A 40,950-nucleotide genomic window follows, 5' to 3' on the forward strand; every position below is an offset into this window, starting at 1 on the left:
AGTTCGCACTTCACTCGGAGGTCTTCGTCTTGTCACCTCACCACGCCGTCACCAACGTCCGTGGTCAGTACAGCTAGCAAGCCCGGACCCCGGTTCGCTGACGGCCATCAAGCTGTGGCTATTGATCTACGCGGCGGTGGTGGGGATCGGTGCCTGGGTCTTCGGCGCTCGGTGGTTCGCACGCGCTGACCCCTTCGAGGTGTACAGCATGGCCGTGTCGCGGATGTCGCCTTTCCGACGTGCCCGAGGCACCGGACGCGTGGAGTGGGTCAATCCGCTCGACCACCTGCCGACGCTGCCGGTCCGACCTGGAACGGTGGCAGTTCTGGCGGTATTGCTGGGCTCCACGGCGTTCGACAGCTTCTCCCAGTCCCCGACATTTCGGAACTTCGTCGATCGCGCGGCGGCGGCAGTTCCACTCGTGGGGGATGCCGGCGGCGCGACAGCGTTGCGGACGGCGATACTGTTCGTGTTCGTCGCCGTCGTCGGACTGACGTTCTGTGGCGCCGCTCGGGCGACGGGGGGCATCAATCCACAGCAGCGACAGCAACTTCCGGGACAGTTGGCGCATTCACTTATTCCGATCGTCGTCGGCTACATCTTCGCCCATTACTTGTCGTACCTCGTTGAACGCGGGCAAGAGACGATCGTGCGCCTAGCAGATCCTTTCGGGCTGGGCTGGCAGCTCCTCGGGCTTACGCAGGACGACGTCAGCTACATCTTGTCTCAGCATCCCTCGGTGCTCTGGACGATCAAGGTCTCGTGCGTGGTCGTGGGACACATGGTTGCGGTGGTGTCTGCACATGATCGCGCTCTGCGACTGTTGCCGCGGGATCATCAGATCACCGGCCAAGTGGCGATGATGCTGACAATGGTCGGCTACACGTTCGCAGGGTTGTACCTGCTCTTCGGCGGTTGAGGATCACGCGTCCGTAAGCAGAACGTCAAACCATCTACTAAGTTGAATAGTAGATTATCCAGACGTCGGGAGCGGCGCCGCGTATGGGCTGATCCCGGCGAAGGCGCTATGGCGGAATCCTGTCGGGGGATTCCGCCATAGTCATCCCGGGTCGGGCCTTGCCTATGCTCTGCGGGCTGATTGTTTGGACAAAAGTGTGAGCGTTCTCTAGTGTGATCCGTTATCTACGTACCAACTACGTAGATCAAGGTCACCGGAGGACAGTCGCTTTGAGACACGGGCGCCCGCCGCAGATTTTGCGAAGCGTCATCGCTCTACTTACCCTTGCAGTCTTGACGGTGGGTGCCTCCAGCGTCGCGGGCGTGGTCAGCGCAGACCCTGCCGCGGACGCGCTCGCGCGAATGGCGGAGCTCTCGCGACAAGCCGAACAAGCCAGCGAAGAGTTGTATTCGGCTGAATTGGATCTCGACCTCAAAGTCGAGGCGCAGCGAGCCGCTGAGGAGAAACTGGCGGAGGATCTTGGTCGAGCGGAGGCCGCCTCGGCGGATCTGCGTAGTTATCAAGCTGCTGTTGACCGCGTCGCTGTCGCCGAGTACGTCAGTGGACCTTCCGGAAATATCTCTGCGACGCTGGGTGCCGGCTCACCCCAGGAGCTGCTCGACCGGCTGTCTGTGCAGCGAGTGATGTCCGGGCAGATGAGAGACGCGATGACTCAGTTCAGCGCAGCGCGCACCCGTGCTGCCGCGGCCGAAGACGAGTCTCGTGTCGCTGCCGCGCAGGCGCGTGCAGCGACCGATGCCACCGCGAAAGTGCGCGCCGACATTCAACGTCGGCAGGGTGATCTGCGCACTCAGATCTCAAGTGTCGAAGCACAATATGCGGCTCTGACCACGGAGCAGCGCGCCGTTCTCGCTGCGCCCGGACCGCCCCCGCCTTCTGGGGCCGCACCGCCACCGCCGTCCGATATCGTCGCGATGCCGAACCCTGACGGCGCCGTCCCGGGGCCGCCGGCAGGAACCGGCGGCGGAGCTGCAGTAGTGCAGACGGCCTTGAGTCGAGTGGGCTCCCCGTATGTGTGGGGCGGGAATGGGCCCAACGCATTCGACTGCTCGGGACTCATCAAGTGGTCATTCCTGCAGCAAGGCAAATCGTTACCCCGCTCCAGCCAGGCATTGGCCAGTGGCGGCCAGCCTGTGGCGCTGGAAGCCCTGCTTCCAGGCGACATCGTGACCTTCTACAGCGACGCCTCCCACGCCGGCATCTACATCGGCGACGGCATGATGGTGCACGCATCCACCTACGGGACTCCTGTCAAAGTCGCCCCTATCACGATGGCGCCGATCTACAACGCGCGTCGGTACTGAACCTGTGTGGCGACTCGTTCCGCTGGTCGTCGCGCCGTCGCACCTTCACCGCATCGACCAACTACTATGTGGATACGTAATTTGACGAGGTACCACCCCGACGGATAGTTGTGATGAAAGTGTTGGCTGGACACCGAAAGATAGTTGCGCTGAGCGTATTCGCCGTGGTCGGCGTGCTTGTGACCGCATCGCAGACAAGCGCGCTCAAGTCTCGGCTGTCTGACGCAGTGGTGGCTCCCAGCGCTCTGGAGGCTGAACAGAAGCCCAAGGCCGTGCCCGAACCGCCCGCGGTCGACATTCTTCCGCGAACTGGCGCGAGCGATGTTGTGCCTGTCGGCGCGGTAAAGGTGACCGCGACATCAGGCACGCTGACCGACGTGCGCATGCAGAACGAACACGGTCGAGTAGTCACGGGTCGGTTGACGGCGGGCGGCCGCGCCTGGCAGCCCGACGAGCCGCTTGGGTATGGACGGACATACACCCTCAGCGCAACCGGCCAGGGCAGCGGCGCCACCACAGTGACCACTGTCTCGGAGTTCTCCACCGTCTCGCCACAGGCGCAAGTCGGCGTCACACTCGGGATGACCAATGGCGCTTCCCTTTCGGAGGGCGGCGTCTATGGCGTCGGAACTGTCATCGTGGCGACATTCGACAGGGCAATATCGGACAAGGCTGCCGCCGAGCGTCGACTTCAGGTCACCACGGCGCCCAAGATCGAGGGTGCCTGGACGTGGATCAACGACCGAAAGGCACACTGGCGCCCGCGCGAATACTTCCCCTCCGGCACCGAAGTGACGGTCAAGGCCGGTCTCTACGGCACCCCCCTGGGGGATGGCCTTTTCGGTGAAGAGGACAAGCAGGTCAGTTTCCGGATCGGGCAATCGCGGATCGCGATCGCCGACGACACCACCAAGCAGGTGAGCGTCTACGAAGACGGCGTCCTCATACGGACGATGCCGACGTCGATGGGCAGGGGCGGCACGGAAACCGTCGGCGGCAAGACTATTGCGTTCTGGACGCAACCCGGTGTGTACACCGTGATGGAGAAGCAGAATCCCGTCCTGATGGACTCGTCGACGTACGGGCTACCGGTGGATTCCGCGTCCGGATACAAGATCAGCGTCCCGCACGCGGTTCGGATCAGCCCCGACGGCATCTACCTCCACGAGCGTGAGGCAACAGTCTGGGCGCAGGGCAACACAAACGTGTCAGCGGGCTGCCTGAATCTCAGTGCAGAGAACGCCGAGTGGTACTACGAGTTTGCCAACCCGGGTGACGTGGTGGAGATTCGCAATACCGGCGGCGCACCGCTGGAACAGTGGCAGAACGGAGACTGGTCCGTGCCTTGGGAGAAGTGGATCAGCGGAAGCGCCCTGCGCTGACCGACTGTCAGTAGTCGATGAGTCGCACGACGTGCGAGGTCATCCCGCTGGTGCGGACAGGAGCGATCCGCACTTGGGAGCCTGTGAACGGTGACTCCAGCATCTGGCCCTGACCCAGATAGATCGCAACGTGCTGACTGCCGTTGGGGCCGTAGAAAATCAGATCACCTCGACGCATTTCTCCCACAGGCACCCGGCGGTCCTTTTCATACTGCGCGCCAGAGTATTTCGGAAGGCTGATGCCAACCCCGGCAAAGGCGAAGACCATGAGCCCGGAACAGTCGAAACCGACTGTGCCAGCACCTCGATCGACGCCACGGGTGGCCCCGCTGGCGTTCCCGCCGCCCCAGGAATACGGGACACCGAGCTGGGTCATGCCTCGGCGAATGACGAATTCCACTGCCTGCTGGCCGTATACGCGCGGAATCTGCCCAGGAACGGCGGCAACAGAGGGCGAGGGTTCGGCTATCAAGCCAAGCTTGACAAGGAACTGCCGCCCGAGGCTGGCTGTGACTTGTGCGGACGCTGCCGAGATCTGCAGCACCGAGTTGACAATCGCCACCGGATCCGAGAGGTCCGCGGCGGGAACCGCCGGCACGGCGGTGTCCCACTCTGTGCCAGTGACCTGGGTGTCGGGCGCAGAATCCCAGCTACCCGGCTCGGACGGTGGTGGGGTACTGCGGGCCTTCTCGAGTCGCCCCCGCGCCGTCCGCGCTTCGTCGGTGGCAGAGTCGATTTCGCTCCGTGGCGCGATAAAGGCATCCTCGGAGGCGCGCACAGCGTCGACAGCTTCGTCGTAGCGACTCTGCGCCAGACGTTCTGCGATCTCGCGTCGGATTGAGCTCGACGAGCCGCGGATTCGAGATTCGTGTGTTCGGTTCTCGCTGCTTTCAGCTCGTTACGGGCTTCGAGTGAAGGCCAACGCGAGCGTCTGCTGTGTTCGCGCGACGGAAACGACCTCTTCTCGGCTTGGGGCCCAGATCGTGTTCTCCGCGGGTCCACTCATGTACTGCGTGGCGGTGAACTCGTCGACCGACGCTGGGCGTCTTCCATCCGGGTGGTGGCGTCTTGGGCCCGGCTGCGGGCAGTCTGGACAGAAGTCTTGTCGGCGCGGGCGCTTTCGACCTGGACGAGCGCTCTCATGACTGGCTGTGGACAGAGGCCTGCAGATCGGCGAGGCGTTGATCGGCGCGCGCAACATCTCCGCCCAGTCGCGCGATGGAATTGTCCTGCGCTGAGCCGGGTTCTGCAGTGGCGGTGCCGACCCAATTGAACGCCAGCTTTGAAGCCATGGACAGCGCTAGCACCCATCGTGCCGGTCTTTGCGCCGGATCCATTGGGATATACCTTTCGCCTCCGCGGTGAGCCAATCTACTACGCAGCTACGTACGTGGACGCAACGTATATCACTTTGGTCTCTCAATTCACGTTTGTCACAGACCTGGGACCTCGACGCGGGGGTTTAGTGGCCAATTGAATGCGGTGACGCTGTACGTAAGTGGTCCCCGTGCGGTTAACTTGTTAGCGGCGGGCATATTGAAGGAATCATCGTTGTGACGACATTCGCGGTAGGAGTGACGGTGCAGGAGCGGGGCTTTGGAGACCTGGAGTCGGCGGTGATGGATCGGGTCTGGGCAACGGGGGGCCCCGTGTTGGTCCGCACAGTGTTCGATGATTTGGTCGCGAGCCGAGACATCGCGTATACCACGGTGATGTCGACGATGGACAACCTGCATCGGAAAGGGTGGCTCGCGCGGAAGCGGATCGGGAAGGCCTATAGCTATTGGCCGACGATGACGCGCGAGGAGAGGTCGGCTCACCTGATGGCGCATGCGCTGCATTCCGGAGGCGACGCCGATCAGGTGTTGAATTTCTTTCTGCGTCAGATGAATGACGAGGAGTCGGAACGACTTCGGGTTGCGGTGCGCAAGGCGCCTCGGCACCGGGCGTCATGAATTTCGCCCTCTGCATTCTGCTCTACGGCTTCGTTCTGGCCTGGCTATTGCCGCCGGTCCTTGAGAAGGTGACTCGTAGTGGACGCAATCCGCGCCTGTCCGTGGCGGTCTGGCTCACTGCCGTGGGTTGTGCCCTCGCCGCCTGGATGGCGGCCAGCGTCAATGTCATGGCCGAGCTCCTGATCAAACACGCGGCACTGCCCGCGCAACTCTGTGTGGATATGTTTCTCGCGCTCAATCACTTCGGTTGGCGTGGGCACGTCGTCTTTGTCGCTTCCGCGCTTCTTGTCCTGGGAGTGTCCATCTTGATCGCCAAACGTGTCTTCCTGACGTTACGGCGATTTCGGGAGCGAAGCAGTGAGATCTCTAGAGAAGCAAGGATTCTCGGATCAGTAACCGAGCATCCGGGAGTCTTTCTCATCCAGGCCGATCAGCCCGCGGCATATTGCGTAGCAGGGCCCCCGCATGCCGTGGTGGTCAGCACCGGCGCGGTGGCGCGTTTGAAGGAGACCGAGCTTGCCGCTGTCTTGGCTCACGAAAGTGCTCATCTATCGAGCCGTCACCCTCAAATCAAGATGACTCTGCGTGCACTGGCGTCATCAGTGCCGCGAGTACCGCTATTCCGGGCTGCTGCGGCTACCGTCGAGTTCTTGGTCGAAATGTGTGCCGACGACCGCGCCGCCCGTAGCCATGGTCGCGATGCTCTGTTGGACAGTCTGCTGGTTTTCACCGCGCCGTATCGACTGTCGCCCGGCGGCGCTCTGGGAGTCGCCGACCAGGGGTTTACCTTGCGTGCCAGCCGACTCAGCACCTCTGGCGGAGGAGTCGGCGAAACCCTCAACCGTGTTGTGCTGCTGGCATTGATGGCGCTCATCATCTCGGCACCAGCCGTGGTCATCGCGCTCTGCCAAACGTGAAAGTGGGTGGGTGGAGGTGGCGTGAGTGCTACCTCATGCAGCCGTCTGTGTCTTGAAGGCCACGATGTGGTGCATGCGAGGATATGTGCCTACGTCGGAAATGGCGAAAGCGGCTGTCAAAATCGCGGATTTGAGGTCTGGCCGAGGGTCGTGCGTGGCTTGCTCGCCTCCGACAGATTTCAATAACTTCTGCGCCCAGCGGCGCTCGGGCGGACGGTAGTCGGCCAGGAACAGTCGGCCACTTGGTCGTAGAACGCGAAATATCTCACTGAGGGCCTGGGGCCAGAGTTCTTCGGGAATGTGGTGGAATGCGAGGCTTGACACGGCCAGGTCGAAAGCTGCGTCCGGGAACGGTAGATTCTCAGCGCCCGTCACGGTGAAGCCGCAGTTCACGGGAGTGTGATCGTCGGCGTACTGGATGAGCTGCGCGGACGGATCAATACCGACGACGAAACCGCCGCTACCCACGATGGGTGCGAGTGTCGCGGCGAAGTAGCCGGTCCCGCAACCGATGTCGATGACTTTCTCGCCGAGGGTGGCGCGAGATGCTGTTGCGAACTGTCTCCATATCCGTCGCCGCTTGCCGAGGAATTGCAGGTTGGCGAGCATCTCGTACGTGCGTGGGTTGTGGATTATCCCCGCGTGATGTCCGGGTTGGCTGCCGAGCATTCGATGCGAAAGTGACACTCCGCAAGTCTCCTCTTGATGTCCGCGCGCAATGGGTCGTGGCCGAGGCCACCGGCTACTAAGTACAATAGTACGTAGGCGGATAGTAGATGATGCTGTGGGCGGGGCAAGGTGCTCCCGTCGGGGATCGATCGCTCGTGCAGCCGCGTTGTGCAGGTGGATCAGGCGCTCGGTCGTTGGCATGCGCGGGGACTCCGCCTTTGGCGGCTTGTCGCTTGACGCACTTCGACGAGGCTGGCAGCTAACATAAGGTGCAGATATTGTCCGACGGGTAGGAGCCAGGGCGGTGCAGCAGCGGGGATTCGGCGACCTGGAGTCGGCGGTGATGGATCACGTGTGGGGCTACGGCGAAGAGGTCACCGTACGGGAGATCTTCGATGACATGGCTGCTGAACGGGATATCGCTTACACAACCGTGATGTCCACCATGGACAACCTCCACCGTAAAGGCTGGTTGGAGCGTCGACGGGTTGGCAAAGCTTATAGCTACTGGGCGGCAATGACCCGCGAAGAACGGTCCGCTCAACTCATGCGTGACGCGTTTCAGCACGGGGGAGACGTCGACGTCGTCTTGAGCTACTTTCTGCGCCAGATGAACGACGACGAGTCGGAGCGACTCCGTGCGGCGTTGCGCAAAGTCAGTCGTCGCTCTCGTAAATCATGAGCGCGGCACTCTGCCTGCTGGTCTATGGGGCAGCACTGGTGTGGATGGGGCCGCGACTTCTTTCCTGGCTGTCACGCGGTGGTGGAGCGCCTCGGTTGTCGGTCGTGCTGTGGTTGGTGACCATTGTGATCGCTATTGCCGCGTGGCTCGTTGGCGCGGTCGGCATGCTTGCTGAAGTTTTTGGCCCCCACCCCGCCGGCCCTTTGCGCTATTGCATGGACGCACTGCTGGCGCTCAACCATCTGGGGTGGGCCGGCCACGTTGCCATCATCGTGGCCTGCGCTGCCGCATTGATCGCGACGTCAGTGGTGGCGCGCCGGTCGCTGGTCGCGGTCCGTCGATTCTGGCGGCGCAGCCGGGAGCATGCGCACGCCGCGCACATCCTCGGGTCGCCGTCGACACATCCGGGAGTTGTCGTGCTCCAGGAGCGAAGCGCGGCCGCATATTGCGTCGTGGGACGTCCGGACGCGATCGTAGTGACCAGCGCAGCGATGTCGACACTGAACGAGGCAGAGCTGGCGGCAGTGCTGGCCCACGAGCGTGCCCACCTGGCGGGCCGTCATCCTCAGCTCATGATGGCATTACGAGCATTGGCAACCTCGATGCCGAGATTCCCGTTGCTTCCCAACGCCGTTGCAGTGGTAGGTCGGTTGCTCGAGATGTGTGCCGACGATACGGCGGCGCGCCGTCACGGACGTGAGACTGTTCTGGATGGCTTGATTGCTCTCGCGGGAGCCCCTCGAACTGCAGACGGCGCGCTCGGAGCGGCCGACACTGCCGTGCTAGCCAGGGCTGAGCGTCTCGCCGTGCCGGCCGTAGCCGGCGCCCTCCTGCGCGAGCGAATCGCAACGATCTCAGCCCTGGCGGCGGTGGTCCTCGCCCCAGTGCTCATCGCCGTCATCTGTCATTCCTGAGTGGTCGAATGGCGCCCGCCAGAGGCGTTATGCCGAATGAGGAGTGTGGCGATGAGCGCGAGCCCCCCGACGGCGCCGACGAAGATCCACAACGCCGGCAGCGATTCGCTGCGGTTCTCCGACGTATGGGAGTCGTCGTAGGAATGAGTTGTCGGAGCGGCGGGCTGCGAGGTCTGCGCTACTGCGATTGATGGCACGCTGATGGCTAGGCATGCGACTGCGGCGGCGGCCGCCAGCCAACGCTGGAATCTCATCTCACGAAGTAGATGACAGCGAAAAGGGCGATCCACACGACGTCCACGAAATGCCAGTAGTAGGACACGACGATCGCTGACGTCGCCTGGGCGGGCGTGAATTTGCTCATCTTGGTGCGCGCCAGCAGCATGACGAAGGCGATCAGACCGCCGATGACGTGGAGACCGTGGAAACCGGTGGTCAGATAAAAGACTGACCCGTAGGCGCTGCTCGCGATTGTCGTGCCCTCTTCGACGAGCTTGAAGTACTCGTAGCCTTGGCCGAGCACGAAGAACAGGCCCATGAAGAATGTGACCGTGTACCACCGGCGTAATCCGAAGACGTCGCCTCGCTCGGCTGCGAATACCCCCATCTGACAGGTGAACGACGAGGCGATCAGAACGAGAGTCACCGGCACTGCCAGAGTGAGGTTCAACTCAGTCGGAGGCGGTGGCCACTCCTCGGCCTGAGCCCTGGCGGTGAAGTACATCGCGAACAAGCCGGCAAAGAACATCAACTCGCTCGAAAGCCACACGATGGTGCCGATGCTCACCATGTTGGGACGATTGAGCGAGTGCACCCGCGAGGTGATCGCAGTACCAGTTGCCATCGTCCGCCTCTTGCTCGATCAGCTTATCTACGTACTAACTCAGTACTATCTGAGATAGTAAGGCATTGGTGCTAGCGGGTCTGCCGGAGGCTGAATGCGCGAGGAGTTTGCACTCGCCGAATTGATGTGGGAGGTCGCTGACTCATGTCTATCGGATACCGAGCGTTCAACGATGTGTGTGGCACTCAACGCTTCGGAGTCGGTCCATGTCATTCTCGCGTCAGTGCGCGCCTTGGTGCGGTGTCGGATACCGCTGCCGCGGAATCTATTTGACGAGTTTCACGAGTGGTTCGTTACTTCGCCGCCATTGGATCCGTGCGACCCGTGGATGCCCGTGTGGTTGGAGCTCCACCTGGCCGCAATGGACCTGCGCTGTGCCGACTACACGATGGAACTCGGGGGCTATGGGCGGGAAACGTTGTGCTATTTCATCCTCGATGACGCCGGCGCCGCGGACGCGCCGCACGGCAAGCAGGCAGAGGTCTTACGTCAATGGCTTGGTGCTCACAGGCCAAGTCCGGCACTGCGCGCCGATCTCGTTTCTAGTGGATTTGGATATCTGCTCGACGGCTGGCGCAGGCCATCTTCGGACGACTCAGGACTCCGCGGTGAGGCGTTGGAGTAAGGGCCGCAGATCCTCGGCAAGTACCGCCGTCAAGTACACCGCAGCCACCCGATGTTGTCTGTCGAGGACGACGGTGGTCGGCACGACGCTGGTCGGATAGCGGCGCCCAAACGCGATGAGTGAGCGCATCTCGGGATCGAATATCGATGGGTACGTCACATTGCGATCGGTGACGAAATCGCGTGCCGATTCACGGTTGTCGCGAACATTGATCCCGAGAAATTGAACGCCACGTCTCTGGAACTCGGCGTGGACGGTCTCCAGTTCCGGTGTCTCCGTGCGGCAGGGTGCGCACCACGACCCCCACACGTTGATCACGACGATGTCGCCGGCGAAGTCGGCCACGCTGACAGTGGCGTCGTTCATCAAGTCGGGACCGGACATTGCGCCAATGGATCCACGGTCCGTCGGCGGGTCGTAGAACAACACGGTTTTTCCGCCGGGCGAGACGAAGTCGAAGCTTCCGCTACCCGGCGATGTCTGTCCGGACTCCGTGCACGCGGCAAGCACCACGGTGGTGACAGCCGCGGCGAAGAGGGTTCGGAATGGGCGTGGAAGCGAGAGCATCCATCTCCTGTATCCATCTGACGATAGGGGCTTTCAACCCCAGACGTTTATCTACTAAGCTCGATAGTAGATGGACGGGCTGTGAATACCCGGCCCGTAGCTCTGGAGGTCGGTGTGGCACTGGATGTCTCCGCTATCGGTGAGCTTGAGGCCCGGCGTCCGTTCCCGGCGCGGATCGGCCCCAAGGGCAACTTGATCTACAAGCTGATCACGACCACCGATCACAAGCTGATCGGCATGATGTATTGCGTCGCGTGCTTTGCGTTCTTCCTCATCGGTGGGTTGATGGCGCTGTTCATGCGCACGGAGCTCGCTTCTCCCGGCTTGCAGTTCTTGTCGAACGAGCAGTTCAACCAGTTGTTCACGATGCACGGCACGGTGATGCTGCTGTTCTATGCCACCCCGATCGTGTTCGGGTTCGCGAACCTGGTGTTGCCGCTGCAGATCGGCGCTCCGGACGTGGCGTTCCCGCGGCTGAACGCCTTCTCGTTCTGGCTGTTCCTGTTCGGTGCGTTGATCGCCACCGCGGGCTTCGTCACCCCTGGTGGTGCTGCCGACTTCGGCTGGACCGCCTACTCGCCGCTGACGGACGCGATCCACTCGCCGGGTGCGGGTGCTGACCTGTGGATCATGGGTCTGGCCGTCGGTGGTCTGGGCACCATCCTCGGGGCGGTGAACATGATCACGACCGTGGTCTGCATGCGGGCTCCCGGTATGACGATGTTCCGGATGCCGATCTTCACCTGGAACATCCTGGTGACGTCGATCCTGGTGCTGTTGGCCTTTCCCATCTTGACGGCGGCCTTATTTGGCCTGGCCGCCGACCGCCATCTCGGCGCCCACGTCTATGACCCCGCCAATGGCGGTGTGCTGTTGTGGCAGCACTTGTTCTGGTTCTTCGGGCACCCCGAGGTGTACATCATCGCGTTGCCGTTCTTCGGCATCGTGAGTGAGATCTTCCCGGTGTTCAGCCGCAAGCCGATCTTCGGCTACACGACGCTGATCTACGCGACGCTGGGCATCGCGGCGCTGTCGGTGGCGGTGTGGGCGCACCACATGTACGCCACCGGTGCGGTGCTGTTGCCGTTCTTTTCGTTCATGACGTTCCTGATCGCCGTGCCCACGGGTATCAAGTTCTTTAACTGGATAGGCACGATGTGGAAGGGGCAGTTGACGTTCGAGACACCGATGCTGTTCTCGGTCGGCTTCATCATCACCTTCTTGTTGGGCGGTCTGTCCGGCGTGCTGCTGGCGAGTCCGCCGTTGGATTTCCAGGTGACGGATTCGTATTTCGTTGTGGCCCATTTTCATTACGTGCTCTTCGGCACCATCGTGTTCGCCACCTATGCGGGCATCTACTTCTGGTTCCCGAAGATGACGGGCCGGCTGCTCGACGAACGCCTGGGCAAGGTGCACTTCTGGCTGACGTTCATCGGCTTCCACACCACGTTCCTGGTGCAGCACTGGCTCGGCAATGAGGGGATGCCCCGGCGCTATGCGGACTACCTGCCCACCGATGGGTTCACCACGCTGAACATCATCTCGACGATCGGTGCTTTCATCCTGGGTGCGTCGACGCTGCCGTTCCTGTGGAATGTGTTCAAGAGCTGGCGCTACGGCGAGGTCGTCACGGTCGACGACCCCTGGGGCTTCGGCAACTCGCTGGAGTGGGCCACCAGCTGCCCACCGCCGCGGCACAACTTCACCGAGCTGCCCCGGATCCGTTCGGAGCGTCCGGCATTTGAGCTGCACTACCCGCACATGATCGAGCGGATGCGTCGAGAAGCGCACGTCGGCCGTGCCCACGGACCCGAAGACGGCGACGTGACGAGGATCGACGACGTCGAAGTCCGAAGCTGACCGGGTCGGACAAACAGGCGTGTGCCCCGCTAACGAGCGCATAGACATATGCGCATATATGCATGTATTGTGGGTTCGGTGACCGTGACGGGAGGTGTCGGGTGAGCGGCTTCGAGCATGCAGACGCGAAGGCCGTCGTCATTTTCGCCGACATGTCAGGCTACACCGCACTCAACCGAGGTCCATGGGGATCACCGCGCTGCGGAACTGGCAGATCAATTCGGCTCCATCGCGACGGAAGTCCTGGGCCCTGGCGATGCTCTCATCAAAACCATCGGCGATGCCGTCATGGTGACAGCGCCGGATGCCCACGCGGCTCTTGCCTATCTCACTCGTCTCGGCGAGGCGGCCCGTCGCACTCCCGGCTTCCCGTTGGTACGTGCCGGCCTCAGCGAAGGCCCGGTGATTTGGCGCCGCGGTGACATCTTTGGTGCCACGGTGAATACCGCAGCGCGCTTGGCTGGACTCGCCCACGGCGGACAAGTCGCGACGACACGCGACGTCGCCTCGCGTGCCTGTGTGCCTGCTGACCTCGTGAGGGACATCGGCTCGACCACCATCCGTAATGTGCGTGCGCCCGTCGATGTCGTCATCATCGACTCAGGGTCCAGCCACCAAGATCACGTCGACCCGGTCTGCCGCGTACACCTTTCGGCTGACGCCAGGCATTCAGCGGCGACGCATGAGGACCGCTTGTACTGGTTCTGTTCCCCGCTCTGTGCTGAGCAGTTTGTCCGGCGGCCGCAAACGTATGTGCCCGAGGGAGCTGCCGTCTCGGCCCTGCGTGACAACGCCGAATCTCCGTGTTGCTGAAACACCGCTGATCTTATCGACACACCGCGGTTGCGCCGCCGCTCACGGTGTTGTCCGTGCTACACCTACCTACGTACTGAAGCAGTAGAAGCGATGACAGGTCGGTGGCGTCGCGGCTGGAATCGAGTGGTGTAGTGGCTCAATCGTTCTGCTGGAGGTTGTTGGCGACCGTCGTCGCCGTGAGTGGATCCCTGACCGTGACCGCCGGTGTCCAGGCTCAGCCCGACACGAGCTCGTCCTGTGCCTCCGTTGATGTCCAATGTGTGTTGCGTGATCGCTTCGCCGCCGCTGAGCGATACATCGCCACCCGGCCAGGAACAGTAGGATTTGTCCTCCGGGATCGCGCGACGGGGGCTCGATATCGCAATGCCGAGGCCGGCACGCCGATCTGGACCGCGTCGACGATCAAGCTTGCGATGGTCGCTGACCTTCTTTCGCGCGAACAGGCTGGTGCCCTTCGCCTGCCCGCCGCCGACCGGCAGCAGATGGCCGACATGCTGCGCAGTTCTGATAACGCTGCGGCTGACGCGCTGTGGTCTCGCTACGGTGGTTCGATACAGGTGTTCAACACCAATTTCGCGCGCTATGGCATGCCAAACGTGCGACCACAGCCTGGTTTTGGTGATGTCTATCCGTACTGGGGATATCAGAAGGCAACTGCCGACGATTTCGACGGACTGATGAACTACGTCCTGACCAAGCTCACACCGGCGAACGCAGCCGCCGTCGTCGCCGAGATGCAACGCGTCGTCGGTGATCAGCAGTGGGGAGTGTGGGGAGCGGGAAAGGCCATGAATCCCGGGAGTAAGAACGGCTGGTCCCAGGAGGAAGGTGGATGGGTCGTCAACTCCGTTGGCTTCGCCGGACCACAGCAGCGATACACGTTGGCCATCATGAACTCACTCGGCGGCGAGGGCGGATACGAGGACGGGGTCACTACGACCACCGAACTCAGCCGAATTCTCTTGAGTCTTTAAACGGATCAGACGGGCGCCGCCATAGCGCCGACTACGACCCGCTCAGTTCCCGCCGATAGGGATCAAGGAGTTGGTCTACTGGCGCATAGTCATCGGTGAGCACCCGGGCATTACCGATCCACGTCGAGAGTTCGGCACCAGCTGTCGTGATCCACTGCGTCTGGCGGGTGTCCAAGATGCTCTGTATCGCGCGACGGTCCACGGGGCGATCAGAGGCCACTACGACCACATTCCCGCCGTTGGGTTCCGCCGAATTCATGCCGATGTCGTTGGGTTCACCGCTGAGGACGACATGGTCGAAAACCTCTGTGAGTGTGGCAACTTCAGCGCGGGCGAATGCCATGCTGCCGTAGTCGATAAGGTTTGCGACGTAGATGCCATCCTGCTTGAGGACCCGGCGTACGTCGGCAAGCGCCTCCACAGTAGTCAGATGCCACGGCACACTGACGCCGCCGAAGGCGTCACCGACGATCAGATCGCGGCTGTCGTCGGCAAGTTGTGCCAGCCCGCGCCTACCGTCCTCGACGCGGACCTCAATACCCGAGTCGGAAACCAATCCCAGCTGTTCGCGATCGATGTTCACCACACCACCGTCGATTTCCGAGACGAGGCTCTGGGTTCCCGGCCGTGAGTCGGCGAGGTACCGCGGGAATGTTAACCCGCCCCCACCGAGGTGGTGGGCCTGAAGCGGCTCGCCTGCCGGGAAGGCCCCGTCGACAACCGCTGCGAAGGCGCGGATGTACAGGAACTTCAACAGTGTCGGGTCCAGTACATCGACGTAGGAGTGACGCGCACCGTCGAGGACGAGCGTGCGGCCAGTGTTTCGTTCGGAGTCGGAAAGAACCCGGGCGCAATGGTATTTGGTCTCCACATCGCATCCGCCAGGAGCCGTATAGCCGGCCAGTCCGGCGCCGAAGACAGCGATGGTGAGCACGATGGCGGTCCTGGTGTTCCAGCGGCGTAGGCGCCATTCGATGAGAATGCCACCGAGAACCAGCAGGAGGCCGAGCCCGATGAGAATGACACTGACTGGCACTCGCGAAATGAACACGAACCCCGTGAGGACGGTGCCCGCGATAGCGCCCATCGTGCCTAGTCCGGAGAGTTGTCCCACGACGGTCCCGGTCTGCGCCAGGGTGAGCAGGCGCATCTTGGTCACCATCGGAGTCACCGCGGACAGCAGAGCGCCGGGCACCAGGATCGCCAGCGCAGCGACGAGCAGCAGCGTCGGAGGCGCCCATTCGGCCGCCATCCGAATTCCGGCCGGCGTGAACGCCACCACGGCGCCGGATACTCCCAGAGACAACCCGAGGTAGCGGCGAGGATCGCCGCGGTCAGCAAGCCGTCCTCCTGCCCAGGAGCCGAGAGCAATTGCTGCCAAAGCGATCCCGATAACCAGTGTGCTGGTCTCCAGCGTCAGCCCCAGGTAGGGCGCCAGCAACCGCAGCGCGGTGATCTCGACGACGAGCACCGCGGCCGACGAGGCGAATACAAGGACCGCCGCAGTCCGCGCACCGATGCCGGGTAGTGCCGCAGAGGAAGGAAGGTTAGCGCGATCGGGGTCGGGATCGTTCACGGCGTCAACGTCGGCATTTTTTCGTCAACGCTGATCGCGCCGTTCGCTGTTGCTGATCTCTAGCTGTTGTGGCGCTGAGGATTCAACCGCGGAGCAGCAGTCACACCCGTCATCTGGCGAGCCCTGAGGGGCAGGTTCGATCAGGGTCAACGGCAGCGATGAGCGTTGCGGTGCGACGACGGCAGGACCGCAGCACGCGTCAATGGGGGTAGGCGCCTGACCGATATTGAGGTGATGCGCTGCCGAGTTGTTAACGGGCGCCGCTGTCAACCCGGGCAATGATGGGGTGCGTGCAGCTCGAATTGCGTTTAGGATCACCAGAATTTCGGCAGCCTCATGGATGAACACCACGGTTGCTAGTCCGAGCACGCCGAACGCCGCCAACGGAATCAAAGACCCGATGATTGCCATCGAAAAGCCGATGTTCTGCACCATGATTCGCCGTGCACGGCGGGAATGGGCCAGGACCTGCGGGAGGTGGCGCAGGTCCTCACCCATCAGCGCGACATCAGCGGTCTCGATGGCGACGTCAGTGCCCATCGCCCCCATCGCGATCCCGATATCGGCAGTGGCCAAAGCTGGGGCGTCATTGACGCCATCTCCGACCATGGCGATGGGGCGACCGCGCGACAATTCGCCGAGCATTCGCGCCTTGTCCTCCGGCAGGAGCTCAGACTCGACTCTCGTGATCCCCGCATCCCTCGCAAGCGCCTTGGCGGTCAGCGCATTGTCGCCGGTGAGCATCGCCACCTCGATACCGATCTTGCTCAGCAGTCTCACCGCCTCGGGAGCTTCGGGGCGAAGCTCGTCGCGTACGGCGATCGCAGCCTGCGTTCGGCCGTCCCGTTCGAGCACCACCACGGTCGCGCCGGCACCCTGCATGCGGGCGACGTCATCGGCGAGGGAGAGCGGGGCTACCCAGCTGGGTTTACCGAGTCGCAGTTGCGCTCCGTCGATGCGGCCCTCGATGCCGTGGCCGGCGATCGCGGTGACGTCGGAAGCGGGCGGCACGTTGGTTGTGGCAGCCAAAATCGCTTGTGCGAGAGGGTGTTCGCTGCGTGATTCGAGGGCTGCAGCTGCCCGCAAAGCCTCCGATGCGGTCGTCCCTTCGACGGTGACGACCTCCACCACTTGAGGCTTGTTCCGCGTCAACGTCCCGGTTTTGTCCAGGGCGACGACTTTGATGCGCCCAAGTTCTTCGACCGCGGCGCCACCCTTGACAAGGGCCCCCTGGCGGCTGGCGGCACCGATGGCCGCCACCACCGTGAGAGGAACCGCAATGGCGAGCGCACACGGTGAGGCGGCGACCAGAACCACCAGCGCCCGCTCGATCCACAGCATCGGGTCACCCAGTAGCGCCCCGAGGGCCGCGATGGCTGCGGCCAGCGCCATGATGGCCGGAACCAGGGGGCGTGCGATCCGATCCGCCAGTCGTTGCCCGACGCCCTTGCGCTCCTGCGCTTCCTCGACGATATGAACGATGCGGGCAAGAGAACTGTCGGCGGCCAAGGCGGTGACCTTGACCTCGATCGCTCCACCTCCGTTGATCGCACCTGCGTAGACATCGCTGCCCGGGCCAGCCTCCACAGGGACGGATTCACCGGTGATGGCTGACAGATCGAGGCTGGTCCGGCCTGTAGTGATCGTTCCGTCGGTGGCGGCGCGTTCGCCCGGACGCAGGACCATGACATCACCAACGACGAGGTCCTCCGGCGACACCACCACTTCGTGACCGTCGCGGATGACAGAGGCCTGCGGAGGCACTAGTGACAACAGCGCGCGAAGACCCCGGCGGGTACGGGTAACGGCGTAGTGCTCCAGCCCCTCGGCGATCGAGAACAAGATGCCCAAGAGGGCCGCTTCTGCAATCTGGCCGAGAGCAATGGCGCCGATCGCGGCAATGGTCATCAGTGTCCCGACCCCGATGCGGCGGTGCCATGCGTTTCGAATCGCGTCGGGGACAAACGTCGATGCCGCGACGACCGCGGCGATCAGCTCGGTCGCCAACGCTATGCGCTCATAGCCGGCGGGCCCGATCAGCCAGCCGACGGCGAGCAGCGCCGCCGCGGCGGCTGACATTTGCAGTTCGCGGACCCGCCAGAGCCGTTCGGGCCCTGACTCTGGATCCTTCACGTCGGTCGCGCAGCATGCATCAGACATGATCAACCTCCTCGGCGCGTATCGGAGCCAGTACTGCCGCGGCGAGCTGGCGGCCACGTTCGGTCAGCCGGTACATCACCAGCTTGCCGCTGCGCCGCGAGGAGACCAGGCCGGCGATCTTCAACTGCCTCAGATGGTGGGAGACGAGATTCTGTGCCAACCCGACTACCCATGCCATGTCGCAGACGCACAGCTCGTCCCCGTTGCTCAACGCGGTCGCAATGGACAGACGTGTGGGATCGCCCAGGGCGCGGGACGCCGCGGCGGCGGACTCGACCGCCGCCAGGTTGGGGAGTGATGCGCGGATTGATTCCGCGTGAGGCAGATCGAGGCAGAGGAGATCGCAACTGTCCATTGACTCGGTCATCTCGACATACTAACGGACGTTGTAATGACTTTCTAGGGTGTGCGGTCCGACGAGGAATCCGGGTCAGTGGCTGAAGGATTGTGCAGACGTTGCAGAAAGGCGTTGTACGCCGCCAGGTCTTCATCATGGGTTCCGCCTTCGATGTCGTGCCGCACTGCCGTCTTCTCCTCGTCCCGCCGCCATCGAATGGCGAAGATCAGGACCGTCAACAGTGCGATGGGCTCCCCGTATGACCAGGCGAGGGCCCCGGCGACGGCCTGGTCTGCGACGGGATCGATGCCCCATTCCGGAGGCGGCGAAGCGAAGGTAGTCGTCAATGCCCGTGGCGCCATCATCAAGATCACGCCGATGAACACGTGCAGCGGCATCTCCAGGAAGATGTCGAAAAATCTGCCCAGGTTCGACTGCCGCACCGGAAGTGGATCCGCAGACAGGATTGGCACGATGAACAAGATTCCGGAAGCGAGGAAGAACGCTTCCAGGGCAGTGTGGCCGATCCACGACGACGCCACGACGTCGAAAAGGCTCGATAAGTACAGGCCGTAGTAGCTGAACAGGAATAGCGGGATCGTGACGCCGGGGTGTAGCAGGATCCGCGCAGCTCGGCTGCGCAATGCGCCGAGGGCGACGATGAGTGCGAACCGGCCAACACCGTGATGGGGCGTCGACCTGAGCAGCAAGGCCCCCGGGCTGCCCAGCACGAGCAGCGGCGGCACCAGGATCGACAGCGTCAGGTGCTGAAACATGAAGGCGCTGAAAAGCCGAAATCCGTATCCCTCGATCGCCAGCCCGGTGACCGCCGCCAGGGCGAGGCATCCGCAGAGGAAGCTCACCGTGCGCGGCCAGGGCCACGGCCGCTCCAGCCTGTGCAAGCGAAGTACACCAACAAGGTAAAGGGTGGCTGCCAGGGCGGCCAGCGCCGGGAACAGCGGGACGGCGGTCGGGTACCAACCGATCAACGTGCCGAGTGTGGGCGGCTCTAACGGGAGCGTGCCAAGGCCGTCAAACATGCGCGGCGAAGCCGGAGGACGTGGAATCGGCCACGCTGCAGCCTCCCGATCGCAATCTACTAACGAAGTACGTAGGACAGACGGTACCTGTCTGCGCTGGGATGTCGCACTGCGGTGTTGGACAAGAACTTGCCAGTGTTCGTAATGTTACTAACCTACGTAGTAGATACGTAGACATTCTGGTGAGGACACTCTTTGGGCGTTCGCAGTCACGGCGTGACGTGTTGGAGGCGGCAGTGAACGATTTCACCGAGATCGCCACCACTGGGCCGGTGGCGCTCGCCCTCCTGGTGTCTGTATTGGCGGGGTTAGTGTCGTTCGCATCGCCGTGTGTCGTGCCGTTGGTGCCGGGCTACCTCTCGTACTTGGCCGCGGTGGTCGGCGTCGATGACCGGTCGGCCGACCGCGCGTCCAGAAGCGCTCGACTCCGCGTGGCGGGGGCGGCCGCGCTGTTCGTTGCGGGATTCACCGCCGTCTTCCTGCTCGGAACGATCGCGATTCTCGGGCTGACGACGTCCGTCATCGCCAATCAGATTCTGCTGCAACGTATCGGCGGCGTCGTCACCATCCTCATGGGATTGGTGTTCATGGGGTTCGTCCCCACTTTCCAACGGGACATCAGATTCACCCCTCGATCCTTGTCCACGGTCGGCGGTGCCCCTCTGCTCGGAGCAGTCTTCGGTTTGGGGTGGACACCCTGTCTGGGGCCGACGCTCACCGGTGTCATCGCCGTAGCGTCGGCGACCCAAGGCGCGAACATTGCTCGCGGAATGGTGCTCGTCATCGCCTACTGCATGGGGCTCGGCATCCCATTTCTCTTGCTCGCCTTGGGTTCTGCGAGTGCAATACACGCTCTGAGTTGGCTGCGCGACCACACGCGCACCATCCAGATCGTCGGGGGAGTGATGCTCGTCGCGGTCGGTGCCGCGTTGGTGACCGGACTGTGGAATGAATTCGTCACGTGGGTCCGAGACGCATTCGTCACGAACACGACGTTGCCGATATGAAACGCGCTCGCGCCTTGGTGCGTAATACGTGGCGCACACTCACCTCGATGGGTACCGCACTGGCCCTGCTGTTTTTGTTGGCTCTTGCAGCGATTCCCGGGGCGTTGTGGCCGCAGCGCCCCGTCAGCCCGACGACCGTAGACCGCTACATCGCTGACAATCCGAATCTCGCCCCATGGCTTGACCGCTTGCAGATCTTCGACGTGTTCTCCAGCGTGTGGTTCACCTCGATCTATGTCCTGCTCTTCGTATCGCTAATCGGCTGCCTGGTGCCGCGGTTAATCGATCACGCGCGCAGTCTTCGCGCCACGCCCGTGCGCGCTCCGCGCAACCTCAGCCGACTCCCCAAACATCAGAACCCCGCTGTTATAGGGGATCCGCAGACGGTCGCCGACGAGATGTCGCGCCGACTCCGCGGGTGGCGCACCGTCTTACGCAGAGACGGCGATGTTCTAGAGCTATCCGCGGAACGCGGCTATCTGCGCGAAGCGGGGAACCTCGTCTTTCATTTCTCGCTGATCGGCCTCCTGGTCGCGATGGCAGCGGGCAAACTCTTTGCCTACGAGGGAAACGCCATCGTGATCGCTGACGGACGGCCCGGGTTGTGCTCAGCGTCGCCCGCCGCGTTCGACGCGTTCCGGCCAGGAACTACCGTTGACGGCACATCGCTCTATCCGATCTGTCTGAGAGTCAACAACTTCGACGCCGAGTTTCAACCCAGCGGTCAGGCGACCTCATTTTCCGCGGACGTCGAGTATCAGGCGGACGAAGACCTTATCAACGGCACCTGGCGGTCCTACCCGCTACGGGTCAACTACCCCCTTCGGGTCGGCGACGTTCGTGTCTACCTCCTGGGGCATGGCTACGCGCCAACCTTCACGGTCGTCTTCCCCGACGGGCAAGAACGAACCCAGACATTGCAATGGCAGCCCGAAGAGCTGCAGACGCTGTTGTCCGCGGGCGCACTGAGATTCGATCCTCCGGCCGGTACGTTCCCTGATCCTGGCGAGCGACGCAAGAACCAGATCGCGATTGAAGGGCTTCTCGCGCCTACGCAGCAGCGCGACGGCACGCTCTTGTCGTCAGCATTCCCGGCCGCGAATGACCCCGCAGTGGCTATCGACATTTACAAAGGTGACACGGGGCTCGACACCGGTAGGCCGCAATCAATCTTCGCGCTCGACAGACGCATGATCGACCAGGGCCGCCTCGTCCGGATGGCGCGCGTCAATCTGAGTCTCGGAGAGCAAACGCGACTCGACGATGGCACCATCATCAGATTCGACGCCGTCACAGATTTCGTGAGCCTCCAGGTCTCCTACGACCCGGCGCAGGTTTGGGTGCTGGTCTTCGCCATCACGATGATGGGGGGACTTCTGGTGTCGCTGGTCGTCAGACGCCGACGATTGTGGATCAAGATCCGGCAGGGACTGGATTCGGAGCACGCCGAGGTCGAGATGGGGGGATTGGCGCGCACCGACAACGCGGGCTGGGGCGAGGAATTCGATCGACTCGTGGAACGGGTGACGGCCATGCCGGCGGATACCCGCACTCCTGCAGTCGCTGAGCGACGCTCGCTGACGTAGAAACATATAGACATATGCGAATGTCACTATGTATGGTGTGGTGAACACGGAAGGGCAAAACAGCATGAGCACGTCGTCACGGTGGACGCGGAACAGACTGAAGTTTCTCCTCGCCGGGCCATTGCTGGAGGCCGGCAATCGGTTCATGCTCGGTCGCCCGCACCAGCGCCTCGCCCAGGAGGTCGCGGCCGAGCGGCCGCGCAGAGTGCTCGAGCTTTGTGGCGGTACCGGCTACGCGTCACGGTTGGTCGCCGAGCTCAGGCCCAATACAAGAATTGATTCGATTGACATCTCGCCGGAAATGCTCGCCGTCGGCCGCTCTCAACTGCGGCGCAGCGGAGTTGGCAACGTCACACTTCACCGAGGAGATGCTGCGATACTCCCATTCCCCGACAACACCTTCGACGTGGTGATGAGTGTCTTCGGCTGGCATGAATTACCCACGGATACCCGCCGCGAGGCAGTCAAGGAGTCCGTTCGGGTGCTTCGACCCGGTGGCGCCATTATCGCGATCGATCACGACGCGCCGCCCAAACTTGGCCGGGCTTATCGGGCGTACATCGGACTGATTGAGCGCGCGCATGCGCGAGAGGTTCTGGGGAGCGGCCTTGCGGATCTGTTCGTCGACCATCGCCTCGTCGTCACTAACCATCACCCTGCCAGCAGCTGGTCCGTGCCGTTTCAGATCGTCCGCGCCGAACTTCGCGACCCGCGAATGAATTGAGTCGTACAGAGGAATGGCAAGCAAGCGACTTTCACCGAAAGGCGGCAGACACCATGATTCGACCCTCAGCTCACGTTCGTGAACTGTATGACCGAGAGATGGGCTCGGCCAGAGCAGCGGCTTCAACCGATGACCGCTGGCTGCACCTAGAACGTGCTCACATCGTGTCGCAGCCCTACCCCTGGCTTCACACGCGCAACCACGCTGCGATGCTGTATCTCGCGGTGTGCCAGCGGGATAGGCGCGAAGCACTCGGACAACTGCTCCGGGTGACCGTGGCGGCGCCAGGCTCGCTGAGCGGGCGCTATCCTCCGGGAAACACCGGCCGGGCCACCGTCGGCCTGATGACTCCCATGGCGATTCCGCCCGACCTGATGGCGGAACTATCGGGACGAGCGACGAACCGCCATCCGGCAACGGCGTTGGAGCCGCCAAGCAACCGTTAGGTAAGGCGTCTTTGAGTTCGGTTCTATTCGCGGTCTGCCTCAGTGCCGGAACGCTGGTGCTGGGTTTGGTGGCATTCGGACCATTGACCATGCTGATCTTCACTGTGGGATTCGCCGGCGGGTTGGTGTTATGGCTGGTGACACCATCCAACGGAAACTGGGCCGATGTGAAGGCGCCATACTGGATCGCGTTGTTCTTGTTTGTCCTCCACCGCGTCGAGGAGAAACAGTTCGGCTTCTTCGACTTCCTATCGAATGTCACTGGGGCCAGCAAACCTTCGACACTGTCGCCGACGGTCCTTGCGTTGGTGATCGTTTCGGTCGGCGCGTGGTCATTGATCCCGCCGTTGATGAAGCGCGAGAGCCCATTCGGAACTTATCTCGCGTGGACGTTCTTCACTTCCATGGGCATCACCGAGTTGGCCCATTACCTCGTCTTTCCGTGGTTGAACGATCGCGTGTTCGCCTATGTTCCTGGCATGTGGACGGTAATCGTGCTTGCTCCGGTCGCTTGGTGGGGCATGAAGCGACTGGCGCTCGGACGCCGATGATCGTCACCATGGTAGAACTATCTACGTAGATACACCGTAGATCGCTCCGCGTGCGAAGTGCTACGGAGCGAAAGGAAACGCACCATGAACCCAATGACGCGAATTTTGCTGACCGCCTTCCTCGCCATAACGGTCGCCATTGGCGCGGGTGTGTACTTCTCGACCCGGGACGGGGGATCTGCACCGACGTCGCAGGCAGAAGGCGGGCCGCAGGTGGTCCGCGAGAATAGCCATCGCCTGAGCTCGGCTCCGGACAGCGATGTGACGTTTGTCGAGTTCCTCGACTTCGAGTGTGAAGGCTGCCGCGCAGCCTTCCCTGCCGTTGAACAACTGCGCACCCAATATGGCCAGCAAGTCAACTTCGTTGCGCGCTACTTCCCGATGCCCGGCCATTTCAACGGAGAGCGAGCAGCCCGCGCAGTCGAGGCGGCCGCCCAGCAGGGCCAGTTTGAGGCTATGTACAAGAAGATGTTCGAGACGCAAGACCAGTGGGGCGAGAAGCAGGTACCGGCTGACGACGTATTTCGCGGATTCGCAACGGAACTCGGCCTCGACATGGCCGCGTGGGACGAAGCCTACAACGCGCAGGCCACGCTCGATCGGATCCAAGAGGATGTCGCAGACGGCACGGCACTCGGCGTCCAGGGCACACCCACCTTCTTCCTCAACGGCGAGCAACTGCAGATCCAAACTTATGCAGACCTCGGCACCGCGATCAAGGAGGCACTCTCTAAATAGAACCAGCTCGGGATGCAGTTCACGCGTGATCAGCTGGTCCGCGCCACCGTGGGAATGCCGTGGAACACCTTTCTGATGCCGCGACGCTTAGAGAGCTAGCATGCCCGGCGCTGCGCAGCCTCCTAGGGATGACGACCGTCGACCCGCTGACGTCCGTCTGTCGGTAATTGAGGAAGATCCGCCTGGTGCAGTAGCTGCGGCGCCTTATTTTGCTCAGGGGTGTAGGGGCAGTATTGAGTTGCCACGTAAAGCTGCCGTTCGACGGGTTGATGTCAAGGCCGTGGATGTGCACCATTCCAGTAACAACCCGAGGTTCAGGCTACGTAAGTCAATAATAGAGGGGCGGTTTTCGGCTACCGCGTGACGCGGCAGTGGGTAGCTCGAACACTTCTTCGCAGCTGGAAACGTCTTCATCAAATCTTCATCGGATCACGAGCCGACCCATACCCGGCTTGCCGACGCTTGAGTGCGGCGGCGCGAGGGCGTGCCGTTGAGGCACGGTGTCACGACGATGTTCGAGGAAGGATGTGCGATGCAGCACAAGCGTTTTGGATTCGGGGTTGCGGCGCTTGCGGTGTCGGCCCTGTTTATCAGCGGCTGTTCGAATGCGGGAAACGAGTCTCCGTCATCGATGAGCAGCACCTCGGCAGCAGCGTCGGCGTCGGCTTCGCCCAGTACTGCTAGCCGCGACGCTGCCCATAACGATGCTGACGTGACGTTCGCTCAGGGCATGATCCCGCACCATCAGCAGGCGATCGAGATGAGCGACATGCTGCTCGGCAAGCAGGGAGTTGATCCTGCCGTAGTGTCACTCGCCAACGAGATTAAGAACGCTCAGGGTCCTGAGATCGAACAGATGCAGGGCTGGCTGCAGGACTGGGGAGCCTCCTCGTCGACAACTGCTTCCACCACCGCCGCAATGCCCGGCCATGACATGCCCGGCCATCAAATGCCCAGCGGAGACGCGGGTGACATGCCGGGCATGAGCGGCGGGGGTATGGGCATGATGTCGGAGGCCGATATGGCTGCACTTCAGAACGCGCAAGGCGCTGAGGCAAGCCGACTCTTTTTGACGCAGATGATCGAGCATCACAAGGGCGCGATCATGATGGCGCAGCAGGAAGTTGACAACGGCAAGTTCCCGGCGGCGGTCGAGATGGCGCGCAACATCGTGTCTTCTCAGCAAGCGGAGATCGACACGATGCAGGGAATGTTGGACAAGTAGCGCGGAGGGGGCACTCGTCAGGGACGCGTTGAGTCAGCCGTCGCAGGGTGGTGCTCGCTGCGTATCGGGGTGATGGGCAGGGCGATGGTGAATGTTGCGCCGGCGCCGGGTCCAGCGCTGGCTACCGAGATGGATCCGCCGTGGGCTTCGATGAGCGCTTTGGCGATGGCGAGACCTAATCCGGCGCCGCCGTGCTCGCGGTCGCGGGCGGTGTCTGCCCGGTAGAACCGTTCGAACACTCGGGTGACGTGCTTGGCGGGGATCCCTTCTCCGGTGTCAGCGACAGCGATTTTTACTCGGTCGCCGTCACGAAGACAATGAAGGTGTACCGACCCGCCGGGCGGTGTGTGCCGTAGCGCGTTCTCCAACAGGTTCCCCAACACTTGAGACAGTCGTTGTTCGTCGGCCCACAGCGGCGGCAGCGGTTGCTGGAGGTGTACGTGCAGTCTGACCCCCTTGGTGTCATAGCGTTCTTGTGCTGCTGCGACGCACTGGCGGGTTAGGCGGTCCACGTCGAGGGAGGCGTAGGACATAGACACCGCACTTTCCTCCGCCTTCGCCAGCGCGGCGACGTCATCGGAGAATCGCACCAGCCGACGGGTTTGGTCGCGCAGCATGGCTGCTGTCTGGGGTGTCAAGGAGCGCACACCGTCTTCGAGTGCCTCGATGTAGGCCTCGAGTACTGCCACGGGTGTGCGGATCTCGTGCGCGAGGTCTCCGAACAGTTGCTGCCGTGTCGAATCGACGGCTTGAAGCCGGGAGGCCATTTGGTTGAATGCGGTTGCGAGGGCGTCGAAGTCATCGCCGAGGCGCGGCGGTGACACGCGGATGTCGTAGTTCCCTTCAGCGACATCGGTGGCCGCGGCGGCGACTTCGGTGACGGAGCGTTGGAGGCGTCGACTGACGTAGAAGCTGACCGCGAGGGCGGCCAGTGCTGACACCGCTAGGGCGCCTCCGATGGAGATGACCGTTGCGTAGCCGTAGGCCTCTTCGGCGTGGACTTCTTCCAGGGAGTCCATCGGGACACCGGCGCGGTGGAGGTGTTCGCGGAACAGCGGTGGGCCGACCACGGCAGCGACCACCGCGGTCGTCGCCGTTCCGGCCGCCAGCACGATGGCTTGGGCCGCCAGGAGTCGCAGGCCGATACCGGGACGGCCCGGCCGTCGACGCCGGCGAGGGGTCGACGTAGGTGGGGGAGTCACTGTCCGGTTCCCATCCGGTATCCGACACCTCGAACCGTGGCGATGTAGCGGGGGCGTGCGGCGTCGTCGCCGAGTTTGCGTCGTAAGTGTCCGATGTGGACGTCGACGAGGTGTTCGTTGCCGACCCAGGGTTCGTCGCGGATTATTTCGAGAAGTTGTCGGCGGCTCAGCACGATTCCTGGCCGCGCGGACAGGGCTTCGAGAATGTCGAATTCGGTGCGGGTCAACAGGATTAGTTCGTCGTCGATATGTACCTCACGGGCGGCGACGTCGATGCTCAGTGCGCCGAAGCGGCGCGGCGGGGCTGTCTCTCGTTCGGCGGGTGCGGCGGCTGTTTGCAGGATGCGGGGTCGCCGCAGCATGGCGCGGATGCGCGCTACCAGCTCGCGGGGACTGAAGGGTTTGGTGATGTAGTCGTCGGCGCCGATGGTGAGGCCGAGCACGGTATCGAGTTCGGTGTCACGGGCGGTGAGCATGACGACGTAGGCGTCGGAGAAGTTCCGCAATTGCCGGCAGACCTCGAGTCCGTCGATGCCGGGTAGGCCGAGGTCGAGGATGACGACATCGGGATCCAGGTCGCGTGCGACGGCGATTGCGTCGACACCGTTGCCGGCGACGACGGCTTCGAACTGCTCGCGTTCGAGGTAGCTGGCTACCACTTCGGCTAGGGGGAGTTCGTCGTCGACGACCAGCGCGCGGTATCCCTTCGCGCTCTCAGGCGCGCCCAGGTGGTGGTGCTGCATGTCCCATATGGTGCCTGCTGGTGCGCCCGTAACGAGGCGTGGCTGCCCGAGCGGCTCGATCTTCAGCAGATCTTCACAGGACTCATACCGTTTTCCTCCTGCGGTGGGGTGAGGCTCACTGTGGAGGAGGGCCTGACATGCGTTGGCTGATGGACGTGTGCCCGAACGGTCTCGGGTGGCAAGCGTGGCTGATCCTGTGTGCCGTGGTCGTGGTGCTGTGGGCGGCTGCGATCGCCGGCGCGACGGCGCTATTCAATGCGTCTCGCTGGCCGCGTCGTTCGGGGCGGCCTGACGTGCCCGAGGAGGCCGATCCGCAGCGGCCGCACCGCGGCGCACTGACCGGTCCACCGGCTCGACATCGCGGCGATGTCAATATTCGATCAAGCGGGTGACGTAGGGCGTCATGCCGGAGGTGCGCACGGGCGAGATCTTGACGACCGACCCGGTGTAGGGGGCTTCGATCATCATGCCGTCGCCCAGATACATCGCTTCGTGCTGGCTGGCGTTGGGGCCATAAAAGATAAGGTCACCGCGCTGCATCTGTGACGAGGGAATTTTGCGGCCTGCGTTGTATTGCGACCCGGAGTAGTGGTCGAGTTTGATGCCGACGCCGGCGAAGGCATACAGCATCAGGCCCGAACAGTCGAAACCCACGGTGTTGGCGCCCTGGTCGATGCCTCGTGACGGGCCGTTGGCGTTGCCGCCGCCCCAGGAGTAAGGCACCCCCAGTTGTGACATGGCGCGGCGAATCACGAACTCTGAGGCCTGGCGGCCGTAGAGGCGGGGGATGCGTCCGTTGGTGATGCCGGGATCTGCGGCGGCGGTGACAGGAGACAGAATGCCGAGTTTGGTGAGGAACTTGCGGCCCATGTCGGCCGTCAGCTGCGCCGAGGTCGCCATGATCTTGAGGACGGCATTGATGATGGCCACCGGGTCGCCGGCCACGTTAGCGCTGGGCACCATCGGCAACGTGGTGTCCCACAGGCCCCCCTTGGTGGCGCCCCCCGGCGACGTGGTGCCGCGGTCCCACGGAGCACCGGATGCCGGCACAGTGCCGGGTTGCGCGGCACTGGGCGCGGCGGCTGTCGCCGCCACCGGTCGGGCGGCTTCCAGTCGAGCTTGAGCGGAGTCGCGTTCGGTAGCGAGCCGTTCGACCTCGCGTTGCTGTGCGGTAAACGTCTGTTGGGCGTCCCGGAGTGCGGCTACCGCGTCGTCTTGGCGGCGTTGGGCGTCCGCGGCGGCGCTCTCGGCGCGCGCCCGCGCTGCCGTCGCAGCAGAAAGCTTGTTGGCCTGATCGGTCTGCCGGCGCAGGAGGTTGTTGCGGACCCGCTGAAAGCTGATAGTGAGGGTCTGCTGGGTCGATGCCCCGGCCAGGATCTCCTCGGGACTTTGCGCCAGCGGCAACGCACCCGACGGCCCGTTCATATAGGTCGACGCGGCGAAGCGGTCGAAGCGCTCTTGCGCGGCCTCGATTGCGTGTTGGCTGTCGGTCAGGGCTTGGTCGCTGGCAACAACGTCGCGCCGGGCCTGCGCGAGGGTGTCGCGGGCGGCCGCGACCTCGACCAGGGCACGGTTGACGCCCTCCTGCTTGATCTGAATGTCGCTACCGACGTCGGCCATCCGCTGGTTCGCGTCGGCGACCGCTGCAACCAATGAGGGAACGTCGTCGCGGTCGGGGGTGCCGTCGTGACCGGCAACAGCGGTACCCGGGGCGCTGATTACCAGTGCCGGCGTCAGTGCGCAGAGACTCAGAAAAGAAGTGAGGCGCAGCATCGAATCTCCTCAGCTGGGGTGAGCGTTGTCGAGCCGCGCACCTAAGCCGAACGGCGCCCGCGGCACTTCTACTATCGAGCTGAGTACGTAGCACGATAGTACTCAGTCGGAACGTACATCACTTTGGTATCAGGAGGAACGTCTGTCACAGTCTCAGATCGGTTACGACTGTGCGCCACGGGCGCTAGTTTCACGCGCCGCGGCCGGTAGTGCAGAGATGCTGGCCTATGCGGTCGAGGTGAGGCGTATCGCGGCTTTTGCCAGCTCGGCGGCTACATTGGGGGCTGAAGGGGCTCGGGGCGCGAGGAGGCCAGCTCGTCGCGGAGAGCGGGAGAGGCGCAAATGGAACAGCGAGGATTCGGCGACCTCGAAGCGGTGGTCATGGATTGCGTGTGGGATTACGCCGAGCCTGTCACGGTGCGTGAGGTTTTCGACGAGATCTCTCAACGGCGCCAGATCGCGTACACCACCGTGATGTCGACGATGGACAACCTGTACCGCAAGCGCTGGTTGCAACGTCAGCGCGATGGGAAAGCGTACGTGTATCAGGCGTCCATGAGCCGCGAGGAGCGTTCCGCGCGTTTGATGAAGGCCGCGTTCGACGCCGGCGGGGATACCGATGCGGTGCTGGCCTTCTTTGTTGAGCAGATGAACGCCGAGCAGTCCGCTCAATTGAAGGCGGCTCTGCGCAAGGGGCGTCGGTGATGACCGCCGCGCTGTGGCTGCTCGTCTATGGCAGCGCGCTGGCCTGGTGGGCGCCACCGGTTCTGAGGCGGATGACCAGTCACGGCATCAGCCCCCATATGGGAGTGGCCGCCTGGCTGGCCACCGTCGCCGCGACGTTGGCGGCGTGGCTCGTCGCGCTGATCTTGGTCATCGGCGCAACGACGGATAGTATTCGTACGGGCGCGGTCGTGACGCTGTGCCTGGAGCTGTTTGGCTTCTCCGAGCACACACCCATGGCCGGACGAATCGGTTCTGTTGTTCTCATCGCGGTAGGAACCCTGACATCAGGGTTCGTCGTCATGCGGATCGGTCGCTGCTTGTCGCGGCTGCGGGCGCGAAGTCACGAGCACGCGCATGCCGCGCGGATCGTCGGCCGACCCACCGACCATCCCAATGTGGTGGTCGTGGAGGCCGACCGGCCTGCTGCCTACTGCGTGGTCGGACGCCCGAACGCCATCATCGTTACCTCCGCGGCGATGAAGTCGTTGAACCGATCACAGCTCAAAGCGGTTCTGGCGCATGAAAACGCGCACATCTCGGGGCGCCACCACCACATCCTCATGGCGCTCCGCGCTTTGGGGGGCACACTGCCGTGGCTTCCGCTTTTCGCGACGGCCCCTCATCGTGTGGGTGAACTGCTGGAGATGTGCGCTGACGACACCGCCGTGCGCCGCGTCGGCACGCATCCGCTGTTGGCTGGATTATCTGCTCTGGCCGGAGAACACCCGCCTGCACGGGAAGGCCTCGCCGCGGCGGGAACAGCGGTCATCGCGCGAGCGCAGCGCCTGCTCACCCCGACACGTCGGCACGTGCGATGGCGCCACCGCATCTGCCTGACAGCCGCGATCACCGCCATGCTCGCCACACCCGCTCTCATTCAGGTGCTCTGCCACCACTAGCGCCTCAACGCCCGCCGCACGTTCCGCAGGTGAAGCCAATGCGCGTAGGCCGTCAGCAAAGGAAACACCGCTTGGCGCGCGGGCCGATAGAGAGCAGATTATCTACGTAGTAAAACCGTAGATGATCTGCGGTACAGGCAGCGCACTGGTCTATTGCATCTCCTTCGCGGAACCTCAAAAGGGCGTATTCGCAGGGGCATCGGGCGAAGTCGATCATGCGACGGAACGGCCGGTTGGCTCGGCGCAACGGCGGTCGCTGTCTGATCACAACCCGGCATCGGCTCAGGGGCCGAGCCTGAATTCGCCGATCCGCTGCTACAGTCGGCAACATCGTGAAGTACTTCGACGCGAACTCTGAGCAACGCCGCCGCGCCATCGTCGCGGCGTTGATCGCGTTCTGGACCGTCATCGTCGGAGCCGAGTGGGCACTGCCCGGCGTGAATGCGGCACCTGCGCACGGACCGCACACACTGGCCGCCAGTGCGGTCGGCGCGCCGATGTCTGTCGAGCTCGACCACCCCCACGTCTCCCAACCCGACGCCGAGTGCACGCCCGACACCCTGGCCGAAGCGATCCTGCCGCGGGGAACGGTCTCCCTGATCGCGCTCGCGTTGGGCCTCGTCGTGGCTGTGCTTCCGCTGCTGTGGTGCCAGGCGGCGAAGGCGCCTATCCGCGGTCCACCACGGAACGCCCGCGCCCTGCGCACCGGCCGCGACGTGCTCGCCCACCTGTGTATCGCGCGCCGCTGATCGGCTAGCGTCAGGCCCCGTCGTCTTCGACGGTGGCCGGTGACCGCTACCTGCCGTCAGTCGCCGCGCATCGTCGCGGCCTCACAGAAGCGACATTCATCGATGAATCCTGCCCTGCCAATCCGCCATGCACGCACTTCCCACACCCGATCGGCACAGCCACAACGCGGCCGCAACGAGCGGCCGGCCACCATGGTCGGCCAGACCCCTGTCTTGAGAATCAGCGCACCGTTCACGTCAGAAGAGCGGGGCTTTTGGGCCAAACTCGAAGGCTTCAACCCGGGAGGAATGAAAGACCGACCCGCGCTACACATGGTCGAACGCGCCCGCTCCCGCGGGGCACTTGCCCCCGGCGCCCGCATCGTCGAATCCACGAGCGGCACACTGGGATTGGGTCTCGCACTAGCCGGAACGGTCTACGGGCACCCCGTCACGTTGGTCACCGACCCCGGGATGGAGCCGATCATCCAGAATATGCTCGCCGCGTTCGGCGCCGACATCGAATTGGTCACTGAACCGCACCCACAGGGAGGCTGGCAGCAGGCCCGCCGTGACCGCGTGCAGAAGATCTTGGCCACCGACCCACGCGCCTGGCATCCCGATCAATACAGCAACCCCGATAACGTCGAGGCCTACCGCGGCCTGGCAGTGGAACTGAACGAACAACTCGGCGCCGTTGATGTCCTGGTGTGCTCGGTGGGCACCGGAGGCCACTCGGCCGGCGTCGCACGCGTCCTTCGTGAATTCAACCCGCAGCTGCGGCTGATCGGCGTCGACACGGTGGGCTCGACGATCTTCGGCCAGCCCGCGGCTTCTCGGCTCATGCGCGGCCTGGGATCGAGCATCTATCCCGGCAACGTCGACTACCAAGCGTTCAACGAAGTGCATTGGGTTGCCCCCGCGGAGTCGGTGTGGGCATGCCGCACCCTGGCGGCCACCCACTACGCCAGTGGCGGCTGGAGCGTCGGTGCGGTCGCCCTGGTTGCAGGCTGGGTCGCACGCAATAGCCCTGCCGGAGCCACTGTCGCAGCGATCTTCCCGGACGGTCCGCAACGCTACTTCGACACCATCTACAACGACGACTACTGCCGCGCCCACGGCCTGCTCGACGCAGCGCCCCCACGGCATCCCGCCACCATTGAGGACCCGATGACCCAGACAGTCACGGCGTGGACGCGATGCACCACCGTTGTCGACCCCACCGAGGTGCAGCCACGATGACCCTGCTGTCAGCCTTCCGCAGTTTTGGTTGGCCCAGCCGGATGCTGATGATCAACCAATTCGGCATCAACCTGGGCTTCTACATGCTCATGCCTTACCTGGCCGGCTACCTCGCCGGCCCGTTGGGGCTGGCCGCGTGGGCCATCGGCCTGGTGCTGGGTGTACGTAACTTCTCCCAGCAAGGCATGTTTCTCATCGGCGGCACTCTGGCAGACCGGCTGGGCTACAAACCGCTCATCGTTTGCGGATGTGTCCTACGGACAGCAGGATTCGGCCTGCTCGTCTTCGCCGAATCGCTGCCGGCGGTCCTGATCGCCTCGGCAGCAACCGGCTTCGCCGGCGCCCTGTTCAATCCTGCGGTGCGCGCCTATCTGGCGGCCGACGCGGGCCCACGGCGCGTGGAAGCCTTCGCGGTGTTCAACGTGTTCTATCAGGCGGGCATCCTGGCCGGACCCCTTGTCGGGCTGGCCTTGATGTTCGTCGATTTCCGAATGACAGCAGCCGCCGCAGCGGTCGTGTTCGCAGCGCTGACCGTGGCCCAACTCTTAGCATTGCCCCACCGCGCCGCGGGGACGCCTGATGAGAAGACATCGGTGCTGCAGGACTGGCGAACAGTAGCGGCCAACCGCTCCTTTCTGCTCTTCGCCGCGGCCATGATCGGGTCGTATGTTTTGTCATTCCAGGTCTATCTGGCATTGCCGCTTCAGGCGCGAGACCTGTTTCCGCGCAACGATTCCGTTGTCACCGCCATGATCTTCGTGGTCTCGGGTCTGGTTGCCGTCCTCGGCCAGATGCGGATCACCCGATGGTTCGCCCACCGCTGGGGCGCCGGCCGCTCCCTGGTGATCGGCATGCTGATCCTCGCGGCGTCGTTTTTGCCGCTGATCGTGCTGCCCGATGACACCAGGGCAGGCAGAGTCGCCGCCGCGACCGCGCTACTCGTCGCCACGGCGGTGCTGGCGGTCGGGTCGGCGGCCGTCTTCCCGTTCGAGATGGACACCGTCGTCTCATTGGCCAACAACCGTCTCATCGGAACGCACTATGGCTTCTACAACACTATCGTCGGAGTCGGCATTCTTGTCGGCAATCTGGCCACCGGCTCGCTGATGCAGGCCGCCCGAGATCTCGGGCAACCCTGGCTGCTGTGGGTTCTGCTGTCGGCAATCGGGCTGGCCTCCGCAGCGGCCTTGTTCCGGCTGGACCGACGCGGCCGACTTCAACCCGAACAGCTGACATCCTCTGGCCCGCAAACCCCCCGCTGAACACCCGAAGACGCGAACATGCCCGACACCCCATATCGCCATCTACGTAATAACTACGTAGATGGCGATATGCTGGTTCCAGCATCCGCGCGAACACCTTCACGCCGTGAATGGCCCACGCTGGCAAGGAGACTGCCACGACCATCGAGCCGCACCCCGCTTCGGGCAGCGTTGCCTCTCCGGCGATAGCTGCTGGGCGCATTCGCGTTCTGCTGGTTGAACCTCGGCGCATCTACGCCGACATGTTGGCCCGCACCCTGCGCGCCGAAGAGTTCGCCGTCGACGTCGCACGCTCACACGCTGCAGCGCTCACCGCGGTGCGCGACGATGACCCCGACGTGGTGGTGGTGTGCCTGGGATCATCCGCGCACGGCGCCGTCGTCCTTGACCGTGTTCGCCAGGCTGCCCAGTGCGGCGTCGTCGCGCTCGCCGACACAGAGGTGGCGCCTCTGGTATCGCGCGTCGGAGTGGTTCCCATCGGCTCCCGCGACATGCTCAGCACGCGAATACGGCGGACACTCAGGCATTCTCACCAACGCAGCGAGGACGGCGGCGCGCAGCGACGCCACGTCGACGATCTGGTGATCGACGTGGGGGTCCGGCGGGTCTATCAGCGCGGCAACGTCATATCGCTGACTCGAACGGAGTTCGCGATCCTCCGGGTTTTGTCCGATGATCCAGGGGAGCCCGTTACGTGCCGACGACTTCAGGAAGCCCTTTGGGGGGCAACGCAGCCCGGCGGGCGGTCGGCACTGGGTGTGCACATCGGCAATCTTCGTCGCAAGCTCGGTGACGCCCCGTCTTGTCCGCGCTATGTCCGGACGGTCCGCGGCATCGGCTACTGTCTGGCCGGCTGAACCGTTACCCGGTGCGGACAAGGCTTTTGGTGGGAGGAGCTGTGGCGAAAGCGTTCGGTCAGGTCTCGATAATCCGTACGACGTAGGGTGTCATCCCGGCGGTACGCACCGGTGAAACCTTGATGGGAACGCCGGTTTGTTGCGCTTCGATCATTTTTCCGTTGCCCAGGTAGATCGCTTCGTGTTGGCTTCCGCCGGGCCCCCAGAACAGGAGGTCACCGCGTTTAGCTTGCGCGGGAGGTACCTTGCGGCCAGCGTTGTACTGGTCGCCGGACCATCGCGGCAACAGTACTCCGACGCCGGCGAAGGCGAATCGTGTCAGTCCTGAGCAGTCGAAACCGACGGTGCCTGCGCCTTGGTCGACACCGCGACTAGGGCCGGTGAGGCTGCCCCCTCCCCAGGAGTAGGGAACGCCGATCTGCGTTCCTGCCCTGCGGATAACGTATTCGATCGCCTGGGCACCGTAGAGGCGGTTGCCGCGGACGCTCGTTTGGGGGCTTGCCGCGGGACTGACGAGTCCGAGACTGCTCAGGAAGCTACGCCCCAAATCCATCGCAGTCTGGGTGGCAACGGCCGTCGCCTGCAAGGACGCGTTGGCGATGGCAACCGGATCGCCGGGCGCTCCCGCACTCGGGATCTTGGGCAGGAGTGGATCCCACGGACCGCCTGTCGGCTCGGCGGAGGCTGCTGGCGTGCACGCCAGAAGTACCGTCGCGACGACGGCAACGATCACCCCAGTCAGGCGAAAGCCGAACGCAGATACGCGGCCTTCCTCCGGGCGGACGCATCGGGCCATCGGTTCCATATGGCGTTCTTTCTTTCGGCTGTCGGAGCGCCGGTGATTGGTTTCGCCAACAAAGGCGAAACAGAGCGTTCCATACTGCGCAGCAACGATATACGTAGCAAATACGTAGATCAGCCTAACTCACATATGCCTCATTAGTAACATCAGCAACATAATTACAATGCTGGAATTTCGGCTGAAATTGCGAATGGTGTTTTGCGATGGGTGCCTGAAAGAGTCGATCGTCGATGGCGGGACTACGAAGTAGCGGTGGTCCGGACATGTGAAAACGCCGTTACCTGGGGGCGGCAAACCAAAGGTGTCGTAGCGGAAAGGGCTGCGCTACCTGTGCGGCGTGGGCCCCACGGCGCGCGATGCTTGGGTGACACTCGGCATGCGAAACCCGGTTCGGTGGATGCGAACGTCCTGCTGACACGCGTAACTGGTGCCACGAGGTGACTGGGAGGCGGCGGTTGTGAGTCTCCGCTTCTGATCTGATTTCAGAGGTTGGCGTTGCCGACTTTCCACTGATCCCAAGGGATGTTCCAGTCACCTAAACCGTCTGTTCCCGACAGCGTGGGGCCGGTGGTGTTGATGACCTCAACGATGTCGCCGCGTCGGGTGTTGTCGTAGAACCATCGGGCGTTGGCCGGATTGACGTTGAGGCATCCGTGGCTGACATTGGCGATGCCTTGGCTGCCCACCGACCACGGTGCAGAGTGCACGTAGATCCCGCTGTAGGACATCTGGGTCGCCCACTCCACCTCGGTGCGGTATCCGTCGGGAGAGTTGACTGGAACTCCGTAGGTGGACGAATCCATCACCAGAAACGAGTAACGATCTCCGATGATGTAGGCGCCGTTATCGGTCGGGGTCTTGGCTTTGCCCATGGAGATGGGCATGGTCTTGACGGTCTGACCATTGCGCCGCACAGTCATCGTTTTGGTGGCGTCATCGGCGGTGGCGATGACCTCGTCACCGATGGTGAACTGGGTAGTGACGTCATCCTGACCGAATAGCCCGTCACCGAAGTTGACGCCGTAGGCGTTGACCGACACCTCTACTGTTGTTCCCGGTTTCCAGTATTCGGCTGGGCGCCAACGTACTTCGCGATTGTGAGCCAGTAGAAGGCTCCCTCGACCGGGGGGTTGGTGGTCACGTTGATCGCTTGCTGCGCCGCAATCCGGTCGGTGATGTTTTCATCGAAGCGGATCGCGATGGGTTGGCCGACGCCAACCGTCTCCCCGTCGTTGGGCAGGACGTAGGGCATCGTTAAGTTGTCGGGCGAGTGGGTTTCGAAGGTCGCTGTCGTAGTGGTCGCGCCGCCCAGTCCAAGGGCCTGGGCATCAAGGGTGTACTGCTTGTTGTAGCCCAGCGGCTCGGCAGACGACCAGGACACGCCATCGGGGCTGAGCTGTCCGTCGACGAGTTCGCCGGCTTCGTTGGTCAACGAGACTTGGCCGAGAACGCCGTCACCGGCGGACACGGTAACAGGGGAGTCCACCGCGACGCCGATCGCTCCGTCGGTCACCGACGCCTGCAATTTGGGGACTAGCAGGTCGGCGAATGGGGTGCCTTTATCAGTGATGACCTCGGGCTGGGGCGCGGCGGCCGGCGACGAGCTGCACGCGGCCGCGATCAGCAGCACCGCCATCGCCAGGACGGCCGTCCGCAGCCACTGCGCCGTGGCTCGAAACATGGGTAGGCGGCCTGTCTGCGGCATGTATGAGATTCTCCGAATCGGTTTGTTGTGACCGGCTAACGGGCTGAGCACCGCGGTGTGCGCGCCGCACCGGCCGGACGCGGGCGACGGTGGACCGTTCACGACGTGAAGTCTTCTCGTCAGTCGTTTGGCTTTCGTAGTCCTTCTATGAAGATTCGATAAAGCCCGACTGGGTGAGTTTCACCGGCTTGGTCGATGGCACGTCTTCGCGCTCGTGGGGCGCCAGGGCGCGCAGTCGTCCCAAGCGGTAAGCGTCCGATCGTAGCGACGGAGCGGTCTTTGGTTCGCCGTGAACACTGCACAGGTGGGCTCTTCGGTCAGCCGTGTCTACGTCTGGATGCTGGCTACGGGCGGCCCCAGCCGATGAGAGCGAGGAGATTGGGGACCATGAGCGCTAGGGGCGAGGCAAGCCACCAGCCTCGCGGAGAAGATGGGTTTGCGCACCCACCCAAACAGGCGCGCGGTGACCAGTGCAGCGTGTTCCGGGGAGGCAGCACCAGGCAACGATCGATGCCAAACGCTATCATCGCTTGTGGCGAACGATAGTCCTGGCGGCGATGCCGCTGCCGCGTCGCGCTGGGGCGGGGCGGCGCTGCTGCGGCCGGGGGTGTTGGCCTTCACCGGATCGATCGGCCCCACTGATGTCCACGCGCATCACGCCGTTCAGATCGTCACCGCGACGACGGCCTTGACGGTGCTCGACGAGCACGGCGACCGGCATCGGGGCACGAAGGTCGTCGTGCCCGCCGACGCGCCGCACCGGATCGAGGTCGGCGCCCAGGAGGGCACGGTGGTGTTCCTGGAGCCGGAATCCGCGCCGGGGCACGCCGCACACTCCCGCGCCGTCCGCTCCGGGTGGACCGTCTCCCCAGTCCTGACCTTCACCCGGCGACGAGCCTTGGCCGCGGTGGTCGACGAGCTGATCGCGCACCTGGCGCCCGCCACGGCCGACAACGCCACCGGGGGGCGGCATCCCGCCATCGATGACGCACTGCGGCTGCTGCCCGACCTGGTGGCGGCGGGACCGGTCAGCGGCACCGAACTCGCGGGGCTGGTCGGCCTTTCGGCGAGCCGACTGACGCATCTGTTCACCGAGCAGGTAGGCATCCCGCTGCGGCGGTACGTGTTGTGGTCACGGCTGCGGGCCGCGATCACCCGGGTGCAGGCCGGAGATGATCTGACCGGCGCGGCGCACGGTGCGGGGTTCGCCGATAGCGCTCACCTGACCCGTACCACCCGTGAGATGTTCGGCCTGCCACCCTCGGTGCTCAGCCGCCACGTCTCCTGGGATCTCGACAGCGGGTAGCCGAATCATTCAAGCCTCGTCGCGGCGGTGACCGCGACGATTCAGGGCATGAGTACGACTTCTTCTCCGCCTTCGACGAGGGTGATAACTGCGGTCCAGGCGGTGGCCCGCTACGGCTACGTGCCGTTCATGCTGATCGGCCTCAACGGTGCGGGCATCGCCGTCGCCGCCGCAGGCGCACCCAAGTACTGGCTGCTGATCATTCTGGCGGCCGCGATCGCGACGGCGTTCGTGGTGGAGCGGATCATCCCCTATGACCCGCAGTGGAACCACGACCGCGCCGACAGCACCCGCGACCGCATCCACGTCGCGGTCAACGAAACCCTCATCCTGGCCAGCGTCGCCGCCATCCCGCTGCTGGCCGCGATCGTCCCCGCGCCCCAGTTGTGGCCGCACAGCTGGCCATTCGTCGCACAGGTCCTCGCCGCGATCCTGGTCGCGGACTTCGGGATCACCGTGGTTCATTTGGCCAGTCACAAGATCGGGGTGCTCTGGCGCTTTCACGCGGTGCACCACAGCATCAGCCGCTTCTATGGCCTCAACGGCCTGATGAAACACCCGCTGCACCAAACCGTGGAGATGGCCGCCGGGGTCGCACCCCTGATCCTGATCGGGCTGCCCGTCAACGTGGCCTCAGCGCTGGCCCTGGCGGTGGCGATACAGCTGCTGCTGCAGCACTCCAACGCCGACTACCGCATCGGCCCCGCCAAATACGTCCTGGCCCTCAATGAAGGACACCGCTTCCACCACCTCAAATGGGCCGGCATCGGTGACGTCAACTTCGGGTTGTTCACCCTGGTGTGGGACCACCTGATGCGTACCTTCTCCTATGACCCCGCCCGCCGCTTCGACTCCACCCAGCTCGGCATGGCCGCCAAACCCGACTATCCCACCGGATACCTTGCCCAACTGCTCTACCCGTTCACCGGTTCCGGCGGCTGCCACCTCGGATCGGCCCAATCTGACCCCCACCGTGGTTCGGCAAGCAGCATTAAGGGATCGGTGACGTAAGTGGACTTGGGAGGTCAGGCGAGTGCCAAGAAGAGCTTCTCGAGTTCGGCTTCGGTCATCGGCTTGGCGCTCTCGCTGCCGTCGCCGGTGATGCATTCGCGCAGGCCGGTCGCAACAATCTTGAATCCCGCCCGGTCGAGGGCTCGCGAGACAGCGGCGAGTTGGGTAACAACGTCTTTGCAGTCGCGTCCCTGCTCGATCATCGCAATCACGCCGGCGAGCTGTCCTTGAGCGCGTCGCAGCCGATTTAATACTGCGGCGATGCTGTCTTCGTCGCCAACCATCGTGGCTTCCTTTCCTGCGGTTTCACCAATTTCAACAGTACCCGTGGGGGTATGCTTCCCGCGCGCTCATAGCGGTCACCGCGCCGCAGCCGGCTTCATGTGAGCGAGGAGGATCCAACGCAACGGGCAGTACCTGGTACGGCTGCAGGTGAAATAGACGCCTACGCCGATGACGGTCAGGGCTAACGACGCGGCACCGACCACTGGTGTTGTCTCCAGCGCGAGGATCATCGCCGCCATCAGCAAAACGAACCAGCCGAACAGCTTGCGCAGCGTTTCGGGGTCGACCCTGCCAGTTAGCCGTCCGCCGATCAAACCGCCCACCACTGCAGCGGCCGTGACCATCGCTGCCAGGCTCCAGTCGATCCGTACACCGGTCAGGTGTCCGGCTAGATGTACTGACCTGAGAGGTTAGGTACGCGGCTGGCTGGTGCTTGACCGCCGAGTGCTGTGTGGCCGCGGTGGTGATTATAGGTGTGCAACCAGCGCGGGTATTCGTCGCAGCGTTGCGCGTCGCTGGTGTAGAGCCGCG

General features: G+C 63.5%; 37 protein-coding genes and 4 pseudogenes. 24 read left to right on the plus strand and 17 right to left on the minus strand.

The genetic code is table 11. The annotated features are described in order from the left end of the window. The 3 genes and pseudogenes from ACAG24_RS28295 to ACAG24_RS28305 form a co-directional block, all read left to right on the plus strand. Positions 1-919 (plus strand): annotated as a pseudogene (locus ACAG24_RS28295) (hypothetical protein); the annotation flags it as partial. Between the two features lie 269 nt (positions 920-1,188). Continuing rightward, positions 1,189-2,283, plus strand: coding sequence for a peptidoglycan hydrolase RipC (gene ripC / locus ACAG24_RS28300; protein WP_207548301.1), 1,095 nt, complete (start codon positions 1,189-1,191; stop codon positions 2,281-2,283). Between the two features lie 113 nt (positions 2,284-2,396). Next, positions 2,397-3,665 (plus strand): L,D-transpeptidase, encoded by a 1,269-nt coding sequence (locus ACAG24_RS28305; RefSeq protein WP_051226997.1) that lies wholly within the window; start codon positions 2,397-2,399, stop codon positions 3,663-3,665. Positions 3,666-3,672: 7 nt separating this feature from the next. Here ACAG24_RS28305 and ACAG24_RS28310 read toward each other — a convergent pair. After that, positions 3,673-4,275, minus strand: a pseudogene (locus ACAG24_RS28310) (NlpC/P60 family protein); the annotation flags it as partial. Positions 4,276-5,245: 970 nt separating this feature from the next. Here ACAG24_RS28310 and ACAG24_RS28315 point away from each other — a divergent pair. Together ACAG24_RS28315 and ACAG24_RS28320 are read left to right on the plus strand one after the other, a co-directional pair. After that, positions 5,246-5,620, plus strand: coding sequence for a BlaI/MecI/CopY family transcriptional regulator (locus tag ACAG24_RS28315; RefSeq protein WP_024444633.1), 375 nt, complete (start codon positions 5,246-5,248; stop codon positions 5,618-5,620). Beyond that, entirely contained in the window at positions 5,617-6,537 is a 921-nt protein-coding gene (locus tag ACAG24_RS28320) for a M56 family metallopeptidase (protein ID WP_024444632.1), read from the plus strand. The genes ACAG24_RS28315 and ACAG24_RS28320 overlap by 4 nt, the downstream gene beginning before the upstream one ends. 33 nt (positions 6,538-6,570) lie before the next feature. Here the strand turns inward: ACAG24_RS28320 and ACAG24_RS28325 are convergent, their stop codons facing one another. Next, positions 6,571-7,146 (minus strand): class I SAM-dependent methyltransferase, encoded by a 576-nt coding sequence (locus ACAG24_RS28325; RefSeq protein ID WP_160109705.1) that lies wholly within the window; start codon positions 7,144-7,146, stop codon positions 6,571-6,573. 364 nt (positions 7,147-7,510) lie between these two features. On the opposite strand from ACAG24_RS28325, the gene ACAG24_RS28330 reads away from it, so the two are divergent. Together ACAG24_RS28330 and ACAG24_RS28335 are read left to right on the plus strand one after the other, a co-directional pair. Next, entirely contained in the window at positions 7,511-7,888 is a 378-nt protein-coding gene (locus ACAG24_RS28330; protein ID WP_024444630.1) for a BlaI/MecI/CopY family transcriptional regulator, read from the plus strand. A 104-nt stretch (positions 7,889-7,992) separates the two neighbouring features. Next, positions 7,993-8,802 carry a M56 family metallopeptidase gene (locus ACAG24_RS28335; RefSeq protein ID WP_370476085.1) on the plus strand — a complete coding sequence of 270 codons (810 nt, stop codon included), beginning with the start codon at positions 7,993-7,995 and terminating at the stop codon, positions 8,800-8,802. 250 nt (positions 8,803-9,052) lie between these two features. Here ACAG24_RS28335 and ctaE read toward each other — a convergent pair whose 3' ends face one another. Further along, entirely contained in the window at positions 9,053-9,646 is a 594-nt protein-coding gene (gene ctaE / locus ACAG24_RS28340; RefSeq protein ID WP_024444627.1) for an aa3-type cytochrome oxidase subunit III, read from the minus strand. 595 nt (positions 9,647-10,241) lie between these two features. Continuing rightward, positions 10,242-10,838, minus strand: a complete 597-nt coding sequence (locus ACAG24_RS28345; RefSeq protein WP_024444625.1) for a TlpA family protein disulfide reductase — start codon at positions 10,836-10,838, stop codon at positions 10,242-10,244. Positions 10,839-10,952: 114 nt separating this feature from the next. Between ACAG24_RS28345 and ctaD the strand changes: the two genes are divergently transcribed. Continuing rightward, on the plus strand, positions 10,953-12,698 hold the full coding sequence (gene ctaD, locus ACAG24_RS28350; protein WP_024444624.1) for an aa3-type cytochrome oxidase subunit I: 1,746 nt from the start codon (positions 10,953-10,955) through the stop codon (positions 12,696-12,698). Between the two features lie 171 nt (positions 12,699-12,869). Here the strand turns inward: ctaD and ACAG24_RS28355 are convergent, their stop codons facing one another. Further along, a complete protein-coding gene (locus ACAG24_RS28355) occupies positions 12,870-13,181 on the minus strand; it encodes a hypothetical protein (RefSeq protein WP_234814211.1) in 312 nt (103 codons plus the stop codon). Between the two features lie 509 nt (positions 13,182-13,690). Between ACAG24_RS28355 and ACAG24_RS28360 the strand changes: the two genes are divergently transcribed. Next, the gene (locus ACAG24_RS28360) at positions 13,691-14,488 is read left to right on the plus strand and encodes a serine hydrolase (RefSeq protein ID WP_370476083.1); all 798 of its coding nucleotides are present in this window, start codon (positions 13,691-13,693) and stop codon (positions 14,486-14,488) included. 31 nt (positions 14,489-14,519) lie between these two features. On the opposite strand, the gene ACAG24_RS28365 is transcribed toward ACAG24_RS28360, so the two are convergent. The 4 genes from ACAG24_RS28365 to ACAG24_RS28380 are packed head-to-tail and all read right to left on the minus strand — an operon-like array spanning position 14,520 to position 19,601. Next, a complete protein-coding gene (locus tag ACAG24_RS28365) occupies positions 14,520-16,064 on the minus strand; it encodes a fused MFS/spermidine synthase (protein WP_064280687.1) in 1,545 nt (514 codons plus the stop codon). Positions 16,065-16,088: 24 nt separating this feature from the next. Further along, a complete protein-coding gene (locus ACAG24_RS28370; RefSeq protein WP_024444620.1) occupies positions 16,089-18,224 on the minus strand; it encodes a heavy metal translocating P-type ATPase in 2,136 nt (711 codons plus the stop codon). Beyond that, positions 18,217-18,591, minus strand: coding sequence for an ArsR/SmtB family transcription factor (locus ACAG24_RS28375; RefSeq protein ID WP_024444619.1), 375 nt, complete (start codon positions 18,589-18,591; stop codon positions 18,217-18,219). The genes ACAG24_RS28370 and ACAG24_RS28375 overlap by 8 nt, the downstream gene beginning before the upstream one ends. A gap of 32 nt (positions 18,592-18,623) precedes the next feature. Next, complete coding sequence (locus ACAG24_RS28380; protein WP_024444618.1) at positions 18,624-19,601, minus strand: cytochrome c oxidase assembly protein; 978 nt, start codon at positions 19,599-19,601, stop codon at positions 18,624-18,626. A gap of 236 nt (positions 19,602-19,837) precedes the next feature. On the opposite strand from ACAG24_RS28380, the gene ACAG24_RS28385 reads away from it, so the two are divergent. The 7 genes from ACAG24_RS28385 (at position 19,838) to ACAG24_RS28415 (ending at position 25,878) form a co-directional block, all read left to right on the plus strand. After that, on the plus strand, positions 19,838-20,608 hold the full coding sequence (locus ACAG24_RS28385; RefSeq protein ID WP_024444617.1) for a cytochrome c biogenesis CcdA family protein: 771 nt from the start codon (positions 19,838-19,840) through the stop codon (positions 20,606-20,608). Between the two features lie 47 nt (positions 20,609-20,655). Next, entirely contained in the window at positions 20,656-22,194 is a 1,539-nt protein-coding gene (gene resB, locus ACAG24_RS28390) for a cytochrome c biogenesis protein ResB (RefSeq protein ID WP_409506450.1), read from the plus strand. A gap of 37 nt (positions 22,195-22,231) precedes the next feature. Continuing rightward, positions 22,232-22,918 carry a class I SAM-dependent methyltransferase gene (locus ACAG24_RS28395; RefSeq protein ID WP_234788711.1) on the plus strand — a complete coding sequence of 229 codons (687 nt, stop codon included), beginning with the start codon at positions 22,232-22,234 and terminating at the stop codon, positions 22,916-22,918. A 53-nt stretch (positions 22,919-22,971) separates the two neighbouring features. Next, positions 22,972-23,364 carry a DUF3703 domain-containing protein gene (locus tag ACAG24_RS28400; protein WP_024444614.1) on the plus strand — a complete coding sequence of 131 codons (393 nt, stop codon included), beginning with the start codon at positions 22,972-22,974 and terminating at the stop codon, positions 23,362-23,364. Positions 23,365-23,453: 89 nt separating this feature from the next. Next, positions 23,454-23,915 (plus strand): HXXEE domain-containing protein, encoded by a 462-nt coding sequence (locus ACAG24_RS28405; RefSeq protein ID WP_051226470.1) that lies wholly within the window; start codon positions 23,454-23,456, stop codon positions 23,913-23,915. An 84-nt stretch (positions 23,916-23,999) separates the two neighbouring features. Next, positions 24,000-24,653 carry a DsbA family protein gene (locus tag ACAG24_RS28410; RefSeq protein WP_024444612.1) on the plus strand — a complete coding sequence of 218 codons (654 nt, stop codon included), beginning with the start codon at positions 24,000-24,002 and terminating at the stop codon, positions 24,651-24,653. Between the two features lie 532 nt (positions 24,654-25,185). Beyond that, a complete protein-coding gene (locus ACAG24_RS28415; protein ID WP_024444611.1) occupies positions 25,186-25,878 on the plus strand; it encodes a DUF305 domain-containing protein in 693 nt (230 codons plus the stop codon). A 17-nt stretch (positions 25,879-25,895) separates the two neighbouring features. Here ACAG24_RS28415 and ACAG24_RS28420 read toward each other — a convergent pair whose 3' ends face one another. From ACAG24_RS28420 to ripA, 3 genes are all read right to left on the minus strand, one after another. Further along, complete coding sequence (locus tag ACAG24_RS28420; RefSeq protein WP_024444610.1) at positions 25,896-27,080, minus strand: sensor histidine kinase; 1,185 nt, start codon at positions 27,078-27,080, stop codon at positions 25,896-25,898. After that, a complete protein-coding gene (locus tag ACAG24_RS28425) occupies positions 27,077-27,823 on the minus strand; it encodes a response regulator (protein ID WP_270720075.1) in 747 nt (248 codons plus the stop codon). The genes ACAG24_RS28420 and ACAG24_RS28425 overlap by 4 nt, the downstream gene beginning before the upstream one ends. A gap of 369 nt (positions 27,824-28,192) precedes the next feature. Continuing rightward, on the minus strand, positions 28,193-29,596 hold the full coding sequence (gene ripA / locus ACAG24_RS28430; RefSeq protein ID WP_024444608.1) for an NlpC/P60 family peptidoglycan endopeptidase RipA: 1,404 nt from the start codon (positions 29,594-29,596) through the stop codon (positions 28,193-28,195). 342 nt (positions 29,597-29,938) lie between these two features. Between ripA and ACAG24_RS28435 the strand changes: the two genes are divergently transcribed. The 6 genes from ACAG24_RS28435 (at position 29,939) to ACAG24_RS28460 (ending at position 35,310) form a co-directional block, all read left to right on the plus strand. Then, entirely contained in the window at positions 29,939-30,301 is a 363-nt protein-coding gene (locus ACAG24_RS28435; RefSeq protein ID WP_024444607.1) for a BlaI/MecI/CopY family transcriptional regulator, read from the plus strand. Next, positions 30,301-31,221 carry a M56 family metallopeptidase gene (locus ACAG24_RS28440; RefSeq protein ID WP_024444606.1) on the plus strand — a complete coding sequence of 307 codons (921 nt, stop codon included), beginning with the start codon at positions 30,301-30,303 and terminating at the stop codon, positions 31,219-31,221. The genes ACAG24_RS28435 and ACAG24_RS28440 overlap by 1 nt, the downstream gene beginning before the upstream one ends. A gap of 332 nt (positions 31,222-31,553) precedes the next feature. Next, the gene (gene lpqS / locus ACAG24_RS28445; RefSeq protein WP_024444605.1) at positions 31,554-31,970 is read left to right on the plus strand and encodes a putative copper homeostasis (lipo)protein LpqS; all 417 of its coding nucleotides are present in this window, start codon (positions 31,554-31,556) and stop codon (positions 31,968-31,970) included. A gap of 102 nt (positions 31,971-32,072) precedes the next feature. Next, a complete protein-coding gene (locus ACAG24_RS28450) occupies positions 32,073-33,191 on the plus strand; it encodes a PLP-dependent cysteine synthase family protein (protein ID WP_024444604.1) in 1,119 nt (372 codons plus the stop codon). After that, complete coding sequence (locus tag ACAG24_RS28455) at positions 33,188-34,453, plus strand: MDR family MFS transporter (RefSeq protein ID WP_024444603.1); 1,266 nt, start codon at positions 33,188-33,190, stop codon at positions 34,451-34,453. The genes ACAG24_RS28450 and ACAG24_RS28455 overlap by 4 nt, the downstream gene beginning before the upstream one ends. A gap of 110 nt (positions 34,454-34,563) precedes the next feature. Further along, positions 34,564-35,310: a winged helix-turn-helix transcriptional regulator gene (locus ACAG24_RS28460; RefSeq protein ID WP_024444602.1), complete on the plus strand. Its 747-nt coding sequence runs from the start codon at positions 34,564-34,566 to the stop codon at positions 35,308-35,310. Between the two features lie 58 nt (positions 35,311-35,368). Here the strand turns inward: ACAG24_RS28460 and ripB are convergent, their stop codons facing one another. Both ripB and ACAG24_RS28470 read right to left on the minus strand, forming a co-directional pair. Then, positions 35,369-36,115 carry an NlpC/P60 family peptidoglycan endopeptidase RipB gene (ripB, locus tag ACAG24_RS28465; RefSeq protein WP_024444601.1) on the minus strand — a complete coding sequence of 249 codons (747 nt, stop codon included), beginning with the start codon at positions 36,113-36,115 and terminating at the stop codon, positions 35,369-35,371. A gap of 479 nt (positions 36,116-36,594) precedes the next feature. Continuing rightward, a pseudogene (locus ACAG24_RS28470) lies at positions 36,595-37,817 on the minus strand (L,D-transpeptidase). 532 nt (positions 37,818-38,349) lie between these two features. On the opposite strand from ACAG24_RS28470, the gene ACAG24_RS28475 reads away from it, so the two are divergent. Both ACAG24_RS28475 and ACAG24_RS28480 read left to right on the plus strand, forming a co-directional pair. After that, a complete protein-coding gene (locus tag ACAG24_RS28475; RefSeq protein WP_237674051.1) occupies positions 38,350-39,123 on the plus strand; it encodes a helix-turn-helix domain-containing protein in 774 nt (257 codons plus the stop codon). 48 nt (positions 39,124-39,171) lie between these two features. After that, the gene (locus tag ACAG24_RS28480) at positions 39,172-40,134 is read left to right on the plus strand and encodes a sterol desaturase family protein (RefSeq protein WP_112744676.1); all 963 of its coding nucleotides are present in this window, start codon (positions 39,172-39,174) and stop codon (positions 40,132-40,134) included. A 14-nt stretch (positions 40,135-40,148) separates the two neighbouring features. Here the strand turns inward: ACAG24_RS28480 and ACAG24_RS28485 are convergent, their stop codons facing one another. The 3 genes and pseudogenes from ACAG24_RS28485 to ACAG24_RS28495 form a co-directional block, all read right to left on the minus strand. Continuing rightward, complete coding sequence (locus tag ACAG24_RS28485; RefSeq protein ID WP_112744675.1) at positions 40,149-40,418, minus strand: metal-sensitive transcriptional regulator; 270 nt, start codon at positions 40,416-40,418, stop codon at positions 40,149-40,151. Between the two features lie 75 nt (positions 40,419-40,493). Beyond that, positions 40,494-40,763, minus strand: a complete 270-nt coding sequence (locus ACAG24_RS28490; protein WP_270720274.1) for a hypothetical protein — start codon at positions 40,761-40,763, stop codon at positions 40,494-40,496. A 44-nt stretch (positions 40,764-40,807) separates the two neighbouring features. Continuing rightward, a pseudogene (locus ACAG24_RS28495) lies at positions 40,808-40,950 on the minus strand (IS481 family transposase); the annotation flags it as partial.

Source organism: Mycobacterium bulgaricum, from assembly GCF_041287165.2.
Classification (GTDB): Bacteria; Actinomycetota; Actinomycetes; order Mycobacteriales; family Mycobacteriaceae; genus Mycobacterium; species Mycobacterium bulgaricum.

Coding starts and splice junctions, on each gene's coding strand:
- ACAG24_RS28400 (WP_024444614.1), top strand. CDS start 22,972: ATGATTCGACCCTCAGCTCACGTTCGTGAACTGTATGACCGAGAGATG.
- ACAG24_RS28435 (WP_024444607.1), top strand. CDS start 29,939: ATGGAACAGCGAGGATTCGGCGACCTCGAAGCGGTGGTCATGGATTGC.
- ACAG24_RS28320 (WP_024444632.1), top strand. CDS start 5,617: ATGAATTTCGCCCTCTGCATTCTGCTCTACGGCTTCGTTCTGGCCTGG.
- ACAG24_RS28375 (WP_024444619.1), bottom strand. CDS start 18,591: ATGACCGAGTCAATGGACAGTTGCGATCTCCTCTGCCTCGATCTGCCT.
- ACAG24_RS28455 (WP_024444603.1), top strand. CDS start 33,188: ATGACCCTGCTGTCAGCCTTCCGCAGTTTTGGTTGGCCCAGCCGGATG.
- ctaE (WP_024444627.1), bottom strand. CDS start 9,646: ATGGCAACTGGTACTGCGATCACCTCGCGGGTGCACTCGCTCAATCGT.
- ACAG24_RS28460 (WP_024444602.1), top strand. CDS start 34,564: ATGGCCCACGCTGGCAAGGAGACTGCCACGACCATCGAGCCGCACCCC.
- ACAG24_RS28380 (WP_024444618.1), bottom strand. CDS start 19,601: ATGTTTGACGGCCTTGGCACGCTCCCGTTAGAGCCGCCCACACTCGGC.
- resB (WP_409506450.1), top strand. CDS start 20,656: ATGGGTACCGCACTGGCCCTGCTGTTTTTGTTGGCTCTTGCAGCGATT.
- ACAG24_RS28485 (WP_112744675.1), bottom strand. CDS start 40,418: ATGGTTGGCGACGAAGACAGCATCGCCGCAGTATTAAATCGGCTGCGA.
- ACAG24_RS28305 (WP_051226997.1), top strand. CDS start 2,397: ATGAAAGTGTTGGCTGGACACCGAAAGATAGTTGCGCTGAGCGTATTC.
- ACAG24_RS28415 (WP_024444611.1), top strand. CDS start 25,186: ATGCAGCACAAGCGTTTTGGATTCGGGGTTGCGGCGCTTGCGGTGTCG.
- ACAG24_RS28410 (WP_024444612.1), top strand. CDS start 24,000: ATGAACCCAATGACGCGAATTTTGCTGACCGCCTTCCTCGCCATAACG.
- ACAG24_RS28480 (WP_112744676.1), top strand. CDS start 39,172: ATGAGTACGACTTCTTCTCCGCCTTCGACGAGGGTGATAACTGCGGTC.
- ACAG24_RS28440 (WP_024444606.1), top strand. CDS start 30,301: ATGACCGCCGCGCTGTGGCTGCTCGTCTATGGCAGCGCGCTGGCCTGG.
- ACAG24_RS28345 (WP_024444625.1), bottom strand. CDS start 10,838: ATGCTCTCGCTTCCACGCCCATTCCGAACCCTCTTCGCCGCGGCTGTC.
- ripB (WP_024444601.1), bottom strand. CDS start 36,115: ATGGAACCGATGGCCCGATGCGTCCGCCCGGAGGAAGGCCGCGTATCT.
- ACAG24_RS28450 (WP_024444604.1), top strand. CDS start 32,073: ATGAATCCTGCCCTGCCAATCCGCCATGCACGCACTTCCCACACCCGA.
- ripA (WP_024444608.1), bottom strand. CDS start 29,596: ATGCTGCGCCTCACTTCTTTTCTGAGTCTCTGCGCACTGACGCCGGCA.
- ACAG24_RS28405 (WP_051226470.1), top strand. CDS start 23,454: ATGCTGATCTTCACTGTGGGATTCGCCGGCGGGTTGGTGTTATGGCTG.
- ACAG24_RS28370 (WP_024444620.1), bottom strand. CDS start 18,224: ATGTCTGATGCATGCTGCGCGACCGACGTGAAGGATCCAGAGTCAGGG.
- ACAG24_RS28490 (WP_270720274.1), bottom strand. CDS start 40,763: ATGGTCACGGCCGCTGCAGTGGTGGGCGGTTTGATCGGCGGACGGCTA.
- ACAG24_RS28325 (WP_160109705.1), bottom strand. CDS start 7,146: ATGCTCGCCAACCTGCAATTCCTCGGCAAGCGGCGACGGATATGGAGA.
- ACAG24_RS28425 (WP_270720075.1), bottom strand. CDS start 27,823: ATGCAGCACCACCACCTGGGCGCGCCTGAGAGCGCGAAGGGATACCGC.